Origin of the sequence: Loktanella agnita, assembly GCF_046640325.1 — a bacterium.
Taxonomy (GTDB): domain Bacteria; phylum Pseudomonadota; class Alphaproteobacteria; order Rhodobacterales; family Rhodobacteraceae; genus Yoonia; species Yoonia agnita.
Map to the genome: position 1 here is coordinate 54,332 of NZ_JBJMBF010000003.1, position 56,800 is coordinate 111,131.

52 protein-coding genes (1 of these 52 only partly in view) are annotated in these 56,800 nt (G+C 59.4%); 36 read left to right on the forward strand and 16 right to left on the reverse strand.

Going from position 1 to position 56,800, the window contains the following annotated elements:
• The 3 genes in view from ACJ5NV_RS04005 to ACJ5NV_RS04015 are tightly spaced (each overlapping or abutting the next) and all read right to left on the reverse strand, a layout consistent with a single transcriptional unit that may run on beyond the window.
• Positions 1 to 386, reverse strand: the 5' portion of a protein-coding gene (locus tag ACJ5NV_RS04005; RefSeq protein WP_411642337.1) for a hypothetical protein. 25 nt of this gene lie to the left of the window's left edge; the window shows 386 of its 411 coding nt (coding positions 1–386); its start codon is at positions 384 to 386; the stop codon falls past the left edge of the window.
• A complete protein-coding gene (locus ACJ5NV_RS04010) occupies positions 368 to 751 on the reverse strand; it encodes a hypothetical protein (RefSeq protein WP_411642338.1) in 384 nt (127 codons plus the stop codon). The genes ACJ5NV_RS04005 and ACJ5NV_RS04010 overlap by 19 nt, the downstream gene beginning before the upstream one ends.
• Positions 744 to 1,778 (reverse strand): alkane 1-monooxygenase, encoded by a 1,035-nt coding sequence (locus tag ACJ5NV_RS04015; RefSeq protein ID WP_411642339.1) that lies wholly within the window; start codon positions 1,776 to 1,778, stop codon positions 744 to 746. The genes ACJ5NV_RS04010 and ACJ5NV_RS04015 overlap by 8 nt, the downstream gene beginning before the upstream one ends.
• Positions 1,779 to 1,901: 123 nt before the next feature.
• Between ACJ5NV_RS04015 and ACJ5NV_RS04020 the strand changes: the two genes are divergently transcribed.
• From ACJ5NV_RS04020 to ACJ5NV_RS04030, 3 genes are all read left to right on the forward strand, one after another.
• Positions 1,902 to 3,587: an NAD(P)H-dependent oxidoreductase subunit E gene (locus ACJ5NV_RS04020; protein WP_411642560.1), complete on the forward strand. Its 1,686-nt coding sequence runs from the start codon at positions 1,902 to 1,904 to the stop codon at positions 3,585 to 3,587.
• Between the two features lie 123 nt (positions 3,588 to 3,710).
• The gene (gene ftsY / locus ACJ5NV_RS04025; protein WP_411642340.1) at positions 3,711 to 4,958 is read left to right on the forward strand and encodes a signal recognition particle-docking protein FtsY; all 1,248 of its coding nucleotides are present in this window, start codon (positions 3,711 to 3,713) and stop codon (positions 4,956 to 4,958) included.
• Positions 4,959 to 5,000: 42 nt separating this feature from the next.
• Positions 5,001 to 5,903: an EamA family transporter gene (locus ACJ5NV_RS04030; protein WP_411642341.1), complete on the forward strand. Its 903-nt coding sequence runs from the start codon at positions 5,001 to 5,003 to the stop codon at positions 5,901 to 5,903.
• A 129-nt stretch (positions 5,904 to 6,032) separates the two neighbouring features.
• On the opposite strand, the gene ACJ5NV_RS04035 is transcribed toward ACJ5NV_RS04030, so the two are convergent.
• Entirely contained in the window at positions 6,033 to 7,205 is a 1,173-nt protein-coding gene (locus ACJ5NV_RS04035; RefSeq protein WP_411642342.1) for an alpha-hydroxy acid oxidase, read from the reverse strand.
• A gap of 2 nt (positions 7,206 to 7,207) precedes the next feature.
• The gene (locus ACJ5NV_RS04040; protein ID WP_411642343.1) at positions 7,208 to 7,891 is read right to left on the reverse strand and encodes a ZIP family metal transporter; all 684 of its coding nucleotides are present in this window, start codon (positions 7,889 to 7,891) and stop codon (positions 7,208 to 7,210) included.
• Positions 7,892 to 8,099: 208 nt separating this feature from the next.
• Between ACJ5NV_RS04040 and ACJ5NV_RS04045 the strand changes: the two genes are divergently transcribed.
• Both ACJ5NV_RS04045 and ACJ5NV_RS04050 read left to right on the forward strand, forming a co-directional pair.
• On the forward strand, positions 8,100 to 8,549 hold the full coding sequence (locus ACJ5NV_RS04045; protein ID WP_411642344.1) for a BLUF domain-containing protein: 450 nt from the start codon (positions 8,100 to 8,102) through the stop codon (positions 8,547 to 8,549).
• A gap of 74 nt (positions 8,550 to 8,623) precedes the next feature.
• Complete coding sequence (locus tag ACJ5NV_RS04050; protein ID WP_411642345.1) at positions 8,624 to 11,014, forward strand: ATP-dependent helicase; 2,391 nt, start codon at positions 8,624 to 8,626, stop codon at positions 11,012 to 11,014.
• Positions 11,015 to 11,020: 6 nt separating this feature from the next.
• Here the strand turns inward: ACJ5NV_RS04050 and ACJ5NV_RS04055 are convergent, their stop codons facing one another.
• Positions 11,021 to 11,617, reverse strand: coding sequence for a LysE family translocator (locus ACJ5NV_RS04055; RefSeq protein ID WP_411642346.1), 597 nt, complete (start codon positions 11,615 to 11,617; stop codon positions 11,021 to 11,023).
• Between the two features lie 73 nt (positions 11,618 to 11,690).
• Between ACJ5NV_RS04055 and ACJ5NV_RS04060 the strand changes: the two genes are divergently transcribed.
• Positions 11,691 to 12,143, forward strand: coding sequence for an Lrp/AsnC family transcriptional regulator (locus ACJ5NV_RS04060; RefSeq protein ID WP_411642347.1), 453 nt, complete (start codon positions 11,691 to 11,693; stop codon positions 12,141 to 12,143).
• 63 nt (positions 12,144 to 12,206) lie between these two features.
• On the opposite strand, the gene ACJ5NV_RS04065 is transcribed toward ACJ5NV_RS04060, so the two are convergent.
• On the reverse strand, positions 12,207 to 12,602 hold the full coding sequence (locus tag ACJ5NV_RS04065; RefSeq protein WP_411642348.1) for a RidA family protein: 396 nt from the start codon (positions 12,600 to 12,602) through the stop codon (positions 12,207 to 12,209).
• An 86-nt stretch (positions 12,603 to 12,688) separates the two neighbouring features.
• On the opposite strand from ACJ5NV_RS04065, the gene ACJ5NV_RS04070 reads away from it, so the two are divergent.
• Positions 12,689 to 13,408, forward strand: a complete 720-nt coding sequence (locus ACJ5NV_RS04070) for a helix-turn-helix transcriptional regulator (protein WP_411642349.1) — start codon at positions 12,689 to 12,691, stop codon at positions 13,406 to 13,408.
• Between the two features lie 559 nt (positions 13,409 to 13,967).
• On the opposite strand, the gene ACJ5NV_RS04075 is transcribed toward ACJ5NV_RS04070, so the two are convergent.
• The gene (locus ACJ5NV_RS04075; protein ID WP_411642350.1) at positions 13,968 to 14,189 is read right to left on the reverse strand and encodes a DUF1127 domain-containing protein; all 222 of its coding nucleotides are present in this window, start codon (positions 14,187 to 14,189) and stop codon (positions 13,968 to 13,970) included.
• A gap of 248 nt (positions 14,190 to 14,437) precedes the next feature.
• Between ACJ5NV_RS04075 and ACJ5NV_RS04080 the strand changes: the two genes are divergently transcribed.
• From ACJ5NV_RS04080 to murD, 11 genes are all read left to right on the forward strand, one after another.
• On the forward strand, positions 14,438 to 15,511 hold the full coding sequence (locus ACJ5NV_RS04080; RefSeq protein WP_411642351.1) for an Mrp/NBP35 family ATP-binding protein: 1,074 nt from the start codon (positions 14,438 to 14,440) through the stop codon (positions 15,509 to 15,511).
• Positions 15,508 to 15,993, forward strand: a complete 486-nt coding sequence (locus ACJ5NV_RS04085; RefSeq protein ID WP_411642352.1) for a GNAT family N-acetyltransferase — start codon at positions 15,508 to 15,510, stop codon at positions 15,991 to 15,993. Before ACJ5NV_RS04080 ends, ACJ5NV_RS04085 begins: the two co-directional genes overlap by 4 nt.
• Before the next feature lie 709 nt (positions 15,994 to 16,702).
• Positions 16,703 to 17,197: a division/cell wall cluster transcriptional repressor MraZ gene (locus tag ACJ5NV_RS04090; RefSeq protein ID WP_411642353.1), complete on the forward strand. Its 495-nt coding sequence runs from the start codon at positions 16,703 to 16,705 to the stop codon at positions 17,195 to 17,197.
• A 10-nt stretch (positions 17,198 to 17,207) separates the two neighbouring features.
• Positions 17,208 to 18,182: a 16S rRNA (cytosine(1402)-N(4))-methyltransferase RsmH gene (gene rsmH / locus ACJ5NV_RS04095; RefSeq protein WP_411642354.1), complete on the forward strand. Its 975-nt coding sequence runs from the start codon at positions 17,208 to 17,210 to the stop codon at positions 18,180 to 18,182.
• Positions 18,183 to 18,542: a cell division protein FtsL gene (gene ftsL / locus ACJ5NV_RS04100; RefSeq protein WP_411642355.1), complete on the forward strand. Its 360-nt coding sequence runs from the start codon at positions 18,183 to 18,185 to the stop codon at positions 18,540 to 18,542.
• The gene (locus tag ACJ5NV_RS04105; protein WP_411642356.1) at positions 18,539 to 20,323 is read left to right on the forward strand and encodes a peptidoglycan D,D-transpeptidase FtsI family protein; all 1,785 of its coding nucleotides are present in this window, start codon (positions 18,539 to 18,541) and stop codon (positions 20,321 to 20,323) included. Before ftsL ends, ACJ5NV_RS04105 begins: the two co-directional genes overlap by 4 nt.
• Before the next feature lie 13 nt (positions 20,324 to 20,336).
• Positions 20,337 to 21,824 (forward strand): UDP-N-acetylmuramoyl-L-alanyl-D-glutamate--2,6-diaminopimelate ligase, encoded by a 1,488-nt coding sequence (locus ACJ5NV_RS04110; RefSeq protein WP_411642357.1) that lies wholly within the window; start codon positions 20,337 to 20,339, stop codon positions 21,822 to 21,824.
• Positions 21,821 to 23,251, forward strand: a complete 1,431-nt coding sequence (locus ACJ5NV_RS04115; protein WP_411642358.1) for a UDP-N-acetylmuramoyl-tripeptide--D-alanyl-D-alanine ligase — start codon at positions 21,821 to 21,823, stop codon at positions 23,249 to 23,251. Before ACJ5NV_RS04110 ends, ACJ5NV_RS04115 begins: the two co-directional genes overlap by 4 nt.
• A gap of 9 nt (positions 23,252 to 23,260) precedes the next feature.
• Complete coding sequence (gene mraY, locus ACJ5NV_RS04120) at positions 23,261 to 24,343, forward strand: phospho-N-acetylmuramoyl-pentapeptide-transferase (RefSeq protein WP_411642359.1); 1,083 nt, start codon at positions 23,261 to 23,263, stop codon at positions 24,341 to 24,343.
• Between the two features lie 64 nt (positions 24,344 to 24,407).
• Complete coding sequence (locus ACJ5NV_RS04125) at positions 24,408 to 24,857, forward strand: hypothetical protein (RefSeq protein WP_411642360.1); 450 nt, start codon at positions 24,408 to 24,410, stop codon at positions 24,855 to 24,857.
• 576 nt (positions 24,858 to 25,433) lie between these two features.
• Positions 25,434 to 26,831 carry a UDP-N-acetylmuramoyl-L-alanine--D-glutamate ligase gene (gene murD / locus ACJ5NV_RS04130; RefSeq protein WP_411642361.1) on the forward strand — a complete coding sequence of 466 codons (1,398 nt, stop codon included), beginning with the start codon at positions 25,434 to 25,436 and terminating at the stop codon, positions 26,829 to 26,831.
• 180 nt (positions 26,832 to 27,011) lie between these two features.
• Here the strand turns inward: murD and ACJ5NV_RS04135 are convergent, their stop codons facing one another.
• Positions 27,012 to 29,195 (reverse strand): beta strand repeat-containing protein, encoded by a 2,184-nt coding sequence (locus tag ACJ5NV_RS04135; protein ID WP_411642362.1) that lies wholly within the window; start codon positions 29,193 to 29,195, stop codon positions 27,012 to 27,014.
• Positions 29,196 to 29,638: 443 nt separating this feature from the next.
• Positions 29,639 to 30,808 (reverse strand): BaiN/RdsA family NAD(P)/FAD-dependent oxidoreductase, encoded by a 1,170-nt coding sequence (locus ACJ5NV_RS04140; RefSeq protein ID WP_411642363.1) that lies wholly within the window; start codon positions 30,806 to 30,808, stop codon positions 29,639 to 29,641.
• Positions 30,809 to 30,961: 153 nt separating this feature from the next.
• On the opposite strand from ACJ5NV_RS04140, the gene ftsW reads away from it, so the two are divergent.
• From ftsW to recN, 15 genes are all read left to right on the forward strand, one after another.
• Positions 30,962 to 32,131, forward strand: coding sequence for a putative lipid II flippase FtsW (ftsW, locus tag ACJ5NV_RS04145; protein WP_411642364.1), 1,170 nt, complete (start codon positions 30,962 to 30,964; stop codon positions 32,129 to 32,131).
• Entirely contained in the window at positions 32,128 to 33,225 is a 1,098-nt protein-coding gene (locus ACJ5NV_RS04150; RefSeq protein ID WP_411642365.1) for a UDP-N-acetylglucosamine--N-acetylmuramyl-(pentapeptide) pyrophosphoryl-undecaprenol N-acetylglucosamine transferase, read from the forward strand. Before ftsW ends, ACJ5NV_RS04150 begins: the two co-directional genes overlap by 4 nt.
• Before the next feature lie 18 nt (positions 33,226 to 33,243).
• On the forward strand, positions 33,244 to 34,641 hold the full coding sequence (gene murC, locus ACJ5NV_RS04155) for a UDP-N-acetylmuramate--L-alanine ligase (RefSeq protein ID WP_411642561.1): 1,398 nt from the start codon (positions 33,244 to 33,246) through the stop codon (positions 34,639 to 34,641).
• A gap of 4 nt (positions 34,642 to 34,645) precedes the next feature.
• Positions 34,646 to 35,959: a hypothetical protein gene (locus ACJ5NV_RS04160; protein ID WP_411642366.1), complete on the forward strand. Its 1,314-nt coding sequence runs from the start codon at positions 34,646 to 34,648 to the stop codon at positions 35,957 to 35,959.
• A gap of 244 nt (positions 35,960 to 36,203) precedes the next feature.
• A complete protein-coding gene (locus ACJ5NV_RS04165; protein WP_411642367.1) occupies positions 36,204 to 36,452 on the forward strand; it encodes a DUF2484 family protein in 249 nt (82 codons plus the stop codon).
• Between the two features lie 4 nt (positions 36,453 to 36,456).
• Positions 36,457 to 36,753, forward strand: coding sequence for a UDP-N-acetylmuramate--alanine ligase (locus ACJ5NV_RS04170; protein ID WP_411642368.1), 297 nt, complete (start codon positions 36,457 to 36,459; stop codon positions 36,751 to 36,753).
• 76 nt (positions 36,754 to 36,829) lie between these two features.
• Positions 36,830 to 37,120: a hypothetical protein gene (locus ACJ5NV_RS04175; protein ID WP_411642369.1), complete on the forward strand. Its 291-nt coding sequence runs from the start codon at positions 36,830 to 36,832 to the stop codon at positions 37,118 to 37,120.
• Complete coding sequence (murB, locus tag ACJ5NV_RS04180) at positions 37,113 to 38,048, forward strand: UDP-N-acetylmuramate dehydrogenase (protein ID WP_411642370.1); 936 nt, start codon at positions 37,113 to 37,115, stop codon at positions 38,046 to 38,048. Before ACJ5NV_RS04175 ends, murB begins: the two co-directional genes overlap by 8 nt.
• A gap of 87 nt (positions 38,049 to 38,135) precedes the next feature.
• Entirely contained in the window at positions 38,136 to 39,050 is a 915-nt protein-coding gene (locus tag ACJ5NV_RS04185; RefSeq protein ID WP_411642371.1) for a D-alanine--D-alanine ligase, read from the forward strand.
• Positions 39,038 to 39,937, forward strand: a complete 900-nt coding sequence (locus tag ACJ5NV_RS04190; protein ID WP_411642372.1) for a cell division protein FtsQ/DivIB — start codon at positions 39,038 to 39,040, stop codon at positions 39,935 to 39,937. The genes ACJ5NV_RS04185 and ACJ5NV_RS04190 overlap by 13 nt, the downstream gene beginning before the upstream one ends.
• A complete protein-coding gene (gene ftsA, locus ACJ5NV_RS04195; RefSeq protein ID WP_411642562.1) occupies positions 39,937 to 41,271 on the forward strand; it encodes a cell division protein FtsA in 1,335 nt (444 codons plus the stop codon). The genes ACJ5NV_RS04190 and ftsA overlap by 1 nt, the downstream gene beginning before the upstream one ends.
• Positions 41,272 to 41,445: 174 nt before the next feature.
• Positions 41,446 to 43,023 (forward strand): cell division protein FtsZ, encoded by a 1,578-nt coding sequence (gene ftsZ / locus ACJ5NV_RS04200; protein ID WP_411642373.1) that lies wholly within the window; start codon positions 41,446 to 41,448, stop codon positions 43,021 to 43,023.
• Between the two features lie 223 nt (positions 43,024 to 43,246).
• Positions 43,247 to 44,164, forward strand: coding sequence for a UDP-3-O-acyl-N-acetylglucosamine deacetylase (lpxC, locus tag ACJ5NV_RS04205; RefSeq protein ID WP_411642374.1), 918 nt, complete (start codon positions 43,247 to 43,249; stop codon positions 44,162 to 44,164).
• Positions 44,165 to 44,295: 131 nt separating this feature from the next.
• The gene (locus tag ACJ5NV_RS04210) at positions 44,296 to 45,144 is read left to right on the forward strand and encodes an outer membrane protein assembly factor BamD (protein WP_411642375.1); all 849 of its coding nucleotides are present in this window, start codon (positions 44,296 to 44,298) and stop codon (positions 45,142 to 45,144) included.
• A 36-nt stretch (positions 45,145 to 45,180) separates the two neighbouring features.
• Positions 45,181 to 46,830: a DNA repair protein RecN gene (recN, locus tag ACJ5NV_RS04215; RefSeq protein ID WP_411642376.1), complete on the forward strand. Its 1,650-nt coding sequence runs from the start codon at positions 45,181 to 45,183 to the stop codon at positions 46,828 to 46,830.
• A gap of 2 nt (positions 46,831 to 46,832) precedes the next feature.
• Here the strand turns inward: recN and ACJ5NV_RS04220 are convergent, their stop codons facing one another.
• On the reverse strand, positions 46,833 to 47,348 hold the full coding sequence (locus ACJ5NV_RS04220; protein WP_411642377.1) for a hypothetical protein: 516 nt from the start codon (positions 47,346 to 47,348) through the stop codon (positions 46,833 to 46,835).
• 93 nt (positions 47,349 to 47,441) lie between these two features.
• Between ACJ5NV_RS04220 and ACJ5NV_RS04225 the strand changes: the two genes are divergently transcribed.
• Together ACJ5NV_RS04225 and ACJ5NV_RS04230 are read left to right on the forward strand one after the other, a co-directional pair.
• The gene (locus tag ACJ5NV_RS04225) at positions 47,442 to 48,332 is read left to right on the forward strand and encodes a LysR substrate-binding domain-containing protein (RefSeq protein WP_411642378.1); all 891 of its coding nucleotides are present in this window, start codon (positions 47,442 to 47,444) and stop codon (positions 48,330 to 48,332) included.
• Positions 48,333 to 49,128: 796 nt separating this feature from the next.
• A complete protein-coding gene (locus ACJ5NV_RS04230) occupies positions 49,129 to 50,817 on the forward strand; it encodes a chloride channel protein (RefSeq protein WP_411642379.1) in 1,689 nt (562 codons plus the stop codon).
• 3 nt (positions 50,818 to 50,820) lie between these two features.
• On the opposite strand, the gene ACJ5NV_RS04235 is transcribed toward ACJ5NV_RS04230, so the two are convergent.
• From ACJ5NV_RS04235 to cobT, 3 genes are all read right to left on the reverse strand, one after another.
• The gene (locus tag ACJ5NV_RS04235; RefSeq protein ID WP_411642380.1) at positions 50,821 to 51,162 is read right to left on the reverse strand and encodes a DUF427 domain-containing protein; all 342 of its coding nucleotides are present in this window, start codon (positions 51,160 to 51,162) and stop codon (positions 50,821 to 50,823) included.
• A gap of 70 nt (positions 51,163 to 51,232) precedes the next feature.
• Positions 51,233 to 53,017 carry an aminopeptidase P family protein gene (locus ACJ5NV_RS04240; RefSeq protein WP_411642381.1) on the reverse strand — a complete coding sequence of 595 codons (1,785 nt, stop codon included), beginning with the start codon at positions 53,015 to 53,017 and terminating at the stop codon, positions 51,233 to 51,235.
• A 17-nt stretch (positions 53,018 to 53,034) separates the two neighbouring features.
• Entirely contained in the window at positions 53,035 to 54,915 is a 1,881-nt protein-coding gene (gene cobT, locus ACJ5NV_RS04245) for a cobaltochelatase subunit CobT (protein WP_411642382.1), read from the reverse strand.
• A 153-nt stretch (positions 54,916 to 55,068) separates the two neighbouring features.
• Here cobT and ACJ5NV_RS04250 point away from each other — a divergent pair, with 153 nt between their 5' ends.
• Positions 55,069 to 55,653, forward strand: a complete 585-nt coding sequence (locus ACJ5NV_RS04250; RefSeq protein ID WP_411642383.1) for an NADPH-dependent FMN reductase — start codon at positions 55,069 to 55,071, stop codon at positions 55,651 to 55,653.
• A gap of 80 nt (positions 55,654 to 55,733) precedes the next feature.
• On the opposite strand, the gene ACJ5NV_RS04255 is transcribed toward ACJ5NV_RS04250, so the two are convergent.
• Entirely contained in the window at positions 55,734 to 56,099 is a 366-nt protein-coding gene (locus tag ACJ5NV_RS04255; RefSeq protein ID WP_411642384.1) for a hypothetical protein, read from the reverse strand.
• 135 nt (positions 56,100 to 56,234) lie between these two features.
• The gene (locus tag ACJ5NV_RS04260) at positions 56,235 to 56,621 is read right to left on the reverse strand and encodes a hypothetical protein (RefSeq protein ID WP_411642385.1); all 387 of its coding nucleotides are present in this window, start codon (positions 56,619 to 56,621) and stop codon (positions 56,235 to 56,237) included.
• Positions 56,622 to 56,800: the final 179 nt, after the last annotated feature.

Consider the following 56,800-nt stretch of genomic DNA (forward strand, 5'->3'; position numbering starts at 1 on the left):
AACGGGTCATCGCGGTCAGCCAGTTCATAGATTACGGTATAGGGCGGGCGCGTTGTGTAGACCCCGCGCATACCGTCTGGCGCAGCATAGATCGTCCAGCATTTATGCTCTGGATCGCCGTCGTAACGAAAACAGATATCGCCCTTGCTTTCGAACCAGACGCCATATTGGCAGATGCCGTTCAGGCTGGACCACATCACGCGGCGGCCAGGCAGATAGCGTTCAATCCCGTAGACCGCGACCCCGTCGGTGCGAAAGGTCACGGTGCGCCCGGTTACATGGGCATCGAATGCGGCGGCATCCATGCGGTCCTCCGCAAAGGCGGCGCCGCCCCAGCAAACCAGCGCGCAAAGCCATATTTTCAGCGTCAGCTTAACTTGCCGCATGCAAACATCTCGGTTTCATCAATCACCTCAACATAGATAGGTTTGGCCCAGTTCCACTCGAACATGCCGGTGATCGTGTCGCCGGTCCTGAAAAAGAGCCAGCACTTGTCCTGTCCCGCATCGTCATAGCGAAAGCACATTCTATCCCCGCGCGCAAACCAGTCACCGCCTGTGCAGCGCCCGTTTGGGGTGGACCAAAGCACCCGCTGACCGGGAAGATAACGCTCCGTGCCATAGAGATCGCCAGAGCTGACGCTGAACCCCAGCACCTGCCCGTCGGCGAAGGCTGCAAATTCCGCGGGGCTCATTAACTCCTGCGCGTGCAATGGTTGGGCGAGCAGCAGCCAGATCAGAAGGTTACGCATTTTTCCAGTGCTCCACCTGTGGGTCCATGACCCGGCGCCAAAGCGGCGGGACCAGCGCGATGCTTGCCATGACCGGCAAGGGGCGGGGCAGCATTGGCCCTTCTGCCGGTAGCCGCAGGGCAGGGTAGGGCCGGTTGGGATGCGCGTGATGGTCGGAATGCCGGGTGGCGTTCAGCATCAGCGCAGAGGAAAACCAATGCGGGCTGTTCCAACTGTGCCGCGCTGTCGTCGGCTCTGGCTTGCCCTGCGCATCGGTGCCCCGCAGCAGCCCGTAATGCTGCACGTAATCGGACAACAACAGCTGCGCCTGCGCGTGACCGGCCAGCGCCAGATAAGCCAGAATGGCCGCCATCCCGCCGATCTGCCCGGCCAGTATCAGACAAAACACCGCGCCCCCGATATAGATCAGATAAGGGTTGTGCCAAGGTGCCCGCCCGATGCGGTCCAGCCGCGCCGCCTCGGCGGTATAGCCTGCGCGAAAGGACCCGATCCAGGCCCGCAATGCATAACGATAGAACCCTTCGCCCTTGCGCGAGGTATTCGGGTCCGCAGGGGTGGCGACATGCCGGTGGTGCACAAGCACATGGGCTGACGTGTGATGGCCGAACAGCAGTGTGACATAGACCCACATCCCCAGCCGGTGCAACGCGCGCTGGCCCCGGTGGATCAGCTCATGCGCGTTGGCGTTGCTCACCTGTCCGAAAAACAGCCCCGCCGCGAAGAAAAGCCCGGCCTTTTCCGGCAGGTTCAGCCATGCCGATGACAATCCGGCCACCACAAGCGGCAGCAGGGCGAAATGGCAGAGGGCGAGCGTGACAGACAGTGGCGTGCCGCTGGGAAATTCGGATGCGGGGCTGATGCGCTGCACCAATCGGTCGAGCAGGCTGGTCAGGCCGGTCAGGTAAAGCACCGACAACACAACCCAAATTCCGCCCCACAGAGCACCGGCCGCAATCAGAATAACCGGGGTCAGCGTAGCAATGGAAAAAAGCGGCAATCGGGACATGCTGTTTCGTATCGTTGTCATCTGTTTCTGGTGGGATAACCGAACCACGCGCCTAACCCCGCTTTGCGTCTATTCTATGTCGCTTTTAATTAGTCGGTGCGCTGTCAGCCGGTTATGGTTGGGCCATCAGGCAAGGGGGCAATGATGGCTCTGGATAATAACGATGGTATTTGGAAATCCGGCAAAGGCAAGGGGCGACGCACCCCCAAGGGCCGCCAGCTGGACGATCAGGCATGGGACGAGGTCCGCGCGCTGCTGGGCGATCAGCCACGCCGCCGCGATCTGTTGATCGAATTCCTGCATCTGATCCAAGATGAATACGGTCACCTCTCCGCCGGGCATCTGCGGGCATTGGCCGAAGAAATGCGCCTCAGTCAGGCCGAAGTCTATGAGGTCGCCAGTTTCTACGCTCATTTTGACGTGGTGAAAGAAGGCGAGACGCCCCCGCCGGCGCTGACCATTCGGGTCTGTGATAGCCTCTCTTGCGAATTGGCGGGCGCGCAGCAATTGATGGACGCTTTGGAAGACGGGCTTGATACATCACAGGTCCGGGTGTTGCGCGCGCCTTGCATGGGGCGCTGTGATACAGCCCCGGTGTTGGAGCTGGGCCATAACCATGTGGATCACGCCACCGTGGACAAGGTGCAGGCGGCCATCGCGGCAGGCAACACCCATGCGCATCTGCCAGCCTATCAGGATTTTGCAGCCTATGCCGCGGATGGCGGTTATGCCACGCTCAAGGACCTGCGCACACGCGGCGATTGGGAGGTCGTGCAAGACAAGGTGCTGGCTGCGGGCTTGCGCGGGCTTGGTGGCGCGGGGTTCCCGTCCGGCAAGAAATGGGGTTTCGTGCGCGCCAATCCCGGGCCGCGCTATCTGGCAGTCAACGGAGATGAGGGCGAACCGGGCACCTTTAAAGACCGCTACTATCTGGAACGGGTGCCGCATCTGTTCCTTGAAGGCATGTTGATCGCCGCTTGGGCCGTCGCGGCGGACACCTGTTTTATCTATATGCGGGATGAATATCCGGCCGTGCTGGACATTCTGCGCCGCGAAATCAAAGCGCTTGAGGCGGCGGGGATCGTCGCAGAAGGTTACATTGACCTGCGCCGGGGCGCGGGTGCTTATATCTGTGGTGAAGAATCCGCGATGATCGAAAGCATCGAAGGCAAGCGCGGCATTCCTCGCCATCGCCCGCCGTTCGTCGCGCAGGTGGGGATCTTCGACCGGCCCACGCTGGTTCATAACGTCGAAACGCTGCATTGGATCGCGCGTATCTGCCGCGAGGGGCCAGAGGTGCTGAACGGGACCGAAAAAAACGGGCGCAAAGGGCTGCGTAGCTATTCTGTCTCTGGCAGGGTGGCGCAACCGGGTGTCTATTTGCTGCCTGCAGGATCGACGATCCTTGATGTGATTGCTGCGGCGGGTGGCATGGCGGCGGGGCATGTTTTCAAGGCCTACCAACCCGGTGGGCCATCCTCTGGCCTGTTGCCCGCCAGCATGGATGATATCCCCCTCGATTTCGACACGCTGCAACCGCATGGGACCTTCATCGGCTCGGCTGCGGTGGTGGTGCTGTCCGATCAAGACAGCGCGCGGGATGCGGCCCTGAACATGTTGCGGTTTTTCGAGGATGAAAGCTGCGGGCAATGCACGCCTTGCCGTGTGGGTTGTGAAAAGGCGGTCAAGTTGATGCAGGCCGATCACTGGGATCAGCCCCTGCTGTCGGATCTGTGCACCGCGATGGCGGATGCGTCGATTTGCGGGCTGGGGCAGGCTGCCCCGAATCCGATCAAGCTAGTGATGAAGCATTTCGGGGATGAGATTTGAACCGCAAAGACGTGCGTCGGTTCTGCCCAAACGCAAGCCCGCGTGCTGAAATTGCTGAACCTCCCTTCCCACTTGGGCATTTGCACATTAGTTGAAGACAGACGCAGCCCAGTAGGATCATCCATGGCATTCTTCACAAAGCTCAAGGAACGCATGTTCAAATCCTCGTCCAAGATCGACGAGGGTCTGGATGCGATTGTCAGCGATGGCGGTGAAGAGGATAACATTGCAGCCCAGCCAGAGGCTGAGGTCCCGGATCAGGTCCGGGACGATGTTCCGCCCATTCCAGAGGCTGCACAGGAAGAAGACGCAAGCGGGGGCACCGTGCCCCATCCTGATATCATTGATGAGCTGGTGGAATTCGGCGTCACAGACACGGCGTCAGACGCGGTCGAAGCCGCAGTTGCGGCAGAGCAGAACACGCAGGCCAAGCTAAACGTCGATATCACGGCACCGTTAAGCGAAGCCGCCCAACCGCCGCAGAAAACCGGCCTGTTGGGTCGGATGTTCGGCAGAGGCGACGCACAGAATGTGGTTCGACGCACGCTGGATGACGATATGCTCGAACAGCTTGAGGAACTGCTGATCAGTGCCGATATGGGGGTGGATACAGCCCTGCGTGTCACCGCCAATATGGCCGAGGGGCGGCTGGGCCGGAAGCTGTCGGTCACCGAAATCAAACAGCTGATGGCCAGTGAAGTCGCGCGGATCATGGAGCCGGTGGCACGCCCGATGCCGCTTTATGCCAAGCGCCCGCAGGTCGTGCTGGTCGTGGGCGTCAACGGTGCTGGCAAGACCACCACCATCGGCAAGCTTGCCAGCCAGTTTCAGGCGGCTGGCAAGAAGGTTGTGATTGCCGCCGGTGATACCTTCCGGGCTGCAGCAGTTGAGCAATTGCAGGTCTGGGGCGACCGGGCGGGGGTGCCTGTCCTGACCGCACCGGAAGGGTCCGATCCGGCCAGCCTAGCGTTTGACGCAATGACCAAGGCGCAGGCGGATGGGGCTGATCTGCTCATGATCGACACCGCAGGCAGGCTGCACAATCGGTCCGATCTGATGGAAGAGCTGTCCAAGATCGTCCGTGTCATTCGCAAGAAAGACCCCGACGCACCGCATAACACACTGCTGGTGCTGGACGCGACGACTGGGCAGAATGCCGTGCAGCAGGTCAAAGTGTTTCAGGAATTGGCCGATGTGTCCGGGCTGGTGATGACCAAACTGGACGGCACCGCCAAGGGCGGCGTGCTGGTGGCGCTCGCCGACAAATTCGGCCTGCCGATCCATGCCATTGGCGTGGGCGAACAGATCGACGATCTTGCGCCCTTCGACCCCGAAGAATTCGCTGCGGCCCTTGTCGGTCTGGATGACTGACCCGTGCCACGGCCTTGATGGCGACCCGATTGAGACCTGCTGATGAGTGACTGGCTGGTGAGCATCGCCGGTACGCCCGAGGGCGCGCGGCTGGCAACGATCCTCGCGCTTGTGTCGGCCATCGCCCATGCGGCATTCGGGGCGTTGCAAAAGGGGCGGCATGATCCGTGGCTCAGCCGGGGTGCCATTGATGCCTGGCTTTGTGTCCTCTCGGCGCCGATCGCTTTATTCATCGTGCCTTGGCCGAATACGCAGATCGCGCTGATCCTTGTGGGGGCGATTGCCATCCATTTCGCCTATAAGGTCACTATGGCGCTCGCCTATGAAAAGGCGGCTTATACGGTGGTCTATCCAGTGGTGCGTGGGACGGGGCCCCTGGTGACGATCCTTGCCGCCAGTGTGATTTTTCATGAAAAATTCACGGTGATTCAATGGTGCGGCGTGCTTTGCCTGTCGGGCGGTATCCTGCTGCTCGCGCTGCGCAACCTGTCCGAGGAAAAGCTGGCGCTCGCTGCGCTCAAGCTGGGGCTGTTCTGGGCCTTTCTGGGCGGCATGCTGGTCGCGCTCTACACGGTCTACGACGCCTATGGCATCCGGCAAGCAGCGGACCCGTTTACCTTTCTGGCGTGGTTCTTCTTTGTGACGGCCTTTGACATGCCCATTCTGGCGTGGCTGCGCTACCGGCGCATGGCGGTGCCACCAGCGCTGGGCGCGCTTGCATGGCGGGGGTTCTTTGGTGCGCTGATTGCATGGGTCAGCTTCGGAGGGGTGATGATGGCTACGCGGCTGGACAAAGTGGGCGAGGCGGCGGTGCTGCGCGAAACCTCGACCGTTTTTGCCGCGCTGATTGGATGGTTCATCCTAGGTGAAAAGGTCGGCATCCGACGGCTGTTGCTGATGGCGCTGGTTGCGCTGGGGGCTGTCACCGTAGAGCTTGGCGGCTAAAAAGATAATCAAACACAATGCGTTTAGCAGTGCACGGACAGTCATGTTCCGCAGACATTCAATGACACCGCTAATTTTTTGGGGGGCCTGACCGACGAAATCAATGACATCCGGATGTGTTCTCGGATCTTACGCTCTCAGTGGCATACCCGTAAGGGCCGCTTGGGCATCATCGCGCAGGCAGCCGGGCAAATCGCTCAGCCGCTGCGCCCCCAACTGCCCCATATTGCTGATCATATCCTGCCGCAGGATATCGACCACATGGGCGGCACCCGGTTCACCCAATGCGGCCAGCCCGTAATGAAACGCGCGCCCTAGCATCACGAAATCCGCCCCCAATGCCAGCGCACGCAGAATATCCAGCCCCCCTGCGACCCCACTATCAAAGATCACAGGCAGGGTGGTCGCGGCCCGGATCGCTGGCAAGACGCTGATTGCGGCAGGTCCGCCGTCGAACTGACGACCCGCATGGTTGCTGACCCAAATCGCATCGGCCCCTTCATCTGTCAGCCGGGCCGCATCATCGGCGCGCCCCACGCCTTTGACCACTAGCGGCCCGTCCCAAGCATTGCGCAGCGCCTTGAAATATTCCCAATCGGGCGAGGTACGCAGCAGATACCCAATATGCTGGGTCGAAGGCAGGGCGCTGCGGTTTTCTGAATAGCCTTCCATCAGGCGCATGCGGGGCATCCCCGTCTTGCGGATGCCGTTCAGCCAAGCGGGGCAGCGCGCTGCCTGCAATGCCAGCCGGGGCGACAGCTTGGGCGGGTTGGTCAGCCCACCGCGGGTCTGGCGTTCCCTGCGCGATGCGACAGGGACATCGACGGTCAACACCAATGTGCCAAAGCCCGCCGCCTTGGCGCGCCGCAAGATATCATCGCGGATTGCCGGATCGCGCGGCGGATAAAGCTGAAACCAACCCTGACCACCCGCGTGTGGGCCCACATCCTCTGGCGGTTGGCTGGCGACCGTGGACAGACCAAAGGGAATGTTTTCACGCGCAGCCAGCCGGGCCAGCATCTGTTCTGCCCCCGGCCAGATCAGCCCCGACATGCCCACCGGCGCGATGCCAATGGGCAGCGGATATGGCTTACCTAGCAAGGTCGTGCGCAGATCAGGGGTGAATTCACCATGCAGGATCGACGGGTTCAACAGCACCTGATCCAGCGCAGTGCGGTTGCGGCGCTGCGTTGCCTCTATACCTGTCGCGCTGTCCAGATATTCCCATACGAAATGCGGAATGCGGCGGCGGGCGCGGGCTTTCAGGTCCGAAATTGCAGGAAACCGTGTGTGCAGCGACATATCTATCCAATCAGCAGATGGCCCAAAAGGCCCAGAACAAAGCCCGCAACGGCACCCAGCGCCGGGGCATGGCGGTTTTCCAGCCGGGTTTGTGGCGCAATATCTTGAAAAATCAAATAAAGGATTGCGCCCGCCGCCGATAGCATCAATGCGCCGGTCACCTGCGGAAGTTCGGCCAGTAACAGATAACCTGCCAATGCGGCCACCGGCCCCAGCGCGGCCAATAGGCAGAACCGGCGCAATATCTGCGGACCCTCAGCTTCGCCCACCAACTGTTCGCGGTAAGCATTGAACCCTTCGGGCAGGTTTTGCAGGGCAATCATCAAGGCCAGAAGGGGGGCAGCGGCCCTATCAGTCGCCAGCACGGCACCGAGGGCGATCGCCTCAGGAATGAAATCCGCCAGCATCGCCACCAATTGCGCCATATGCGACCCGCTGCGATCCAGCCGTGCATCGACCAAAGCCATCAAGACCGCGCCAAAAACAATCCAGCCGACAACCGCGAAACTGCCAAGGGCGGCATCGCCCTCTGGGATCAACACAAAGGCCACCGCGCTCAGCAGGGCACCGCCCCCAAAGGCGATGACACTATGGCGCAGCTCATTGCGCAGCCAGTCGCGCTTGATGTTCTCATGTGCAGCGATCCAACCACCCAGCGGGATCATGGCGCCAGCAATTGCAGCCATCAAAAACGCCTCAAGCATCGGGCTCAGCGGACCAATTGGCGACGCATACAGCAAGCCATGCAGGCTGGGAAAGCACGTGTGAATTCATGCCGCCACGTAACCAGATAAGACCCGCCAGAGAAAGGCATCTTTAACGGATTGGAAGGATACGCCTTCGATAGTTTCGCATCCCATAGCAAGAGGGTGATCAGGTGGAACGAGGAAATCAATGATCAGACTTATATATTGCAGCACAGCCATACGCGATGTGACCGATCAGGAACTGGTTGATATTTTGCGGACCGCGCGGCGGAATAACATACGAAACGGGATCACCGGCATGCTGATGTATCACGAACGGGCATTCCTGCAGGTGCTGGAAGGGGCGGAAGAAGATGTCACCGCCTGCTATGACAGGATTTATCGCGACCCCCGCCACCGCGGTCTGATCACGCTGGACAAAGCCCCCGCATCCAGCCGGACCTTCACGGATTGGAGCATGGGACATGTGGACCCGTCCGCGCTGCGTCGTTTTGGCGTTAGCAATATCCGCTCAATGGCCGAGATCGCCGCGCGGCTGCAAGATGTGGAACATATGGAGATGGGCGCAGGGCGACAGCGCACCGTCGCCCGCATGCTGGCCTTTCTCAGACGCCACAACCTGGCAGAGCATTGCTGAAAATGACAGAAAGGACACCGAACAATTAGAGAACATGCTTTTCGGGGCGTCTGTTACGCGTTATATAGACCCGCATGAGCAGTTTTTCCGAAGATGATGCATTCGAGGCCGCCGTGCCACTCAGCCAGCGCGCGATGGCGCGGCCCAGTGCCGCCTATCTCGATGGCCTGAACCCCGCCCAACGCGAAGCGGTTGAAACGCTGCATGGGCCGGTCCTGATGCTGGCCGGGGCAGGGACGGGCAAGACTAAGGCGCTGACGACGCGGATCGCCCATTTGCTGACAACCGGCACTGCGCGCCCGAACGAAATCCTTGCCGTGACCTTCACCAACAAGGCCGCGCGGGAAATGAAACAGCGGATCAGCGGGCTCATCGGCGAAGCGGCAGAAGGCATGCCATGGCTTGGGACGTTTCACTCTGTCTGCGCGAAATTGCTGCGGCGGCACGCGGAACTTGTCGGGCTGAAATCGAACTTCACCATTCTGGACACCGATGATCAGCTACGCTTAATGAAACAGTTGATCATCGCGGCGGGCATTGACGAAAAACGATGGCCACCGCGTATGCTGTCGGGCATCATTGATGGCTGGAAAAACAAGGCCTACACCCCCGACAAAACCCCTGTCGGTGATAGCGGTGCGTTTGATCATAAAGGTGTGGCGCTTTACGCCGCCTATCAGGCGCGTCTGCGCGATCTGAACGCAGTGGATTTTGGCGATATCCTGCTGCACATGGTCACGATCTTCCAAAAAAATGACGATGTCTTGCAGCAATATCAACGCTGGTTCCGCTACGTGCTGGTAGACGAATACCAAGATACAAACGTCGCCCAATATCTCTGGCTGCGGCTGCTAGCCGCATCCCATAAAAACATCTGCTGCGTCGGCGATGATGACCAGTCAATCTATGGCTGGCGGGGGGCCGAAGTCGGCAACATCCTGCGGTTTGAAAAGGATTTTCCCGGCGCCCATGTGGTTCGGCTCGAAGAAAACTACCGCTCCACCCCGCATATCCTCGCTGCCGCCTCCGGCGTGATCGCAGCCAACAAGGGGCGGCTGGGCAAGACGCTTTTCACCTCTGTGGAAGAGGGCGAAAAAGTCCGCCTGATCGGCCATTGGGGCGGCGAGGAAGAAGCCCGCTGGATCGGTGAAGAGATCGAGGCGATGCAGCGCGGCACCCGTGGCATGGCCCCGATCAGCCCCGATAATATGGCGATCCTCGTGCGCGCCTCCCACCAGATGCGCGCATTCGAGGACCGTTTTTTGACCATCGGCCTGCCATACCGCGTCATCGGCGGTCCGCGCTTTTATGAACGGTTGGAAATCCGTGATGCGATGGCCTATTTCCGGCTGGCGGTCTCCCCCGATGATGATCTTGCGTTTGAGCGGATCGTAAACACACCCAAACGCGGGCTGGGGGACAAGGCGGTGCAGACCATTCAGCGCACCGCGCGCAGCAATGGGGTTTCCTTGCTCGAAGGGGCGCGACTGGTCTGTCAGGGCAAGCTACTTGGTGGCAAGGGTTTGAAAGAACTCACAATCCTTGTCGCCGGGTTGGACCGTTGGCATGGGCAGGTCCGGGCCGAGGCTGACACCCATGTCGAACTCGCCGAAATGATCCTGGACGAAAGCGGCTATACCGGGTTCTGGCAAAACGACAAAACCCCCGAAGCACCGGGGCGGCTGGAAAACCTCAAGGAACTGGTCAAGGCGCTGGAAAATTTCGAGAACCTGCAAGGCTTTCTCGAACATGTCAGCCTGATCATGGATAATGAGACCGAGGAACAAGGTGAAAAGGTTTCTATCATGACCCTGCACGCCGCCAAAGGTCTCGAATTCCCCGCCATTTTTCTGCCAGGGTGGGAGGATGGGTTATTCCCCTCGCAACGTTCCATGGACGAAAGCGGGCTTAAGGGCCTCGAAGAAGAACGCCGCCTCGCCTATGTCGGCATCACGCGGGCCGAAGAGCTTTGCACGATTTCCTTTGCGGCCAACCGGCGGGTCTATGGGCAATGGCAATCCCAGATGCCATCGCGGTTCATTGATGAACTGCCCGAAGACCATGTGGAGGTGTTAACGCCCCCCGGTCTCTACGGTGGCAGCTACGGAGCGGCGGGCATGTCGGCCAGTGCCTCACCGGCCATTGCCGGTGGCGCGATGTCAGACCTGCATCAAAAGGCGCATGACGCCAACGTCTACAACTCCCCCGGCTGGAAACGGCTGCAAGCGCAAAGCAACAAACGCAGCATGTCGATGCCGTCAGAGGCGCGCAATATGACCATCGACTTGGATGCGGTCAGCGCCTTCACCTTGGGCGACCGGGTCTTTCACCAGAAATTCGGCTATGGAGAGGTCATGGGGATCGAAGGCGACAAGTTGGTGATCGAATTCGACAAGGCAGGTTCAAAACATGTGGTCGCGCGGTTCATCGTCAGCGCTGATGCAGCAGATGATGTGCCATTTTGATACGCGCTATCGCAGCATGGGATAAAGCGACCCCACCAGCAGCACCGCCATTGTCACATTAAACACCCGCAACCGGCCCGCTGTGCCCAGCCAGCGGCGCAGTTGTACGCCCATCCAGGCCCAGACAGAGACCGATGGCAAGTTGGTGGCGCAAAACACCGCAGCAACCAGAAGCGCGCCAAACAGAACGCCACGCTCCTGCGGCGCATAGGCGCTGATTGCGGTGATGGCCATGAACCAAGCCTTGGGGTTGACCCATTGGAATGCGGCGGCCTGCAGAAAGGTAAAGGGCTTGCCGGTGACCTTGTCCGCCTCAGGCGCAACCGCATTCGCGATTTTCCAGGCAAGCCATAACATATAGGCCGCACTCACGACCTTTAATACGGTGTTCAGCACTGGAAATGCGTCGAACACCCGTAGCAAAAAGACGCCGACCATAGCCACCATGAACGCATGCCCCAGCGAAATGCCCAGCATATGCGGCACGGTCCGGCGCAGCCCGTAATTCGCGCCAGAGGCCATCAGCATCAGGTTGTTCGGCCCGGGCGTGATTGAACTGGCAAAGGCAAAGCCGATAAGGGCGATCAGGATTTCATAGCTCATACACGCAAGAATAAGCGGTCTTGCGCACAATGAAATTGCCATCCCGTGCAATCTGGCACTATTTTCGCAATCAATGACGAATCTTGATCCAATCAACGCTGCTATATTGCGCGAACTCTCTACCGATGGGCGGATCAGTAACCTGTTGCTCGCAGAAAAGGTCGGCCTCTCGCCTTCGGCCTGCCTGCGGCGTGTGCAGGAACTCGAACGGAGCGGCGTGATCAAAGGATACCGCGCGCGGCTTGATCCAGCGCAAACCGGGCGGGCTTATGTGGTCTACGTGGCGGTAGGACTGGCCGAGCACACCAAAGCCGCACAAAGCGGATTTGAACAAGCCATGCAGCGCGCCGATGAGGTCGCCGAATGTCACAACGTGGCAGGGGCGTTCGAATACATGCTGCGGGTCGAAGTGGCCGATCTCCCCGCCTACAAGGCGTTTCATACTGACATTCTGGGGACGGTCCCGCATGTGCGGTCAATCACCAGCTACATGGTGATGGGCTCGTCCAAAGACACGCGATGCTGATTGGTGCGTCGATGTGCATAGCGGCCATTGGCGTTTCTCCATGCAATGGCCGCTATGATTTTCTCAAGCCGCTGCGGTCGCTTCAATTTCAAAGAGCAATCCGGGGATAGCAAGACGCGCTACGCCCAATAGTGTCATCGGCGGGGCCACCTGATGGGGTCCAAAGCGCATACCCATCAGATCAAAATTCTTCAACGCCTCATCAACATCGGTGACATAGACACCGAGTTTTACAACATTGCTCAAATCCATACCCGCATCCGTCAGAACAGCCTCCAGATTATCAAGAGCAAGACTGATCTGTGCGCGCATATCGCCCGGATGCTGCGGGTTGCCTTCGCCATCCACCGCAGTCTGGCCCGCGCAGATCACCTGCCGCGTCGCACCATCGATCACTTCGGCCTGATTGTAGCCCAGTTTGATCGACCAATCCCAAGGGTTCACTGCTTTGCGTTCCATGTCGCAATCTCCTTTTTTTAGTTGCTAGAATTGGTGTAGATCAAAATAGTGCCAAAAATTGTCACTATTTATGCTAGAATGGCGATATGAACGTTAGACTCAGACATGACGCCATCGTGCGCATCCTCCGCCGTAATGGCACATCAACTGTTGATGCTCTGGCGGAAGATGTCGGCGCATCACGCCGGACTATATTACGCGATATCAGCGCGCTGCGGGATGAAGGCTATGTGATTCATTCCGATGTCGGTCGCGGCGGCGGACTTCAGCTGGACCCGCAATCGATGCAGACACGCGCCAAATTATCTGTGCCAGAGGTGTTTGCGCTACTGATCAGTGTGGCCGCGATGCGGGCCGCCGGGAATCTGCCGTTTTCCGAACTTGCCGATGCGGGGCTGGCCAAGATCGAAAAAGCCTTGCCTGCGGACAAGGTGAAAGACCTGCTCGCGTTTCTGGACTGTCTGCACATTGGCCAGCTATCGCCGCTTCAGGATCTGTCGGACATGGGGAAAATGGACGCAAAGCTGCTCCCCACTTTCGAGACGGCTTTTCTGGGCCGCCGGTTCATTCGGTTTGACTATAGCGATGCCAAGGGGCGCCAGACACAGAGAGAGGTGGAGCCGCAAGCGATGCTGATCTTGCCGCCCCTTTGGTACCTCGTCGGCTGGGACCCGGCACGCGACGACTTTCGGCATTTTCGCATGGACAGGATAAGCAACCCAGAAGCAATGCCAGACACGCGCTTCCGACGCCGGCACGTCCCGTTTGAAGATGATGTATGTCCCTACAGCGCATTGCAGATGTAACGCCCCAGCAGTCACTCGGAAAACGCGCAGCACCCGGCAATTTGGATGCACAGCCGCCGTTTACTAAATTTTCCAACACTCTGCCGCAGCTTTCGGATCGCTCTCCTTGACGCACGGCGCGACAGCTTGACGGACAAAGGTCTAGCAGAAAACGTGGGACGTCCGGCAGCCACTCATCCTTAGTGCATGTTTGGACGGCTTGGGGCGAAAGACCGTGAGCTTAAGCTCAAACCTGACATTTTCGCCCGATACAACGCTGCTGAAATAAAAAACGACGATGCCCGGGAGGAGGTGGGCATCGCCGTTTCTATTACTGCGTCTCACCCAGGGAGGAGGAGAGAGCAAGACGCACATGCCGCAGACCCGGGAGGAGGTGGGTCCTTGGCGTAAACGGTTCCACCCGGGAGGAGGTGGGCGGTTCCGTATCCTGTTGCAAAAGTGGCGGTATCCGGGAGGAGGTGGATACCGCCACCTTATTGCTGACCCAACGTTCAGGGAGGAGGAGGAACGTCAGGTCGTGTCAGATCGGCCTAAAGGGAGGAGGCGGCCAATCCGATCCTTAAATCTGGTTATCGTATGCGGCTTCGATCGCCACACGCTTGATCATCGAACGGCTCATGCCAAGATCGTTCAGGTCGCGATCGGAAAGCGCGTTCAGTTCATTGTATGTGGAACGGTAGATTTTGCGTTTCGCAGCTTTCTCTACCCAATCAGCACGCAGCGCTGCGATGCGCTGGGCAAAGGTGTTTGCGGCGAAACTTGTGTCGGTCTGATATGTCATCTGCTCATCTCTCGGTCTAACTCGGTGGGCAAGTTCTTCGCCCTGTTGCCGCTAACATGTACGATTATGCTGCGCCTGCACAATACCCGTCTCGTCATTGCTGCCATGCAGAAAATGCATGAGCATTGCTGACCTAATGTCATCAATGCGTTGCTTTTTTAAGCATCTGTTTCCGTCCACTTGCGATTTGGCCAAAACCTGCCAGATGTTGCCATGTAATAGGCGGAATTATGAATCGGAGGTGAATCTTGCCCCTCACACGTGATGAAATTTTAGGCGCTCTCCGGCGAGTCACTTTGCCTGGCGGTGTTGACCTTGTGACCCGTGACATGGTGCGCGCGCTGACAATTGACGGTGATTCCGTCCGCTTTGTGCTCGAAGCATCTGACCCGGACGAAGCCGCCAAGATGGAAGGCGTGCGTCAGGCTGCGTCAGATGTTGTCGCTGACCTGCCCGGTGTGGGGTCTGTTTCCGTGATCCTCACCGCCCACGGCCCCGCAGCCAAACCAAAAGAGCCGCCCGCGCTGAAGGTGGGGCGGCACCCGACGTCACAGGCGGGGCCTGCCCGGATCGCCGGGGTGGACCGGATCATCGCTATCGGTTCGGGCAAGGGCGGGGTCGGCAAATCGACCGTATCCTCGAACCTTGCGGTCGCACTGGCAAAGGAAGGGCGGCGCGTTGGCCTGCTGGATGCCGATATCTATGGTCCCAGCCAGCCGCGCATGATGGGGGTCAGCAAACGGCCCGGTAGCCCGGACGGCAAGACGATCATCCCGCTACAGGCGCATGGGGTCACAATGATGTCCATCGGACTGATGGTCGACCCGGATAAAGCCGTGGTCTGGCGCGGCCCGATGCTGATGGGGGCGTTGCAGCAGATGCTGGGGCAGGTGGAATGGGGGGAACTTGATATCCTGCTCGTCGATCTGCCGCCGGGGACCGGCGACGTACAACTGACGCTGTGCCAGAAAACCGACCTGACCGGTGCGATTGTCGTCAGCACCCCGCAGGATGTGGCCCTGCTTGATGCGCGCAAGGCGCTGGACATGTTCAAGACGCTGAACACCCCTGTGTTGGGTCTGATCGAAAACATGTCCACCTTCGTCTGCCCGACATGCGGCACCGAAAGTCATATCTTTGGTCATGGTGGCGTCGCGAAAGAGGCAGAGAAGATCGGTGTACCATTCCTGGGTGCCTTGCCGATTGACCTGGACACAAGGCTGGCCGGGGATGCAGGCGAACCCATCGCCGTAGGTGATGGCTCCATGGCCGACGCCTACCGCCATCTGGCCCGGCGCTTTATCGAAGGTGGCATGGCATGATCATCCGCCCGGCCGTGGCGCAGGATTTCGACACGCTCTGGCCGATCCTGCGCGACGTGTTTCGCGCAGGCGATACCTATGCGGTCGATCCCCAGATTGGACGCGATGATTGCTTTACCTATTGGATGACGCAGCCCGCCGCGACCTTTGTCGCTGAAGAGAGCGGCGAGATCCTTGGGACATACTATATAAAGACCAACCAATCTGGCGGCGGGGCGCATATCTGCAACTGCGGTTATATCGTCGCCCCGGCCGCGCGGGGGCGGGGGCTGGCCACGCTGATGTGTGACCATTCACAGCAAGAGGCACGCGCGCTGGGCTATCGCGCCATGCAGTTCAACTTTGTACTGGCAAGCAACACCGGTGCGGTGCGGCTCTGGCAGCGCCTTGGCTATGCGATCCTGGGCACAATCCCGGATGCCTTCGCGCATCCGGCGCTGGGCTTTGTCGATGCGCATGTGATGCACAAGCGGCTCTTTTAGCGGGCGCAGATCCGATCCCCACACCATATATATAGACGATACGTTGATCTGCGATCGGCCTTGGCACGATTGCGGGCTGTAATCCTGTCGTGCGCGGTGCGGGATTCGGAGGGGCGTCCGAATCCGTGGGAAATCATGGAATCGATGTGGCAAACGAATCACAAAACGGGGATTTTTGCCCGTATCTGGTGGTGAAATCGGCGATCACGTGGCAGTGAAGTGCCGAGATTAGCCGTGATATCAAAAAAATTGGGACTTTCTGGAACCGTCGGCACATTCCCGCCATGACACCATATATGGTGTCGGCAATTTTAGGTTCCGCTAGAAATGTGCCATTTTTCAACAAATTTTCGACGTATTTTAGCGCTCCCCAACGCCAATTGCCCCACGTTGTTCCATGAATTCCCAGAAAACAGTTGATCGGCCCGGCAAGGGATGGCAAAACGAATGCACGGTAAAGACGGACACAACAAAACGGGGCGACAAGAACCCCAACCGGCAAAAGCAGGTTTCATACAGGCTTCGTCATTTACCCAAAACAGATCCGGCGCGTGAGCGAGCAGACATCCCCCCAGGTGGCACGCGCAGTCGGACTTACCCAGAGATGGGACGAGGGCGGCGGATTGTGCAGTGGCAGCAGCGCAATTCGCCGTTTTCGCATCCAAAGGACGGTTTTCGGGGGACTTGAGTAGAAAAGGGCCAGCGGACAGTGGTTCTGAGTTTCACAGGCGAACACACCCAAAAGGTGGACGGTAAGGGGCGCATGTCGATCCCAGCCGATTTTCGTCGCGTGCTCGAATCCGGCGACCCTGAATGGGCCCCCGGCCTCTCACCCCGCATGTATCTGCTCTATGGCGATCACCTGAAAAATGAACTGCATGGCTATACGGTGGACGAATTCAATCAGGTCGTCGCACAGATCAATGCCTTGCCGCGCGGCTCTGACCGCAAGAAAAAACTGTCGCGCCTGATCATTGGCCAGTCCATCAAACTGGACGTGGACAAAGACGGGCGCACCGTCATGCCGATCCGGCAACGTCAGAAACTCGGCATCACTGATGGTGAGCTGCAGTTCAGCGGGCTTGGCGATCATTTCGAGATTTGGAAAGCCGAAACCTACAATGATGAGGTCGCCGACGATCTCAAAGGCTGGCTGGACGAGCAGGGCGAGGAATTCGACGTTCTTAGCCTGTTGGACGAATAGGGGCGGCGCGATGTCAGATGCCGCCGATACCCAGCCTCACATTCCTGTTCTGATCAACCCGCTGATCGCCGCTATCTCACCCGTCAGCGGTGTCTGGCTTGATGGGACCTTCGGCAATGGCGGCTATACCCGCGCGCTTCTGGCGGCGGGGGCGGATAAGGTCGTTGGCGTGGACCGCGACCCGCTTGCCTTTGAAATGGCCGCCGATTGGATCGGTGAATATGGGGATCGGATCGCAACGGTCGAAGGCACGTTTTCCAAGCTCGATGAATACGGGTCCGATCTTGATGGTGTCGTGCTTGATCTTGGTGTCAGCTCCATGCAGCTGGACCTGGCCGAGCGTGGCTTTTCTTTCATGCGCGACGGCCCGCTTGATATGCGGATGAGTCAATCCGGCCTGTCAGCCGCAGATTTGTGTAATACGGCAGAGGAGAGTGCGCTTGCCGATATCATTTATCTCTATGGCGAAGAACGCGCGTCGCGCCGCATCGCCCGCGCCATCGTGGCGGCACGTCCTCTCGATACGACTCTCCAGCTGGCGAAAGTGGTGGAAGGGTGTCTCCCCCGTGCCAAGCCCGGCCAATCGCACCCGGCGACCCGCACCTTCCAGGCGCTCCGCATCGCGATCAACAACGAATATGGCGAACTCGCCGCAGGGCTGATGGCCGCCGAACGGGCGCTGAAGCCGGGCGGGCAACTGGCTGTGGTGACGTTCCATTCGGTCGAGGACCGGATGGTCAAACGTTTCCTTCAGGCGCGGTCAGGCAATGTGGCGAATGCCAACCGCTACGCGCCCGAAATCGAACGGATCGTGCCCGCCTTCCGCATCGAAAAGCGCAAGGCAATCGGGCCAGACGCCGATGAACTGGCGGTCAACCCACGGTCGCGCTCGGCCAAGCTGCGGGTGGCAATCCGGACGGATGCACCCGCCGAAGACATTGATCCGGCATCACTGGGGATGCCAATGCGAAAGGGGGGCAGGTAAATGCGTGGTTTGTTTTATGTAATCGCCGCCTTGGCTGTGATGGGGCTCGCCTTCTGGGCCTATCAGGAAAACTACAAAACACAGGCCGCCATCAAGGATGTGCGGTCTTTGCACGCGCGCATCGGGGCTGCCCATGAACGGCTGGGCATGCTGCGCGCCGAATGGGCCTATCTGAACCGGCCCGACCGGCTGGCTGATCTGGCCGAACTCAACTTTGACCGGCTGGGGCTGCTGCCCCTGATGCCTGATGCCTTTGGGCAGGTGGATGAAATCATCTATCCGATCCCCCCCATCGCACCGATCACCAACCCGATAGAGCTGTCATCCGACGCCTTCGCCGGAGTGGAGAACCCGCTATGACCCGCACCCCCCTGCGGCCACTGGCACGTATCCTGCGGGCACGCGCACGTGGCGAAAACCCCGACGAAATCGCCGCCGAAAACCTGCGCAAACGGCACGAGGCATTGCGCGACAAGGCCCGGCAACGGGCCGAAGGGCGGTTGCTGGTACTTGGTCTGGCTTTCTTCTGTGCGTTCTCGGTGATTGGGATGCGCATGGGCGCGCTGGCCTCGTCGGTACCCGAGGAACCGCGCGCCACGGTGGCAGGCAACCCGATCATCGGGCAGCGGGCGGACATCGTCGACCGGAACGGGCGCATTCTGGCCACCAATCTGGCCACCCATTCGCTATATGCCCACCCGCGTGACATGATCGACCCGGCCCGCGCCGCACGGGAACTGGCGGCGATCTTCCCGGAACTGGAACAAGAAGAGCTTTACAAAGATTTCACCGGCACACGGCGGTTTCTCTGGATCAGGCGGCAGATCAGCCCTGAACAAATGCAGGCGGTGCATGACATCGGCTCACCCGGCCTGCTGTTCGGGCCGCGCGAAATGCGGCTTTACCCCAACGGGCCAATTGCAGCGCATGTTCTGGGTGGGGCAAGCTACGGGCGCGAAGGTGTCGCCAGCGCCGAGGTGATCGGCGTGGCCGGTGTCGAACGGCAGTTCGACGCATTCCTGCGCGACCCGGCCAACGAAGGCGCGCCACTGGAACTGTCCATCGACCTGACCATTCAGGCCGCCGCCGAACAGGTGCTGGCAGGTGGGATGTCGGTGATGAGCGCCAAGGGCGCCGCTGCAATCTTGATGGATGTGCACACGGGCGAAGTCATCTCCATGGTGTCCTTGCCCGACTTCGACCCCAATAATCGGCCTCGCGTACTGACCAGCGGCGATCAATCCGACAGCCCGCTGTTTAACCGGGCGGTGCAGGGGGTCTATGAGCTTGGCTCGACCTTCAAGATTTTCGCCGTCGCCCAAGCGATGGAACTGGGGCTGATTTCGCCGGACACAATGATCGACACGCAGGGGCCGCTGACATGGGGCCGGTTCCGGATTCGCGATTTCCACGATTATGGGCCGGAACTGTCCACCACCGACGTGATCGTGGAATCCTCCAACGTCGGGACGGCACGGATCGCCATGCAGCTTGGCGCAGAACGGCAGCGCAGCTTTCTTGACGCGCTGGGCTTTCTGAAGCCCACCAGCATCGAACTGGTCGAAGGCTCAACTGGCAAGCCGCTTTTGCCGCCACATTGGTCCGAGATTTCAGCGATGACAATCTCTTACGGGCACGGGCTGTCATCATCGCCACTGCATTTGGCCAGCGCTTACGCGACCATCGCAAACGGGGGCGAACGGGTCACGCCAACGCTGATCCGGGGACAGGATGCGCAGCCCGGCCCCCGCGTAATGTCACAAACTGTGGCGCGCCGGTCGGTCGATATGTTGCGGCAGGTGGTGTCACGCGGCACCGCATCCTTTGGTGAAGTCACAGGGTATCAGGTCGCAGGTAAAACCGGCACCGCAGATAAGGCGCGCGAAAACGGTGGCGGGTATTACGATGACAAGGTGATCGCCACCTTCGCCTCGGTTTTTCCGGCCAGCGATCCGCAATATGTGCTGGTTGTCACGCTGGACGAACCCTCCATCCATACGCTGGGCGAAGATAGACGCACCGCAGGCTGGACGGCAGTGCCGGTCGCGGCCGAAATGATCCGGCGTGTCGCACCCTTGCTTGGGCTCAGACCACATGTGGACACGCCCCAACCGGTCGGTGTAACCCTCACCTCAAATTAACCGGGGACAGGCGATGAAGACACTGGCAGAACTGGGACTGCGTGCACAAGGCGGACGCGACGCGAACATCACAGGGCTGGCCGTCGATAGTCGCGAGGTGAAAGCAGGCTCTCTTTTTGCCGCCTTGCCCGGCGCGCGGGTGCATGGCGGGGAATTTATCCAATATGCGCTGCGCATGGGGGCAGGGGCCATCCTGACCGATGCGCGCGGGGCGGCCATCGCAGCCGCAGAATTGGCCGAGGCTGACGCCGCGCTGATCATCTCCGAAGACCCGCGTCAAACGCTCGCGCAGACCGCATCGCTCTGGTTCGGGCCGCACCCTGAAAACGTCGTGGCGATTACCGGCACCAATGGGAAAACCTCTGTCTCGACCTTTTGCCGCCAGATCTGGGAACACATGGGGCTTGCAGGCGTCAATCTGGGAACAACCGGGGTCGAAGGGTTCTGGACCCACCCGCTCAAACACACCACGCCTGAACCGATTACCCTGCATCGGGTCATGGCAGAGGCGGCGCAAAACGGCGTAACCCATGTCGCGATGGAGGCATCGTCGCATGGGCTTGACCAGCGGCGTCTTGATGGTGTGCTGCTCTCTGCCGCCGGCTTCACCAATTTTAGTCAGGACCATCTGGACTACCACAAAACATTCGAGGCTTATTTCGACGCCAAGATGGGGCTTTTCACCCGTGTCCTGCCACAGGACGGGGTCGCGGTGATCAATCTCGACACGGCCGCCGGGCACAAGGTGCTGGAACTCTGCACGGATCACGATCTGGAAGCGATCGGCGTTGGCCGCAGCGAAAGCGCACGGTTGCGTCTGATGGCGCAACGCTTTGATCCCACCGGGCAGAACATCCTGTTTGAATGGCAGGGCAAACAGCACGCCGCACGGCTTGACCTGATCGGCGGCTTCCAAGCTGAAAACGTGCTTCTGGCCGCAGGACTGGTGATTGGTGCTGGTGCGCAGGCAGAAGAGGTTTTTGCCACATTACCACAACTCAGCACCGTGCGCGGTCGGATGGAACTGGCGGCCACCCGTGAAAACGGTGCGGCGGTCTTTGTCGATTACGCGCACACACCTGATTCCGTCGAAACCGCGCTCAAGGCGTTGCGCCCGCATGTGATGGGGCAGATCGTGGCGGTGGTCGGTGCCGGCGGTGACCGTGATACCAGCAAGCGGCCTCTGATGGGGGCAGCAGCAGCACAGAACGCTGATTTTGTCATTGTGACCGATGACAACCCGCGCTGCGAAGACCCCGCCGCCATCCGTGCCGCCGTTCTGGCGGGGGCTGTCGGGGCAGGGGGCACCGAAAGCATCACCGAAGTCGGCGACAGGGCCGAGGCCATCCTGCGCGGCATTGACGCGCTTGGACCCGGCGACGCGCTGTTGATCGCAGGCAAAGGGCATGAAACCGGCCAAGTCATTGGCGATCAAACCCTACCCTTTGATGACGTCGAACAGGCCAGCGTCGCCGTTGCAGCACTTGAGGGCAAGATATGAGCCTATGGACAGCGCAAGACGCCGTCGCCGCAACAGGTGGCAAAACAACGTGCGACTGGCAGGCCAACGGCGTCTCTATCGACACGCGCAGCATCCAGCCCGGCGATCTGTTTGTCGCGCTGACCGATATCCGCGACGGGCATGATTTCGTCGCGCAAGCGCTGGACAAAGGCGCCGCCGCCGCTCTGGTCAGCCGCAGGCCAGACGGGGTTGCCGCCGATGCGCCACTGCTGATCGTGCCGGACGTGCTCAAGGGACTCGAAGCGCTGGGTATCGCCGCGCGCGCCCGGACAAACGCCCACATCGCGGCGATCACCGGCTCTGTCGGCAAGACCTCGACCAAGGAAATGCTGCGGATTGTCCTGAAAAAACAGGGTAACTGCCACGCCGCCGAAGCGTCCTACAACAACCACTGGGGGGTGCCGCTGACACTCGCCCGGATGCCCGCCGACACCGATTATGCGATCATCGAAATCGGGATGAGCAACCCCGGCGAAATCGCCCCCCTGTCACGGATGGCGCGACCACATGTGGCGATGGTCACAACGGTCGCAGCGGCGCATCTGGCAGCCTTCGATAATCTGGCGGGCATTGCCACAGAAAAAGCCGCGATCATGGACGGGCTGGAACCGGGCGGCATTGCGGTGCTCAACAGCGATATAGAAACCAGCGCTATCCTGCAGAAATACGCCGCGCAGACGGGGGCAACGCCTATCCTGTTCGGGACCACCGCAGCGGATTGGGCAATCACCGATGTGCGGCTGAGCGGCGATGTCACTGTGATCAGCGCGAGCGGGGACGGGCAGGATTACCTATTCAAACTCGCCGTACCAGGGCGGCATTTCGCATCAAACGCAGTCGGCGTGCTGGCCGTTGTCAACGCATTGGGGGGCGACCCGGTCGCCGCCGCGCTCGACATCGTAGAATGGGTGCCACCCGCCGGGCGGGGCACGCGCGAGGTCATCATGATTGACCCATTCAACGAAAACGAAAAGCTCGACCTGATCGACGACGCTTTCAACGCCAACCCCACATCGCTCGCCGCCTCGCTCGAGGTGATCGCAGCAAGCACGCCAATCGACAACGTCGGGCAAATCATCAAAGGACGGCGGATCGCCATTCTGGGCGATATGCTGGAACTGGGACCGGATGCGGTGCAGATGCACCGGGACATGGCCGAAAACCCACATCTGCAATCGCTCGACCTGATCCATTGCGCCGGACCGCTGATGCACCACCTGTGGCAAGCACTGCCAGAGCGGCAGCGGGGGCAATGGGCCGAACAGGCCAGCGATCTGTCCCCCCAGATATCGCGGCTTGTGGATGCCGGTGATGCGGTGCTTGTGAAAGGCTCCAAAGGCAGCAAGGTGTCGCTGGTCGTTGACGCCATCCGGAAACTGGGGCATCCGCGCCCGCGAGAGAATTAAGGAAACCCCATGCTCTACTGGCTCACGGCCCTGTCTGACGGCGGCGACTTCTTCAACCTTTTTCGGTACATCACCTTCCGGGCCGGGGGGGCATTCATGACGGCGCTGCTCTTTGGGTTCATGTTCGGACCCCCGCTAATCAACGTGCTGCGGCGGACCCAAGGCAAAGGGCAACCGATCCGGGCCGACGGGCCAGAGGGGCATTTCGCCAAAGCAGGCACACCGACTATGGGCGGGCTTCTGATCGTGGGGGCGGTGACAACATCAACGCTGCTCTGGGCACGGCTGGACAACCCCTTTGTCTGGATGGTGCTGTTCGTGACACTGTCTTACGCGATGATCGGCTTTGCCGACGACTACGCCAAAGTGTCGAAACAGAATACCGCCGGGGTCTCGGGCAAGGTACGGATCCTGCTGGGCATCCTGATCGCGGGTTTCGCAGGCTATTGGGCGGCCATGGCGCACCCAGATGAGCTCAGTAACCAGCTGGCGCTGCCGATCTTCAAAGACACGCTGATCAATCTGGGGATCCTGTTCATCCCCTTTTCCATGGTTGTGATCGTGGGGGCGGCGAATGCGGTGAACCTGACAGACGGGCTGGACGGGCTGGCCATCATGCCGGTGATGATCGCAGCCGGGGCTTTTGGGATCATCGCCTATGCGGTGGGGCGGACCGACTTTACCGAATACCTCGACGTGCACTACGTGCCGCAAACGGGCGAAATCCTGATCTTTTGCGCCGGGCTGATCGGCGGCGGGCTGGGGTTTTTGTGGTATAATGCGCCACCCGCAGCGGTCTTCATGGGGGACACTGGGTCACTGGCACTGGGCGGGGCACTGGGGGCCATCGCTGTCGCCACAAAGCACGAGATCGTGCTGGCCATCGTCGGCGGTCTCTTCGTGGTGGAGGCGCTAAGCGTCATCATTCAGGTTCTCTACTTCAAACGGACCGGCAAGCGGGTCTTCCTGATGGCGCCAATCCACCATCACTATGAAAAGCAAGGCTGGTCCGAACCCCAGATCGTCATCCGGTTCTGGATCATCTCGCTGATCCTCGCGATGATCGGGCTGGCGACACTGAAAGTGCGCTAAAGGGCTTCATCATCTGTTAAAGCCTTCCTCGCTACGCTTCGAACAGTATGGCGGAGGCTGTGTCATGTTGAAGAAACGGTTGGACGAAACGCTCGTAACGCCAAGGTACGAGGATGCGGGGCTGTTCAAATCCGACATTTACAGGTTGCAGGTGGCGCTGCTGCCGGGCGTGCAGCGCAACGCGCGAAACGACTATATCTTCGTGGGGATGATCAATCGGAAATATCAGACACCGGTGCTCTTCGCCGGGCGGAGGGCGTCCTTTGCGGCGGGCGTTGTGGCCATCACCGAAAGAATAAAGGGTGGCACAATGGGCGAACTGGCGGATGAAACCGTGACAACCGTCGCCGGGCGACAGGCATTGGCGCTTCGGATTGACGGGGCATGGCGGCGCTTTGTCAGCGAGGACGCCAGCGGTTTCGCATTGGTCAGATATCAATTCATCGCCGCTGTCTGGGCATTCGGTGCGAGAGGAGACAGCGGCGCGCGTTTCGGCTTGATGCCCGTGCGGTGACAGGCTGCGGGATGTTGCGTCAAAATATGCCCAAACCTCTACCATCGCGCTATAGCGTTCGACTAAGGCGTTTTGGTTTTAACCTGAGACATCACAGATCACCAATTTCGTTTGAGCCGAAGGCGAAAGGCAGCGATTGGTGATTCAGGTATAAATCGAAATGCTTTAGACGCATATCGTCATCTGCCCTAGGGTCGCCCCTGATCGGTGTGGCGACAGTGAAAACCCGGAAATGACGGTCACTCTTTCGCACAACATCAGGGCAGTGCCTGGACCTCGGGGTGGGTGCGAAGCGCCCTCCCCATGGGGGAGGTCCGGGCGCTGCCCGGCGATGCCGGGCGGGAGGCAACGCTTAACCCGACAAATCCTCCGCAAAGGTCCGATGCAAGTCCGACGCTTGTCCGATACGAAATAACCCGCAAATTTACCTGCAATTTCCAGTGTTAACCTTAAATCCAAACGCTCTCCAATCCAGCCCTTTGCGCCGCCCCATCCGTCCCACCGAACGTTGCGCCCTCCCTTGCGCCCGGCGCGTCCAAACGGCACTCTGCGCCAAAGCAAGACAAGGGCAGCATCATGATTCCAGTGCAAGGATACGCAGGCCAGACCGTCGCGGTTCTGGGCCTTGGCCGGACGGGTCGCGCCGCAGCGGCGGCCTTGGCCGCTGGGGGCGCGCAACCGGTGGTGTGGGATGACAGCGTACCCGCCCGCAACACGGCAGAAGCCGAAGGTCTGATCCTCCGCGATCTCACAAAAACCCAATCATACGAAGACGTTGCGGCGCTGATCGTCAGCCCCGGCATCCCGCATCTCTACCCCGCGCCGCACCCCGCCATCGCCGCCGCGTGGGATGCAGGTGTGCCTGTGGACAATGATATCGGGCTGTTTTTTCAGTCTTTCGCAACGACGGAGTGGGCGAATTTTGACACCGCACCACGGGTCATCGCCGTCACCGGCTCCAACGGCAAATCCACCACGGCCGCGCTCATTCACCACATCTTAACCGAAAACGGACGACCTGCGCAGCTCGCGGGCAATATCGGGCGGGGCGTATTGGACATTGATCCGGCCCCGGATGGCGGCGTCGTGGTGCTGGAACTGTCGTCCTACCAAACCGACCTCGCCCGCGCGCTCACCCCGGATGTTGCTGTTTTTACTAATTTTTCTCCCGATCACCTCGACCGGCACGCCGGCCTCGGTGGGTACTTCGCAGCGAAGCGACGGTTGTTTGCCGAAGGCGGGCCAGACCGTGCGATTGTGGGCGTTGATGAGGCCGAGGGTCGATATTTAGCCAATCAGCTAAGCGAAGGGCCGGAGGATGACCGTGTGATCCGTATTTCATCCGGGCAGAAACTGACGCAGGGCTGGACGGTTTTTGCACGCAAAAGCTTCCTGTCCGAATACCGCAAAGGGCGGCAGGTGGGCACCATAGATTTGCGCAAAATCAAGGGTTTACCGGGGGGGCATAACCATCAAAACGCCTGCGCGGCCTATGCTGCGTGCCGGACGCTGGGGCTGGGGCCCAAGGGGATCGCGGCGGCGATGGAAAGCTATCCGGGGCTGCCGCATCGCAGCCAGATCGTGGCTGAAAAAGACGGGGTGCTCTATGTGAATGACAGCAAGGCCACCAATGTGGACAGCGCCGCCAAAGCCTTGCAAGCATTCAAGAAAATACGCTGGATCTGCGGCGGCTTGCAAAAAGAAGGCGGGCTGGAGGCGCTGCTGCCGCATTTGGATCACGTGGTAAAAGCCTATGTGATCGGGCGCGAGGCGGAGGGGTTTGCGCTGCAACTGACGGGGGCGGAGGCAGAGATCTGCACCACGATGGAGGCGGCGGTGATGCGGGCCGTGGCGGAGGCGCAGGCGGGGGAGGTCGTGCTGCTGGCCCCGGCGGCGGCGTCGTTCGATCAGTATGATAACTTTGAGAAACGCGGCGATGATTTCATGGCGCGGGTGCAGGCCGCACTGGGGTAGGTTAACAGGTTTTATTCGCTGGCTTTTTCACCCTCGAAACTGCGTCGGACAAACGTCGGACTTCTATCGGACTGGTTTTGGCGACGTGCTCGATTAACGCTGCGTGCGGTGGGACTGTTCATAGCGCGTTAAGGTTTGAGGTTTGGGGAAGGGGGCGGACCCCTTCCCATATCCTTCTGCTCAGAACGTAACGCTGACGTTCAGTGCGGCGGACAGTGTGTCTTCTTCGCCGTCAGCGATGCCATATTCGACATCCCCCGTCAGCCGCAGCCTGTCGTTTTGCACGTATATGGCGCGGGCACCGATAAAGCCGCCCAGTACGGGATCGCTGTCAACGTCAAAGCTTTGGCTGACGCCATCAAGGGTGATGGTGACGTCATCCCCGCCGCTGACCCTGCTGTTGAGCCCAAGACGGTAGCCCGTTTCAAGACCTCCGATGCGCGCCACAGTCTCAAGCTGGGCGCGGGCGCTGAGGGTTGAGGCGGTCCGGCTGTCCACCGCAAGATTGGCGTTCGTTGTGCCGGTTTCCGTGTAATCATCATAAGATACAACGGTGTATGCTGCGCTGACCGAAGGTTGCATTTGCAGTGTGCCCAAGGTGAGGCCGCCGCCGCCGGTCACTTGCATGCCGGCGCTGACAAAGCGGCCGTCGATAGTGGCATTTGCGACCTCGGTGCCCGCAATGCTATTGATCACGACGCGATCACTGTCATGGCGTTCAATCCCGGCGAGCAGGCTGGCTGTGATCTGTGCCGCACCCAGAGATGTGCCAAGATAGGTCCCGGCAAAGGCGCTTTCCGTTGCAATGTCAGCCGTGTCGATATCCGTGGCGATAGTGCCGGTCGACATACCGCCGACAAACCCCATGCGTTTGGCTCCCAGATCGGTCCTATAGCCTGCCATCAGCCCCGCGTAATCGTGACCGTAGGCCAATGTTGGGCCATCATCGCCACGGTTCCGTGCGCCACCAAACAGGCTGACCCAGGCCCCTGTTTGATCGCCTTGTGGCGGGATGCTGCGATGCGCACTATCGGCCGCCAAAGCGCTGGCGTCACGCAGCGCTGCAAACCCTGTGGCATCAATCGCCATGATCACTTTTGCGCTGCCATCATTTATTACAAAGACCGGACGGTCATTGCCGCTGATGCTAATCGTTTCGACGTTCATCAACCTGAGCATAGATGAGGCACCGGCAGCGCTATTGTCAAAATTGACCGTATCACTGCCGTCCCCCAGATCGATCGCGCCGATGATGACGGAGCCTTTACCCAAGTTCACCGTTTGCGCGCCACTGCCACCTCTAACAGCCAGAGCATCTTCACCCGTGGCTGACAATACCCCTGTATTGGTCAGGCTGCCGTTGTTTCCCTGCAGCGCGACAGCGTGCGCCCGTTGACCGCGCGTTCTGATGGTTCCGCTGTTGCTATTGGTCGTATTGTCGCCTTGGGAATAGATACCGTAGGAATCCCGGCCCTCTGTTGTAATTGTCCCGCTATTGCTGTTGGTCGTATCGCTTTCACGCGAATGGATGCCATATGCACGGCCGAGTTTTGTTATGATCGTCCCGCTGTTGCTGTTGGTCGCATTGGTGCCAAACGATACAATACCCATGGTCGTGACTGTGATCGTCCCGCTGTTGATATTGGTTGTATTGATGCCTACTGATCGGATACCATCAGCCCCGCGACCCGTTGTTGAGATTGTTCCGCTGTTGCTATTGGTCGCCTTGTCGCCTTCGGAATAGAGCCCATGGGCAAAATTGTTCGTTGTTGTGATGGACCCGCTGTTGCTGTTGGTCGTATTGGTGCCTTGGTGGGAATGGAACCCATAGGCAGTACCGCCCGTTGTTGTGATGGACCCACTGTTGCTGTTGGTCGCGTCGGCGCCTTCTGATCGGATACCAACCGCACTGCCGCCCGTTGTTGAGATTGTCCCGCTGTTGCTATTGGTCGTATTGTCGCCTTGGGAATAGAACCCATCGGCTTCAACGCCCTCTGTTGTGATGGACCCGCTGTTGCTATTGGTGGCATTGTTACCTTGGGAATAGAACCCAGCGGCATCATCGCCCGTTGTGCTGATCGCACCGTCATTAACCACTGCGATATCGTTGCCCGTAGAATTGACGCCCCTTGCAGCGCTCACCGTCAATGCACCGCCCTGTTCAAGGGTCAAGCTGTCGCCGTCATTGTTCAGCTCCACCGTATCGGTCACTTCCTCGCCGTTTTGAATAACGATTGCTTGCTGCGCGCATGCGGGCTGATAGCTGAGGACGCCCAAAAGCATCGCAACCTGCGATACCGCAAGTGATCGCGCGCCCTGTCGCGTGAAAAAGGGCGTATTTGTCGTGTGAACAGGGGGCGTCATGATCTTCCAATCTGTCTTCGTATGAATTGGCTTAAAGCAATTGCATTTTTACGTTTACACGTCCGACCGGGGCTTGGTTTCCGAGTCTGACGCATGGTTGGGGTGTATAAAACTCACCTTCTTTCGGCCTGCTTCCGGTTGTATGCGGGCCGCAGTAAGGTGTTGTTGAAATCATTGAAACTACGTCACAAAAAAGACAGAAACTACATCGTAAGAAGTTTGTCCAGCTGTCAGTGTGGGCAAATAGTGGTCGTTTCGGTGCCGCGGCAGGGTATAGGTTGTGAGGGGTTTTCGGGATGCACGTGATGGCTTTGCGGTGTCTGATTTTATGTGTCTGGAAATGGTGGTTCCGTCGCCGGGCGGGGCGCGTCGGCGGTGCCTAAACTGCAAGCCGTTCGCAGCGTGTCAGGGTCGCAGATGCACCAACGCTCTGCCGTTGGTCCTTACCCCCTGATCGCCGCCCCCGCCGCCCATCCCGACGACCACGCCCACTGAAAATTATACCCGCCCAACCAGCCTGTCACGTCGACGCATTCGCCGATGAAGTAGAGGCCGGGGACCGTCGACTCCATGGTTTTGGAGGAGAGCGCGTCAGTGTCCACGCCGCCGAGCGTGACTTCGGCGGTGCGGTAGCCTTCGCTGCCTGATGGCGTCAGCTCCCAGTTTTCTAGTGCGTCGCAGATGGATTGCAGCGCCGCGTCGCTTTGGTCACCGATATTGCCAGAGAGTGGGAGGGTTTGTTCCAGATGCGCGATCAGCCGCGCGGGCAGGTGCTGGGACAGGATCGTGGTGAAGGATTTGCGCCCGTCGCTTTGCCGTTGTGCTTGCAGTTTGGGCAGCAGCGTGGCCGGGGTCAGGTTGACGCTGATCGCGTCGCCTTCGGTCCAGTAGGACGAGGCTTGCAGTACGGCGGGCCCCGACAGGCCCCGATGGGTGAAAAGCAGGGCTTCGTCAAAGCTGGTCCCGCCTGCGCTGATCCGCGCGGGGGTGCTGACACCTGCGAGCGGTTTGAACCGATCATCCGAGAAGGTCAGCGGCACGAGGCCGGGCCGTGGTGTGATAATGGGCAGGCCGAATTGCTGGGCGATCTGATAGGCCAGCCCGGTCGCCCCCATTTTCGGAATGGATTTGCCCCCGGACGCCACGATGAGGTTGCGCGCGCTGACGGTGGTGTCCCGCCCGTCGCGGGTCAGCGTGGCCCGGAAATGGGTGCCGTCATGGCTGATCTCACTCACTGTGGTTTGCAGCCAAAGCTGTGCGCCGGCGCGCTCCATCTCGGCCCGCAACATGGCGATGATGTCGCGCGCAGAATTGTCGCAAAAGAGCTGCCCCAGCGTTTTTTCGTGCCATTTGATCTGGTGTTGATCCACCAGGCTGATGAAATCCCACTGGGTGTAGCGTTTCAGGGCGGATTTGCAGAAATGCGGGTTCTGGCTGAGGAAATTGCCGGGGCTGGCGTGCAGGTTGGTGAAATTGCAGCGCCCGCCGCCGGAGATGCGGATCTTTTCTCCCGCCGCTTTGGCGTGATCGACGACCAGCACGCCGGGCCCGGCATGGGCCGCAGCCATCATGCCGGCGGCCCCGGCCCCGATAATCAGCGTTTCAATTTTCATGTGCCGCATGTGGCACGGGTTTGCATCAAGATCAAACCGCTGCGCCACATCGGCGCATTTCCCCGGAATTTCGGTGGAAATGTGGCCAAATGCTGTCTATGCTCGCCACAGACCCGGAAAACCGGGCGTGTAGAGGCAGTTTGGCGGTGATCCATGACGGAAATGGTCTATGGTGCGGTCCCGGTTCAATCCGGTGACCCGGTTCTTCCACGTTGGTGGCGGACAATTGATAAATGGAGTCTGTCCTGCATCCTGATCCTGTTGGGGATCGGGTTGTTGTTGGGGCTTGCCTCTTCGCCGCCGCTGGCGGCTAAAAACGGGCTGGAGCCGTTTTATTACGTGACCCGACAGGCCATCTTTGGCGGCGCGGCGATGGTTGCGATGTTCGCTGCGTCGATGATGTCGCCGACGCTGGTGCGCCGCTTGGCTGTGCTGGGCTTTTTGTGTGCGTTTGCGGCCCTTGCGATGCTGCCGGTGCTGGGCACGGATTTCGGCAAAGGGGCGGTGCGCTGGTATTCGCTTGGCTTTGCGTCGGTTCAGCCGTCTGAATTTTTGAAGCCGGGGTTCATCGTGATGACCGCATGGCTGCTGGCCGCCAGTCAGGAGATCGGCGGCCCGCCGGGGAAATCCTATTCCTTTGCCCTGACCCTGACCATCGTGCTGATGCTGGCCTTTCAGCCCGATTTCGGGCAGGCCGCGCTGCTGTTATTTGCATGGGGTGTGATGTATTTCGTGGCTGGTGCCCCGATGACGATCCTGATCGTGCTGGCCGGGCTGGTCGTGTTTGGCGGGACAATTGCCTATTCCAATTCCGAACACTTTGCCCGCCGGATTGACGGGTTTTTGTCGCCGGATGTCGACCCCAATACCCAGCTTGGCTATGCCACCAATGCGATCCGCGAGGGCGGTTTTTTCGGTGTTGGCGTGGGTGAGGGACAGGTGAAATGGTCGCTGCCCGATGCCCATACGGATTTTATCATCGCTGTCGCGGCTGAGGAATACGGGCTGATCTGTGTGCTACTCATTATCGCGCTTTATACAGTGATCGTTGTCCGGTCCCTGCTGCGCTTGATGAAAGAGCGTGATCCGTTTATCCGGCTCGCCGGGACTGGTTTGGCCTGCGCATTCGGCGTGCAGGCCATGATTAATATGGGTGTTGCCGTGCGCCTGTTGCCTGCGAAGGGAATGACATTACCTTTCGTCTCTTATGGCGGATCGTCCCTGATCGCCGGGGGCATTGCCGTGGGCATGCTGCTGGCCTTTACCCGAAGTCGTCCGCAAGGCGAAATGGAGGATATCCTGTTGCGAAGAGCTGATCGATGACTGAACCCCTTTTGGTAATTGCTGCCGGGGGGACCGGCGGCCATATGTTTCCGGCACAGGCACTGGCCGAGGCGATGCTGCTAAAGGGCTGGCGCGTGCGCCTGTCCACCGATGCACGCGGCGCCCGCTACACCAGCGGCTTTCCTGACGCGGTTGAGGTGAATGTTGTGGGCAGTGCGACCTTTGCCCGTGGCGGGCCACTGGCCAAGCTGGCGGTACCTTTTCGCATTCTAGGCGGCACTGTCGCGGCCAAATGGCGGATGCTGCGCGACAGGCCAGCGGTTGTGGTAGGGTTTGGCGGCTATCCTGCCATCCCGGCCATGTCTGCCGCATGGGCGTTGCGCATCCCGCGCATGATCCATGAACAAAACGGTGTGCTGGGCCGTGTGAACCAGCTTTTTGCCAAACGTGTCGATGCAGTCGCCTGCGGCACTTGGCCGACCGCGCTGCCTGCCGGGGTAGAGGGCGTGCATACGGGCAACCCCGTGCGCAGCGCCATTCTGGAACGTCAGGCGGCCCCTTATATTCCGCCGGGCGATTACCCGATGTCGATCCTTGTCATGGGCGGCAGTCAGGGCGCACGGATCCTGTCTGATATTGTTCCCCCGGCCATCGCGGCGCTGCCAGAAGAGATCCGGCGGAACGTCCGCGTCAGCCAGCAGGCACGGCAAGAGGATCTGGAACGTGTCACCGATTACTACGCCAGTGAGCTGATCACGGCAGACGTCGACACATTCTTTGATGATGTCCCAAGCCGGTTGGCCGATGCGCAGCTGGTCATCGCGCGCTCTGGCGCGTCCACCGTGGCCGATGTCAGCGTGGTCGGGCGCCCCGCGCTTTGGGTTCCGCTGGCCAGTGCGATCCGCGATGAGCAGACTGCCAATGCCAGGCAATTGGTCGAGGCGCAGGCGGCGGTGCTGATGACCGAACCGGAATTCGATGTGCCGCAACTGACCCAGAAACTGACAGAGCTTTTGTCGGATGAGCAGGGGATGATGAAAATGGCACAGGCGGCGACCGCCTGCGGCGTGCCGGACGCCACGGATCGGCTTGTGCAGATGGTGGAAAATCTGGCAGAGGCAGGCGGAAAATAAATGGATGGAATCCCGGACATGAATGCAGCGACGAAACTTCCCCTTGATGTGGGTCCGATCCATTTTGTGGGGATTGGCGGCATCGGCATGTCCGGCATCGCCGAGGTGCTGCTGGACCATGGATATCGCGTGCAGGGCTCTGACCTGAAATCGACCAAGATCACCGCCCGGCTGGCGTCACTGGGGGCCACCGTGTTCGAAGGCCAGACAGCGGAAAATCTGGAAGGCGCTGCGGTGATCGTGATTTCCTCGGCCATTAAACCGGGCAACCCTGAACTGGATGCCGCTCGTGCGATGGGCCTGCCAGTCGTGCGCCGGGCCGAGATGCTGGCAGAGCTGATGCGCCTGAAATCCAATGTCGCCGTGGCGGGCACACACGGTAAGACGACGACCACAACCATGGTGGCCGCCCTGCTGGACGAAGGTGGCATCGACCCGACCGTGATCAACGGGGGCATCATTCACGCCTATGGATCGAATGCCCGCATGGGGCAGGGCGAATGGATGGTGGTTGAAGCGGATGAAAGCGACGGCACCTTTAACCGTCTGCCTGCGACCATCGCCATCGTAACCAATATCGACCCTGAACATATGGATCACTGGGGCACCATCGAAAACCTGCGCAAGGGATTTTATGATTTCGTGTCCAACATCCCGTTTTACGGTCTTGCGGTCTGCTGCACGGATAATGCCGAAGTGCAGGCGCTGGTTGGCAAGATCACCGACCGCCGGGTGCTGACCTTTGGTTTCAACGCACAGGCCGATGTACGGGCGATCAACCTGACCTATAAGGCCGGGGTCGCCCATTTTGATATCGCGTTGCAGGCCGAGGATGCGCTGATCGAAGGTTGCGCACTGCCGATGCCGGGGGATCACAACGTCTCGAATGCTTTGTCCGCCGTGGCTGTGGCCCGGCATTTGGGCATGAAGAAAGAGCAGATCAAAGCCGCCCTTAAGGGGTTTGGCGGCGTCAACCGTCGCTTTACCAAGGTGGGTGAGGTTGATGGGGTGGCGATCATTGATGATTACGGCCACCACCCGGTGGAAATCGCCGCCGTGCTGAAAGCCGCCCGCCAAGCGAGCGAGGGCCGGGTGATCGCCGTGCACCAGCCTCACCGTTACAGCCGCCTGTCACATCATTTCGACGAATTCTGCGCCTGTTTCAACGATGCGGATGTTGTCGGGATCGCTGATGTATTTGCGGCCGGCGAAGACCCAATCCCCGGCGCATCCCGCGATGATCTGGTGGCCGGTCTGATCCGGCACGGGCATCGGCACGCGCGGGCTGTGAACTCTGAAGAAGACCTCGCGCGGCTGGTGCGCGAGCAGGCCGTATCGGGGGATATTGTGGTATGCTTGGGGGCCGGGACGATCAGCGCCTGGGCAAACGGACTGCCGGACCGGTTGAAAGGGTAAAGCAATGGATATCGCCGAGGTTCAGAATGAAAAGAGCCTGCGGCGGTATCTGGAAGGCTTGCCGGAGGGTGAGCAGCGCGAGGTTGCGCAGCGGTTGGCGTTTCGTGCGGCGGCGCGCGTGCTGCCTTTTGTAGCACTATACGCAGGACGGCTGACTGGCGATCATCAACGCGACGACTATGTTTTGCTGGCATTTATTTCCGTTGGAATAGCGGGGTGCCGCGCTTCTGGCGTTGCAGCGTCTTATGTGCCGGAAATTGCGCCATTTGTCTCGCGTACAGCACAAGCTGTTGCTACATTTAATGGCGATCTTGCAGGTTCCGACGCCGGACTGATTTGTGTGGCTGATGCGCTGAATGCTATTGGCTTTGCCGCTTATAATGAAACTGATTATGAGACAGCTGCTCGGATCATCAATGGAGCACTCAACGCCACATCTATCGCCCCTGTTGGTGCTGCGGCCTCTGCGCAAGCGACAAGACATCTTTGGCCGTCTGTTAAAGACGATTTGGTTGCACGTAGCCGACAACCGCTCTGGCTGAATGCGGATATCCAACGGGTACATCAGGATGCGTGGCAGAATAGCAAATCTGGTCTGGTGCAAGAAAGCGGCGCAGACTGGAGCTTCTGGATCGCGTGGTATGAGCGGGCACTGGCCGGGCGGGATACGTTGCCCCATGAACTCGCCCCGATCTTCAACAAGCTGACCGAAGAAGACTGGGAAAAAGGCCCCGCCTATATCAACCCGATGTTTGACGAAGTGCTGGCGCTGTATCGGGCGGAGGATGCTAGTGTGCCTGACCTTGCGTTGCGCACTCCCGGTACACCTGAGCAGATAGCCCGCACGAAGACCGCGATGGAAACCCATCGCCGTGAATTGCCTGCGAATTGCGATGCCATCCTTAGCTACATCACGCTGGAAATCGAACGTTTGCAAAGCCGCAATTATCGCGATGATGCAGAGATGGAAGAGACGAAGCGGCAGATCACTGTGCTTACAACGTTGCATCAGGCGATGTCGCGACTGGCGACCCTCATCCCCGCAACAGACGACATGGCACAGGCGGACGCTGTCGAGGCGGAGGGGCTCGTGCGACTATACGCCGGAAAATTCCAGGAATGGCCGCGTGCGAATGCGGATGAGATGGTGGACAACACGTGTCGGTTTGCGCTGGTCGGGCTGACCGCCATGATGCTGCCGATGGTTGGTGTCAGCGCCACAGTTGCCACAATCGCAGGTGCAGCCTTTTTCGGTGGTGAACGCATTCTTAAAAACATCAATTCAGCGAAAGACGCGTTCAAGCCTGGCGATGCGTGAATCCATGCGGCTGTGCCGGTATATTGTCCTGTCCGGCGGTAACGCCGGGCAGTGCCCGGGTCGGGGCTACGCCCGTTTGAACCTGAAATGATCCCCCGGATCATTTCCAAGACGCTTCGCACCCACCCCGAGGTCCGGGCGCTGCCCTCGGTTTGATCATCTGCACTTGCGCATTCTGATTTCTCGCTTACGAATTCACCATGCTGTTCTCTATCCTCAAGTCCTTGTCACAGGCCCGCTGCCGATGAACCCGCAGCTTTGGGCCATATGTCTCTGGATTGGCGTGGCTTTTGTCATGGCGATGATCCCATCAAGCGACAATCATTGGCGTCGCGCCTATGTGCTGATGGCGGTGGGTGCGCCGATGTTGATTTGGGTCGTTTGGACGGGTGGCATGCTTTACGGGCTGATTTTTCTGGTTGCTGCTGCCTCGGTCCTGCGCTGGCCGCTTTATCATCTGTATCTCTGGCTGCGCCGGAAGGCTGGGGTTTAGCGGCATGGGTGGCGTTTTCGTTCTTGGGGCGATGTTGACGGCGGCCTGCGTGAGCTTTGTTTTATTGCTCCGTTTGATGCGCGGCGGGCAGGATGGGTGGGCGTTGACCGTCATGGCGGTGCTGGGCGGGGTGTTTACAGTTCTTCTCTATGCCAGCGGGCGGCCCTTTGGGATTGATCCGGTGTTTGCCATGTCGGTGGCGCTGTTGGGCGTTTTGCCTGCGTTCTTGGGCGGTGGGGCCGGGACGTTTCTGGGCTGGCTCTTACGGCGGCGGGATGATGTCAGGTTCAGGGGGAAGTAGTCTTCGCAGAAAAATATTGAACGAAGTTCATAACTCATATAATAATTGAACAACGTTCAAAAAATGGAGACGAATCATGTTGTTTGAAAATCTTATGGCCTTTCTGGTGCCTGCGATCGCCTTCCTGATCACTGGCGCAATTGCCTATTTTTCAGGCCGGGCGCGCAGTGCATCCGCATTGATCGGGACAGGGCTGCTTTGGGCAGGCTTTACAGTATGGATGATTTTTGGGATGCAGCAGTCCTCTGGCTGGGACGGGCTCGGCTATCTGATTGCGCTTTTGTTCCTCAGCGCACCTGCGGGCGTCGGATTTGGCCTTGGCGGTCTGGTCGGATGGCTGCGCGGCAGAAAGGATATACATGCTTGATCTTCCCGCCGTGCGCGGCACCCTGACAACCAAGCGATCATTGGCAGAGCTGACCTGGATGCGGGTCGGCGGCCCGGCGGATGTGCTGTTTCAGCCTGCGGATCAAGACGATCTGGCCACGTTCCTTGCTGCGCTGGACCCTGCGGTGCCGGTCTTTCCCATGGGGGTGGGTAGCAATCTGATTGTGCGCGATGGCGGGATCAGCGGTGTGGTGATCCGGCTGGGGCGCGGGTTTAACGGGATCGAGATCGGCGCGGATGGGGTCCATGCCGGGGCGGCGGCGCTGGATGCCCATGTGGCGCGCAAGGCGGCAGGGGCGGGCTATGATCTGACATTTCTGCGCACGATCCCCGGAACCATCGGCGGGGCGGTGCGGATGAACGCAGGCTGCTACGGCACCTATGTGGCCGATGTCTTGACATCGGTAACCGTCATCCAGCGCGACGGAACGGTAGCGGTTCTGGAGGCCGATGCGCTGAAACTCGCCTATCGAAACAGCGTGTTACCCGACGGGGCGGTGATCGTGCAGGCGACATTCAACGCCCCTGCAGGTGATCCGGATGCTTTGGTACAGCGCATGGACGATCAGCTGGCCAAGCGCAACGAAACGCAACCGACCAAGGACCGCACTGCCGGTTCTACCTTTCGCAATCCGGCCGGATTTTCGTCCACCGGCCGCGCTGATGATGTGCATGATCTGAAGGCGTGGAAGGTGATTGATAACGCCGAAATGCGCGGTGCGACGCTGGGCGGCGCGGTCATGAATACCAAACATTCCAATTTCCTGACCAATGCGGGCGACGCGACCGCCGCCGATCTGGAGGATTTGGGCGAGCTGGTGCGGAAAAAGGTTTACGATTCGCAAGGCATTACGCTAGAGTGGGAAATTATGCGGGTCGGCAACCGGACAGGTGAAGGCACCGCGTAAAAAACGGCCAGAAAGGCCACGACCCTCAGGCAAGGGTCACCAGATAAACGACAGGTCGCAAAAGACCTGCGAACGAGGCGGTAGGGTATGTCGAGCAGGGCAAACCCGAAAGTTGTAGTCCTGATGGGCGGTCTGTCGGCGGAACGTGACGTTTCGCTGAGCACAGGTCGCGAATGTGCGGCAGCTTTGCGGGAAGCGGAATGTGAAGTGATCGAGCTTGACGCGGGTCTTGATGTGGCCGCGCGGCTGATCGAAATTGCGCCTGATGTTGTGTTCAATGCTTTGCATGGTCCCGGCGGTGAAGACGGCACCATTCAAGGTGTGCTTGAATGGCTGAAAATCCCGTATACCCATTCCGGCATTCTGGCGTCTGCATTGGCGCTTGATAAGGAACGCACCAAGGATCTTTATCGCAAGGAAGGTCTGCCTGTCGCCGACAGCATGCTGGCTGCCGCCGATGATGTGCGCGCGGCCCACGTCATGCCCCCCCCATATGTGGTGAAGCCTTATAATGAAGGCTCCAGCGTAGGAATTTACATCGTCCCTGAAGGTGCGAACAGCCCGCCGCAACTGGCCGCCGACATGCCGGATCAGGTTATGGTCGAGGCTTACGTGCCAGGGCGTGAACTGACTGTTACTGTCTTGGGCGACCGTGCGCTGAGCGTCACCGATATCATCACCGATGGCTGGTATGATTTTGATGCCAAATACAAACCCGGCGGCTCGCGCCATGTGGTGCCGGCGGATGTCCCTGCCGAGATTTTCGATGCCTGTATGGATTACGCCCTGCGCGCCCATCGCGCGTTGGGATGCCGCGGTATCTCTCGCACCGATTTCCGCTGGGACATGTCCCGCGGTCTGGACGGGCTGATCCTGCTTGAAACCAATACCCAGCCCGGGATGACGCCCACATCACTCACCCCTGAACAGGCGGCACATGTGGGCGTCAGCTTTCCCGAACTTTGTCGCTGGCTGGTCGAGGATGCGTCATGCGCGCGCTGACTGCCTCTCGTCGTGCCGCACAGGCGCAGCGCGATCCTGCTCCCTCGCGGCTGGGCTATCGCTATCAGCGGCTAATGCTGACGCCGGGCTTTCGCGCGCTTGTCCGGACAGGTGTTCCGGTCATGCTGATCGGGATCATCGTGGCGAACTGGTTTTCACATGTGGAAAACCGGCAGATGCTGCAGGACCGTATCGCGCAGGCGAAAGAGACGTTTCAGACGCGCCCGCAATTCATGGTGCAATCCATGCAGATCACCGGGGCCGAGGCTGAACTGCAAGCGCAGGTCGCAGCACTTTTGCCGGTGGTGTTTCCCGTGTCATCTTTCGATCTGGACCTTGAAGCGATGCGCCGTACGGTCGAGGCGTTGGATGCCGTGCGCGCCGCCCGTGTGCGTATGGGCGAGGGCAGCGCTCTGGAAGTGGTGATCGACCCGCGTGTGCCTGCCGCCCTTTGGCGTGACAGTGGGACGCTGCGCTTGATTGATGCAAGCGGCGTGCAGTCTGGCACGATTGCCACCCGTGCCGCCCGGCTGGATCTGCCACTGATCGCAGGTGACGGCGCTGAACAGCATATTCAGGAAGCTTTGGCGCTTTATGCCGGTGCCGGGCCGCTGCGCGACCGGGTACGCGGGCTTGTCCGTATGGGCGAGCGCCGCTGGGATATCGTGCTGGACCGCGATCAGCGTATCTTGCTGCCGGCCGAGGGCGCGGTCGCCGCGCTGGATCGGATTATCGCGTTGAACACTGCACAGGACATGCTGGAACGCGATGTGGCGATTGTTGATATGCGCAACGCCCAACGCCCGACCCTGCGGATGAACGAAGAGGCGGCGATGGCGATGCACCGGGCCGAAGAAATAACAATAAATAATGGGGCAGATGAATGATGGGCGATCTTTACGACAGTCAGCGGGCGATGCGCCAGATGCGCAAGGCGGCGATGCAGCGCGGTGTTGTGGCTATCCTGGATGTGGGGACCTCAAAGATCGCCTGCCTTGTGTTGCGTTTTGACGGGCCGGAGCAGTTTCGCAGCGTTGATGGTGTTGGCTCTATGGCGGGGCAGTCGCAGTTTCGGGTGATTGGTGCTGCAACAACCCGGTCGCGTGGTGTTCGCTTTGGTGAAGTCGATGCGATGCAGGAAACGGAACGCGCGATCCGTACGGCTGTGCAGGCGGCGCAGAAAATGGCCAATGTGCGTGTAGACCATGTGATCGCGTGTTTGTCTGGTGCGCGACCCCGGTCCTATGGTCTGGATGGGGCCATTGATGTGCATGGTGGCATGGTGACCGAGCAGGATATCAGCCAGGTGATGGCGGCTTGCGATGTGCCCGACTATGGACATGACCGCGAAGTGCTGCACGCGCAGCCAGTGAATTTCGCCCTTGATCACCGCAGCGGGCTGGCTGATCCGCGTGGGCAGATCGGCAACCGCCTGACCACGGATATGCATATGCTGACCGTGGATGCCACCGCAATCCAGAACCTGTTTTATTGTATCAAGCGCTGCGATCTTGAACTGGCGGGTCTTGCATCGTCGGCCTATGTCTCGGGCATGTCGTCGCTGGTCGAGGACGAGCAAGAGTTGGGCGCGGCCTGTATTGATCTGGGTGGCGGGTCCACCGGCGTGTCGATCTTTATGAAAAAGCACATGATCTATGCTGATACGGTGCGTATGGGCGGCGACCACGTGACCAGCGATATCTCGATGGGTTTGCAAATCCCCGGTACCACCGCTGAGCGGATCAAGACATTCTACGGCGGCGTTGTCGCCACCGGCATGGATGACCGCGAGATGATCGAGATTGGCGGCGATACTGGTGACTGGGAACATGACCGGCGCACGGTCAGCCGGGCCGAACTGATCGGGATCATGCGCCCCCGCGTCGAGGAAATCCTCGAAGAGGTCCGCGCGCGGCTGGATGCGGCCGGGTTTGAACATTTGCCCAGCCAGCAAATCGTGCTGACAGGTGGCGGCAGCCAGATCCCCGGACTGGATGGGTTGGCAAGCAAGATCCTTGGGCAACAGGTGCGCCTTGGTCGCCCCTTGCGGGTGCAGGGGTTGCCGCAGGCGGCCATCGGTCCGGCGTTTTCCAGCGCTGTGGGTCTGACTCTCTTTGCGGCGAACCCGCAGGATGAATGGTGGGACTTCGAAATCCCCGCCGACAGATACCCGGCGCGTTCCCTGAAAAGGGCTGTTAAATGGTTTAAAGACAACTGGTAATGCGCAATATCTTGCCGATAGACCGAAATCCGGCGGAGTACGCTGAAAATCCTGCAATATTTGGTGGGATTTTTGTGTTTTTGACGTGACCTTTCGGCATCACCCGGTTAAGATTGCCCTAATAACCAGCAGGCGCCCGCAGGCACGGGCATATAAAAACAGGCGGATCGAGTTATGACATTGAATCTCTCCCTTCCGGGGCATGAAGAGTTGAAGCCACGTATCACCGTATTCGGTGTGGGTGGTGCGGGCGGCAACGCGGTTAACAACATGATCGAGAAAGAGCTCGACGGGACCGAATTTGTCGTAGCGAACACAGACGCGCAGGCGTTGCAGCAATCGCGGGCAGGGGCCAAGATCCAGATGGGTCTGAAAGTCACCGAAGGTCTGGGCGCAGGCGCGCGGGCAACCGTGGGTGCAGCCGCTGCCGAAGAAAGCATTGAACAGATCGTGGATCATCTGGCAGGGGCGCATATGTGCTTTATCACTGCCGGGATGGGGGGCGGCACCGGGACGGGTGCGGCACCGATCATCGCGCAGGCGGCCCGTGAACTGGGTGTGCTGACTGTTGGTGTTGTGACCAAGCCCTTCCAGTTCGAGGGTGCAAAGCGGATGAAGCAGGCCGAAGACGGGGTTGAGGCCCTGCAAAAGGTCGTTGATACGCTGATCATCATTCCAAACCAGAACCTGTTCCGTCTGGCCAACGAAAACACGACATTTACCGAAGCCTTCGCGCTGGCGGATGATGTTCTGTACCAAGGCGTGAAAGGCGTGACCGATCTGATGGTCCGTCCGGGCCTGATCAACCTCGACTTTGCTGACGTGCGTGCCGTGATGGACGAAATGGGCAAGGCGATGATGGGCACAGGCGAAGCCGAAGGCGAAAACCGCGCCATTCAGGCCGCCGAAAAGGCGATTGCCAACCCGCTGCTGGACGAAATCTCGCTCGAAGGTGCGCGCGGCGTACTGATCAACATCACCGGCGGCTACGATCTGACCCTGTTCGAACTGGACGAGGCCGCGAACAAGATCCGCGAAAAGGTCGATGGCGAAGCGAATATCATCGTGGGCTCCACGCTGGATACCAGCATGGAAGGCCGGATGCGCGTTTCTGTCGTGGCCACGGGCATTGATGCAACTGCACGTGCCGAAACACCGGTACCGCGCCGCTCTATGGCAGCCCCGATGTCGCAGCCTGTTGCAATTGAAGCTCCTGCGCAGGAGGCGCCGGTACAGGAACAGCCTTCCTTTGCTGAGCTGGAAGCGCCCGCACCACAGCCAGAGCCTGTGCAACCCGCAGCGTTCCAACCGCAGCCGGAACCCCAGCCTGCGCCCGCGCCAAAGGCCGTCGATGATTTGCCACCCCCGGCCTATCAGCCACGCCCTGCCGCACAGCTGAGCGAAGCAGAAACATTTGTCGCCCCACGGTCGGCCACACCCGGCACGCCGTCGGCTGAAGCGATGGCACGTTTGCAGGCAGCAGTCAGCCGCGCCCCTGCGCAGGCGGGTCAACAGCGTACAGCCGCCGCTGCGCCACAGCAGCAGCAACCGGCCGCACATGATGATGCAGAGAAACCCCGTTTCGGTATCAACTCTCTCATCAACCGGATGACTGGTGCACAGGCAGAAGCCGCCCAGCAGCCACCCGCCCGGCAGCAGCCGCAGGTGACCGCGCTGCACCGTGAGCCTGAGACAAACGAAGATCAGGATCGAATCGAAATTCCGGCCTTCCTGCGTCGTCAGGCGAATTAATCGCGGGGATTTGCCCGGAAATATTTCGGGTTGAAATGATTGGAAGGGCCGCCGTTCGGTGGCCTTTTCCTTTTTACAACAGCGCCTTAAAATCTGCGACTTTTTCGTGTTGCAATAAAACCGACCGATGTTTCAGACCGTTGTAAAGAGTGAGTTGTCGCCATGGCATAACCTCACTAATTCATTAAGAACGCTGTTAATGCGTCAAAAGGACAGGCCACTCTTGCAGACCACACTGAAAACTAAAGTCGTATTTGACGGGACAGGGTTACACTCTGGCATGCCTGTCCGTGTGGTATTGCATCCTGCTGCGGCCAATGCAGGGATCTCGTTTCGGCGGGTCGATCTGTCTGGCATGCCCGTGCTGGCGGCGCGCTGGGATCAGGTGGTTGTATCGCCGCTGAACACGCGGCTGATCAATGCGGATGGCGTTACAGTTTCAACGATTGAACATCTGATGGCAGCCCTTGCCGGCTGCGGCGTGCATAACGTCATGGTTGATATCGACGGGCCCGAAGTGCCAATCCTTGACGGCAGCGCTGCTGCCTTTGTGCGCGGGATCGTACAGGCTGGGCTTCGCCCGCTTTTGGCGCCGCTGCATGCGATTGAGGTTCTGAAAGATGTCGAAGTCAGCGATGGAGCTGCTCGCGCGCGTCTGTCGCCCGCAACTTCTTTACAGATCGATTTTTCGATCAATTTCGTTGATGCCGCGATTGGCCAACAGCAAAAGACCCTGAACATGGCCAATGGCGCCTTTGTCCGGGAACTTTGCGATAGCCGTACCTTCTGCCGTTCGGCGGATGTTGACATGATGCGCGCCAACGGGCTGGCATTGGGTGGAACCGTTGAAAACGCGGTGGTCGTGGATGGCGATCAGGTGCTGACCCCCGGCGGGCTGCGCCACGCCGATGAGGCCGTGCGCCACAAGATGCTGGATGCGCTGGGTGATCTTTATACTGCGGGCGCGCCGATCCTCGCTCGCTATACTGGCCAGCGTGCCGGGCACGCGATCACCAACCGTTTGCTGCACGCTTTGTTTGATCAGCCGGATGCTTGGCGTTGGGTGAATTGTGACGCCAAAGTCGCCGCGCGCTTGCCCGGTGTCGGTGTCAGCATGGCCGATTTGCACGCTGTCGCCTGACCCACATCCCGCGCACAGTTGAACGCCTTGTGTTCAAAAGGCATTTTGCCCCGAATTTTTCTATGCTAGACCGATGCGGAATTGGGGAGCATATCCCACTTTGCAGAGCAGTCAGTGTAGGAACCGCAATCATGTCAGGCAGCAGTAACAACAAGCGCCGTGGTCCTGGGCGCTTTGGTGTCGTTCTGGCAGTGATGCTTCTTGCAGCCTGTGGCGGTGAGCGCGCGGATGCGCCGCTGGACGATCTGACCGCCCAACAGATTTTTGCGCGCGGTGAGCGTCAGATCGAACAGGGCGATCCCGATGATGCGGCCTATTCCTTTGGTGAGATTGAGCGGCTTTATCCTTATTCCGAATATGCCGAGCGCGCCCTGATCATGCAGGCTTTTGCCTATCACAGGGCGGGGGATTATCCCAATAGCCGCGCCTCTGCGCAGCGCTATCTGGATTTCTACCCGGCCGAAGATGATGCTGCCTATGCGGCCTATCTGCTGGCGCTGTCTTATTATGATCAGATTGATGAGGTCGGGCGCGATCAAGGGCTGACCTTTCAGGCGCTGCAATCCTTGCGCCGCGTGATCGAACAATATCCGGGTTCCGAATATGCCCGCACCTCTGTCCTGAAATTTGATCTGGCGTTCGACCATCTGGCCGCCAAAGAGATGGAAATCGGGCGTTATTACCTTAAACGCGGGCATTATGCGGCGGCGGTCAACCGGTTCCGCACTGTGGTCGAGGATTTTCAGACCACCACCCACACGGCAGAGGCGCTGCACCGGTTGGTGGAAAGCTATCTGTCACTGGGCTTGCTGGAAGAGGCGCAGACCGCCGGCGCAATCCTTGGGCATAACTACCGCTCGACCGAGTGGTACGATTCCAGCTACGCGCTGCTGACCGGGCGCGGCCTTTCGCCGGATGCGGCGGGGGATAACTGGCTGTCGTCGATCTATCGTCAGGTGGTGCGCGGTGAATGGCTCTGACATTGGCGGGCTGACGCCTGCATTCCGGGGCATGTGATGCTGCGCGGTCTCGATATTCGCGACATGTTGATCATCGACCGGCTGGAACTAAGCTTTCAGCCGGGTCTGAATGTGCTGACCGGGGAAACCGGCGCGGGCAAGTCGATCTTGCTGGATGCGCTTGGCTTCGTGCTGGGCTGGCGGGGCCGGGCAGAGCTGGTGCGCCAAGGGGCCGCCCAGGGTGAGGTGACGGCGTGGTTCGACCTTGCGCCGGGGCATCCGGCCCGCGCGGTGCTGGAAGAGGCCGGGATCACGGCGGACGATGAATTGATCCTACGCCGGGTGAATACCCGAGAGGGGCGCAAGACAGCTTGGGTCAATGACCGGCGGGTCAGTGGCGAGGTGCTGCGCGCCTTGTCCGACACGCTGGTGGAATTACACGGCCAACATGATGACCGGGGTCTGTTGAACCCGCGTGGACATCGGCAAATGCTGGACAGCTATGCAGGGATCGAGGCGGAGCTGCTGCAAGCGCGTGACGCGTGGCGCACCCTTTCCGCCGCACGCAAGACGATGGCAGCCGCAGAGGCGCAGGTCGCCAAAGCCCGCGAAGAAGAAGATTACCTGCGCCATGCGGTGGCCGAGCTGGACAAGCTTGCCCCGGAAGCAGGCGAAGAGGCGACGCTGGACACCCAACGCCGCCTGATGCAAAGCGCCCAAAAGATCCGGTCAGATATTGGCAAAGCCGCCGAGGCGCTTGGCCTGAACGGGGCCGAGGGGATGATCAGCGATGCCTCCCGCTGGCTGATCGGGGTCGCGGATCAGGCCGAAGGACAGCTAGAGGCGCCGCTGGACGCTATCGAACGGATCCAGCTGGCACTGGACGAGGCGCAAAGCGGGGTGGACCGCTGTCTTGAGGCGCTGTCGTTCAACACAAGCGAGCTGGAAGAAGTCGAAGAACGGTTGTTTGCGATCCGTGGGCTGGCCCGCAAGCACGGTGTGCTGGCAGATGATCTGCGGGGGTTCGCCGACGATCTGCGCGCGCGGCTGGATGTGCTGGATAGCAGTGCCGATAAGCTGACCGCGTTGACCCGTGACGTGAAGACTGCCGAAAGTGCATATGATACTGCCGCCGCACGGCTGACAGAACTGCGCAAAACGGCAGCGGGGGCGCTGGACGCGGCCATGGCCGCAGAACTGGCCCCGTTGAAGATGGAGCGCGCAATTTTTGCGACCGAGATCACACCAACCGAACCCGGCCCCGAAGGTCACGACGCAGTGGCGTTTCAGGTGGCCACTAATCCCGGCGCACCGGCAGGGCCGCTGAATAAAATCGCCTCTGGCGGCGAGCTTAGCCGGTTCCTACTGGCGTTGAAGGTCTGCTTGACCGAGGCAGGCAGCGGGCTGACCATGATCTTTGACGAAATCGACCGTGGCGTTGGCGGGGCGACGGCGGACGCAGTGGGGCGCAGGCTCGCGGCGCTTGCTGCCGAAGGTCAGGTGCTGGTGGTAACGCATTCGCCACAGGTCGCTGCACTGGGTGGGCATCACTGGCGCGTCGAAAAGCAGCAGAGCAGCGATGCGACCCTGTCAACGGTCGTACAATTGGATGCGGATGCGCGGGTGGATGAGATCGCGCGCATGCTGTCCGGTGACAGCATCACCGACGCGGCCCGTGCTGCCGCCAAGGAACTGATCAAAACATAGCATCAGTGATTGCGATTGATGGCCCAGCACCGCTTGATGAAGATCAGCGGCTCTGTGCCGTGATGCACGTCACGTATCGCGCTCAGCACAAGTCTGAGCGTCTGTCGGCGTCGCGCCACAGAAATCACGATCAGAAGGCTTGGGTGTGTGTCCCTGCCATTCGCGGTATCAAGCGGCACGGGCTTGAGCCGTTTTTCATCCGGTAGTTGGGGGGCGCTGCCCACCACCGTTACGACAGCATTACGCCGATATGCGCCATGGGTCAGCGGATCGACCGCCATCACGCTGTTAATAATCTTATCGACATCTTTCGGTGTAGCTTGAATTTCTATTTGAAAGAATCGTTCAATATTTCCGATGCGCGTCGCAAGAAAATAAATGCGATCATAAACCGACCATTTGCGTATTTCGTATTTCATTTCACAGGTATTTACGAGATGACGTGTTTCTGCGGTGGTATTGGCGTACGGTGTAATTCCTGTTGCCGTGAATATCGATTGTGCAAATAAATTAAGCATAATTCCACCTCCTGAAGAAACGGTAGCGGCACGCGCGTAATTCCAAAAACGAATTAAATTAATGGTCGTGATGAGAAATATAAATCTTACTTTATGAAACGTGATCTTGAAATTGACCTATTACGCTCTTTTGTGGCGGTTGCGGCGCATCGCAATTTTACGCAGGCGGCCACGGCGATTGGCCGTACGCAATCTGCAGTAAGTCTGCAAATCAAAAGACTTGAGGATATTGTTGGAAAACAATTGTTTGAGAGAAGCCGACAATCGGTTGTGATTACCCATGTTGGGGAAACACTACTGGTCTATGCCAACCGTATTCTCGCAACCAATGATGCGGCACTTTCGCATATTCAAGACCCCGAAGCCGCAGGTTTGGTCCGGGTCGGTGCGCCGGATGATTACGCGACCCTTCTGTTGCCGCCGATCCTGTCGCGCCTGCGCAAGGCGTATCCCCGACTGCAGTTCGAAATCACCTGTGACAATACCCGTGAGCTGCTCTTGCAGCTTGAACGTGGGGCGCTGGATGTGGTCGTGGCCACCCATCTGCGACAAGACGCCGCCGGAGAGATCGCGCGCTACGAGCCGCTGCATTGGGTTGCGGCACCTGACTATCAGAACGACCCTGCCACGCCGCTGTCGCTTGTCCTGTTTCCTGCGGGATGTGTATGCCGCGACATCGCTCTAGAGGCGCTCAGACGGGTCGATCGCCGCTGGCATATCGCTTATTCCACGCGGAGCATTGGATTGATGCAGCAAGCCATTCTCGAAAACGCGGGCGTTTCCGTGATGGAAGCGTCGATTATCCCGGCAGGCCTAAAAGTCATTGATGGGCAGAACGGTTTGCCATCGCTGCCGGATGTTGCGATTTCTATTCACCGGTCCAATGCACACAGGGCACAGGTGTCGCTTGTGGCCGATCATTTGCTTGCGAAATTGGGTGGCAGGCTGACTGCAGGTGAGAGCGTCAAAAAGACGGGTGCGTGATCGCCAGATCATAAGGTGAAAGTTTTCACGGGCGTAGAATAGTGATTTGGAAAAAAATAGGGGGCGACGGTTCTCATTGCTGAAATGCGAACGAGACACATCACCCCCCGAAACATACGGGTTACCCAACCCACTCATCACAGCGTACGCTTCGGCCACTCACCTCCGGCACGTACGGTCGCTATTTAGAGAAAGAAATCGCAAACGTTTTCTTTCTTTAACTTCAGATAGGGTACCACAGAAATTGGGAACCGGATCCGGAAACTATTTATCACCAAAGGCGATGACCGCCTCTTAAATTAACCTATCAGGATTTTGCAATATACAGCAACCTATCCCAAAGTATGTCAGCATGTATTACCTATCTATTTTGTTATGCAATACCTAATTGAATGAGTCGGAATCGACCGCGCTGAAAGTGCTCCCTCGCGAAATAAACAGAAAGGAAAACTGTCTTTTATTAACAAATAGATAGAATCTGATTTCAGATGTATTCGTAACTATATTCAGATCATCACAAATATTTGTTCTTTGATGAATTGGGTACTTTTCTCACCATATTGGGTTTTTTGTAAACACGCTCCCAAAGCGATTTGGCCGCGGCCGGTGTCACAAAAATTCAGGCTGCCGTCTGGACCGCGAATCTCTTGATCGGCGGCATGGTTGCCCGCGCAAAATCGCGTAACACCCTTGGACCGTCACCCGCAATCTCGTAGAACGGATGTATACCAAACAACGGTATCATGTGCTGCAACCCAAAAGCGCAGACATGCAGAGCGTGGGAATGCGGGTTACGATGGCCAGTCCAGTGAAAGTGTTGATCCGACAGGGTGCCCGCGATTTCGGCACGGCCTGTCGGAGCGCGGCCCATGTCATGAAAACGCGCGGACCCAGCCAGATCCAGTTTTGGTTTATCGCACTGGCCATCGGGATCGGGGCCGGGACGGCGGCGCTGCTGTTTCGACTGGGGATCGAGGCGATCCAATCAACGCTTTATGGGACAGACGACATCGCCTATCTGCACAGCTTTGCCGCCGGGCTAAGCTGGTATCAGATCCTGCTGATCCCGGTCTGTGGCGGGTTGGTGGTGGGCATCCTTCTGGATCGCTTTACCGATGACGGGCGGGTGCGCTCTGTCGCCGATGTGATCGAAGGGGCCGCCTTGCGCGAAGGCCGGGTTGAGGTACGGCGCGGGCTGGCTTCTGCCGCGGCGTCACTGATTACATTATCGACGGGCGGGTCCAGCGGGCGGGAAGGGCCGGTTGTGCATCTGGCCGCTGTGCTGTCCACAGGGATTTGCCGCAGCATTCGTGCCAGCGGTGTGACCGGGCGCGATTTGCTGGGCTGTGCCGTTGCGGCGGCTGTATCGGCCAGCTTTAACGCGCCGATTGCCGGGGCGCTTTTCGCGCTAGAGGTTGTGCTGCGCCATTTCGCTTTACATGCCTTTGCGCCTATCGTGATTGCATCCGTTGCCGGAACGGTCATCAACCGATTGGCGTTCGGCGATGTGACAGAGTTCGTCCTGCCTGTGCAGAACGCGCTGGCCTTCTATGTGGAACTGCCCGCTTTCTTGCTGCTGGGGCTGACATGCGGGGTGGTGGCTGTTGTCCTGATGAAGGGTATTTTCTGGGCTGAAGATTTTGCCACCTATTTTCAAAAAACCACCGGCCTGCCGCGTTTCCTGCGCCCCGCCGTGGCTGGGCTGTTGCTAGGCATCATGGCGATCTGGTGGCCGCATATCATTGGCGTTGGCTATGAAACCACATCAGCGGCGCTGACCGGAGAGTTGCTTGTGCACGAGGCCATCGTGTTTGCCATCCTGAAAATCGTGGCTGTGGCGATCACCATGGGCGGGCGTATGGGGGGCGGGGTATTTTCGCCCTCGCTAATGGTTGGTGCGCTAACCGGTCTGGCCTTTGGGATAATTGCGACGGCGATCTTTCCCAATGTGTCGGGCGAGGGGACGCTTTATGCGCTTGCCGGGATGGGGGCAGTGGCCGCCGCCGTGTTGGGCGCGCCAATATCAACCACATTGATCGTGTTTGAACTGACCGGGGACTGGCAGACTGGGCTGGCGGTCATGGTGGCGGTATCCATGTCCACCGCGCTGGCCTCGCGCTTGGTGGATCGGTCCTTTTTCCTGACCCAGCTTGAAAGGCGCAACGTGCATCTGGCGGCAGGGCCGCAGGCCTATCTGCTGGCGACCTTCAAGGTCTCAACCGTCATGCGCGACATGGAGGCGCGGGGCGCCGCACCAGAGGACCCCTGCTGGAACCTGATCCGCGAGGGGGTTTATATTGACGGCAACGCGACACTGGAACAGGCGATGCCGATGTTCGAACAGGGCGGCCATGCCTATATCCCCGTGGTGACGCTGGGCGGTGAAGACAGCCCGCCCCAGCTTTGGGGCGCGCTATTTCAGGTCGATGCGCTGCGGGCGATGAACACAGCACTGGCCGCAACCGCAGCAGAAGAGCATTCCTAAGGTTCAGACCTCTTCGACAGCAACCCGTGAGGTATAGAAGGCAAGGTGATCCTTGATCTGCGCAACATCGTCATTGGGGTTTTCATAGGACCAGACCGCATCCTTGATCTCGCCGCTTTTCGCCACAATCGAAAAATAGCGCGCTGTGCCTTTGTGTGGGCAGTCTGATGTGGTGTCTGTTGGCTCCAGAAAGGCCATGGCGATATCGCTGCGGGGGAAATAGATCACAGGGTCGTAATCGCCCTCGGTCAGTTCCAGCGCATTGCGGCTTTCGCCCAGAACCGCACCGCCTGCGCGGACAGTCCAGTTTCCGGGCGCGGGTCTGATCTTGATGTTGTTGGCCATGGCGTCTCCTCCTCGGTGTCCGGCTTGTGCCGGTGCCGCTACAGTGGGTCCGCTGCATGACGCTGTGATGTCACAGCGGTGCGCAGGCTTTCGCTAGCCAGTCACGTGTTACATCATCCAAACGGGGTCCCAGAAGTTGCAGCGTATCGGCATGATACTGATCAATCCAGCCCCGTTCTGCATCACTGAGCATGCTGACATCAATCAAATGCCGGTCCATCGGCACATAGGTCAACGTCTCAAAGCACAGCATGGCGCGGTCATCGCCGCCGGGCAGGGCAGGGGCCGCCACGGTCACAATCAGATTTTCGATCCGGATACCAAACGCCCCCTCGCGGTAATAGCCCGGTTCATTGGACAGCATCATGCCGGTTTCCAGCGCCACCTCTGACCGGCGCGACAGGCTTTGCGGGCCTTCATGCACGCTTAGGTAACTGCCAACGCCGTGGCCGGTGCCGTGGTCGTAATCCTGCCCTGCCAGCCAAAGCGGCGCGCGCGCCATCGCATCCAGATGCTGTCCGCCAACACCCTTGGGAAAGCGGATGCGGCTGACAGCGATCATCCCCTGCAACACGCGGGTATAGCAGCTGCGGTGTTCATCGGTGGGTGTGCCGATGGCCACGGTGCGGGTGATATCGGTCGTGCCGTCCACATATTGCCCGCCGCTGTCCACCAGCAGCAGTTCACCGGGGTTGACCGGGCGATTGCTGTCCTCGTTCACGCGGTAATGCACGATGGCCCCGTTTGGGCCTGCACCGCTGATCGTTTCAAAACTGATATCGCGCAACGCGTTGCTTTGGGCGCGAAACCCTTCCAACTTTTTGACCACGTCAATTTCGGTCAGCTGGCCTTTTGGGCCCTCCGCCTCCAGCCATGCAAGAAAGCGCACCATCGCCACGCCATCGCGTTCATGGGCGGCTTTCGCACCGGCAATTTCGGCGGGGTTCTTGCGGGCTTTGGGTAGGATGCAGGGATCACGCCCTTCCATCAGCGGCGTGCCTGCATCGCGCAATGTTGTCGCGACGATCTGCGGGCAGGACTTTGGGTCGATCAGTACCGGGCCGTCCAGCGTGGTCAGGTGCCCCAGAAACCCCGCCACATCGTGAACGCGAATATCGGGGCCAAGATGCTCTGCGATATCCTGCGTCTTACCGGGGGCCGCGAACAGATCGACGCTGCCATCGGCGTGCAGGACCGCAAACCCATGCGGGACCGGGTTACGTTCGATATCCGTGCCGCGAATATTCAGCAGCCATGCGATGCTGTCAGGCAAGGTGATCACCGCGCATTGCGCTTTCAAAGCGTCCGCCAGCCGGGCGCGTTTGTCTGCATGGCTTTCGCCTGCATATTCCAGCGGATGGGCACTAAAGCGGGCGGCAGGTGGGGCAGGTTGATCCGCCCAAGCCGCGTCGATCAGATTATCGGTCGGGCGCAAGCTGATATGATCAAGCTTGTCCGTCAGATCCTTGATTTCATTAACCGTGTGCAGCCAAGGATCATAGGCCAGAACCCCGCCATCTGGCATGTGCCGGGTCAGCCAATCGGTCAGCTTTACCTCTGGCCAATCGACCGGGGTAAAGACATCGGCTACCTGATTGCGGACCTGCACCCGGTAGCGGCCATCCACAAAAACGCCAGCGATATCGGCCAGCACGACGCAAAACCCGGCGGAGCCGGTAAATCCGGTCAGCCATTCCAGCCGTGCATCGCGGTCGGCGACATATTCGCCCTGATGCGCATCGGCGCGCGGCACCAGAAACGCATCGGCATTGGTGTCGGCCATCTTCCGGCGCAAAGCATCCAGCCGCGGCGGTCCCTGTTCCGGGGATGATTTCGCCTCGAATGTCTGGAACATCTGTCTTTCCTTTGTGTTCAGCCGGCCTTGCGCATGCCCAGCACACGGGCGCGCTTGCGCGGGTCGGTGTCAAAGAGGCTGGCCAGCTGTTCCGTCATCGCACCGGCCAGCTGTTCGACATCGGTGATGGTGACCGCGCGTTCATAATAGCGGGTCACGTCATGTCCGATCCCGATGGCAACCAATTCAACTGCCCTACGCTTTTCGACCATGGCAATCACATCGCGCAGGTGCTTTTCAAGGTAGTTGGCGGGGTTCACCGACAGGGTGGAATCATCCACCGGCGCCCCGTCTGAAATCACCATCAGCACCTTGCGCTGTTCGGGGCGCACCAGCATGCGGCGATGGGCCCATTCCAGTGCCTCGCCGTCGATATTTTCCTTCAGCAGCCCTTCTTTCATCATCAGCCCCAGATTGGGGCGGGTCCGCCGCCATGGGGCATCTGCGGATTTATAGATGATGTGGCGCAGATCGTTCAGACGGCCGGGTGCCGCAGGGCGGCTTTCACCCAGCCATTTTTCACGGGCCTGCCCGCCTTTCCACGCTTTGGTGGTAAAGCCCAGAATTTCGACCTTCACGTCGCAACGTTCCAGCGTGCGGGCCATCACATCAGCACAGATCGCGGCAATGGAAATCGGGCGTCCGCGCATAGAGCCGGAGTTATCCAGCAGCAGCGTCACGATCGTATCGCGGAATTCCATATCCTTTTCGACCTTGAACGACAGCGGCGTGGTGGGCGATGCCACGACACGCGCCAGACGTCCGGCATCCAGAATGCCTTCTTCGCGGTCAAACTCCCACGACCGGTTCTGCTGTGCCTGCAAGCGGCGTTGCAGCTTGTTGGCCAAGCGGGATACAGCGCCCTTGAGCGGTTCCAATTGCTGATCCAGATAGGCGCGCAGCCGCTCCAGCTCCACCGGCTCTGCCAGATCCTGTGCGCCGATTTCTTCATCAAAATCGGTCGCGAAAACCTTGTAGTCCGGATCAGCGTCAGAGACGGGCTGGGGGGCAGGCGGGTCCAGCGGGGCCTCGCCCTCTGGCATTTCGGTTTCTTCGCCCATTTCCGCATCAGCCTGATCATCCATGCTGACCTGCGCTTGGGATGCATCCTGCTGTTCTTCTTGGCTTTGCTCAGGCGAGGCATCGGCCTCTTCCCCTTCGCTTTCATCGTCGCCGGTGCTGTCAGGCTCTTCCTGATCGTCGTCGCTGCCGTCCTCGGCCGTGTCGTCCTGATCATCGTCGACGCTGTCGGGGTCATCGCCCAACTGGTCACCATAGCCCATATCGGCGATCAACTGACGGGCCAGCCGGGCAAAGGTCTGCTGATCGTTCAGCGCGTCTTCAAGGTTATCCAGCGTGCCGCCGCAATGATCCTCGATAAAGCCGCGCCAGAGTTCCATGACGTTATCCGCGCCCTTGGGCAGATCGCGCCCGGTGGCCAGATGGCGGATCAGATAGCCCGCAGCCACAGAAAGCGGCGCGTCGGCGCTTTGGGTGATCTGGTCATAGCCTTTGCGCTTGGCTTCTGCGCCGATCTTGGCGTCGATATTGCCTGCGGTGCCGGGCATATGCTGCGCGCCGACGGCTTCGATCCGGGCGGTTTCCATCGCCTCATACAGGTCGCGGGCCATCTGGCCCTGCGGCATGTAGCGGGCGGCGACTTTTTCATCGTGAAACTTGTGACGCAACGCAAAAGCATCAGCAGTGCCGCGCGCTTGCATCACCTCGTCCCGTGTCATCCGGCGACTAACCTGCGGCAGGCGGATGCTGTCAGCGGTCTGCCCGGCAGGGTCCACCGAATAGCTGACTGCCAGTTCGGGATCATCAGCCATGACTTTCGTGGCCTCGGCCAAGGCTTTTTTGAACGGATCGGCGGGGTTGTCGCTTGGTTTGCTCATGCAAACGATAAAGCACCGGATAAAGGCGGGGGCAAGAGGCGCAAAGCCATCTCTTCGTTTTCGCACAGGGCCTGCGCCGTGGCGCGACTTTGCAATTGCCGGCAACAAGCGCAACTTATGGCCAGAACATACCAGAGCTTATGGAGACGGAACATGACTACGAAACCTAAAATCGCCCTGATCATCGGGTCCACGCGCGACGCGCGTTTTGCCGATAAACCGGCGGCATGGATGCTGAAACAGGCGCAACAGCGCGATGACTTGGACGTCGAACTTGTCGACCTGAAAGACTATGACCTGCCGCTGTTCAATGAGGCCGCATCGAATAAATGGATGCCGTCAAGCGACCCGCATGCGCTGAAATGGCAGGAAAAGATCGCTGAATTCGACGGTTATATCTTTGTGGTGGCCGAATATAACCACTCGATCACCGGGGCGCTGAAAAACGCGCTGGACCAGGCCTATGTAGAATGGAACCGCAAGCCGATGGGCTATATCGGTTATGGCGGTGTCGGCGCGGCGCGGGCCGTTGAACATTTGCGTCAGATCGGTGTGGAACTGGCGATGGTGCCGGTGCATGGGGCTGTGCATATCGCGGGTGGCGATTTCATGGCGGTGCATCCGATGGGCGCAAATGCCGAGATTGAAACAATCGAAGATCACCTGATCCCCGCCGCCACGGATATGCTGGATGATATTGTCTGGTGGGCCAACGCGACCAAGGCAGCACGGGGCTAAGCAAACGCAAAGCGTATTAGAACCTTTCAGGCCATCGGCGGGGTGCCGATGGCCTGATCTTTATTCAGTAGATTGACCGCTTACGCGTCATCAAATTCCGGGGCTTCAAAGGTCACATCGGCCTCTGGCTCCATTTGGAACAGCTCATCCGTTAATTGATGTAGCGTATTCAAATCCGCAACGCCGGGCAATGTGTTGCCACTTTCATCTACAAAAGCGAGCCGGGGCCGGAATGTTTTCCCCCCGATCTGAATTTCGCCTTCGTCAAAAACATAAGCCAGTTCAGTCACGATGCCCTGCACATTGGCCTGTGCCATTTCAGTTGTCATCGTTTCTGCAAAGATTGGTAATAACGCCTGTGAAATCAGGGTCAGTGCGGATTCTGCCAAGTCCTCATGCTTTAACGTGTAATCGGGTGGCAGCTCAGTACCAATTTTCATTTTCATCGGACAACTCCGTAACATATATTGCAAAAGAGAATGTATAAAAACCAGCCAAGAATATGGCAATAGCAGGGCATGCGTAAATTTTCGCGAATATGCGTTTATTAAACCAGTGATTTATTGCTGATGCCCGTCCGCTCAACTTGACCATGTGTGCGGCAACAGGCCAAGGCAGCCGGATGTGAATTGCGCCGCCATTTGTGCAGCCCAAGCCGCATCCGCTGGATCACGATTAAAGCTGGCCCGCCGCAGCAAGGTCGCATGGGCATGCTTCGCGCTTAACCGCCAATGCAGGACCTGCGGGCCTTCGTCCGGCAGGATGATCGCGTCAATCAAGCCAATCATTGCGCGGCGATGGATCGCCGTTTGCTCTGATCCCGCCCCGTCGAACATCCATTGATGGGTCATCAGCGCGGACAGGCGGCCTGCGCAGGTGGCAAAGCGGTGCAGATCATCACGCGCTGCCTGCGCTGGGCTGGGCAGCAGGCAAGCGACAAGCGCGGCACTAGAAAGGTGTCGTAACATGCGGCCGATTATGGCGGTATGCGATGCGTAAAACGTTAAGGTCAGCGCTGCAGGATATCACGACAATTGGATATGCGAGGCGTCAGAAGCGCGCAGGCTATCGAATAATTATGATTTTAAAGAATTAAAATCGGGCAATAGATATCAGCGCAATGCGCTGCGAATTGGGGGGATTTGCC

Excerpts from the sequence above, each read along its gene's own strand:
- ACJ5NV_RS04220 (WP_411642377.1), bottom strand. The coding sequence starts at position 47,348 with ATGCTTAATTTATTTGCACAATCGATATTCACGGCAACAGGAATTACA.
- ACJ5NV_RS04055 (WP_411642346.1), bottom strand. The coding sequence starts at position 11,617 with ATGAGCTATGAAATCCTGATCGCCCTTATCGGCTTTGCCTTTGCCAGT.
- ftsA (WP_411642562.1), top strand. The coding sequence starts at position 39,937 with ATGGGCGATCTTTACGACAGTCAGCGGGCGATGCGCCAGATGCGCAAG.
- ACJ5NV_RS04070 (WP_411642349.1), top strand. The coding sequence starts at position 12,689 with ATGAACGTTAGACTCAGACATGACGCCATCGTGCGCATCCTCCGCCGT.
- ACJ5NV_RS04165 (WP_411642367.1), top strand. The coding sequence starts at position 36,204 with ATGAACCCGCAGCTTTGGGCCATATGTCTCTGGATTGGCGTGGCTTTT.
- ACJ5NV_RS04140 (WP_411642363.1), bottom strand. The coding sequence starts at position 30,808 with ATGAAAATTGAAACGCTGATTATCGGGGCCGGGGCCGCCGGCATGATG.
- mraY (WP_411642359.1), top strand. The coding sequence starts at position 23,261 with ATGCTCTACTGGCTCACGGCCCTGTCTGACGGCGGCGACTTCTTCAAC.
- ACJ5NV_RS04065 (WP_411642348.1), bottom strand. The coding sequence starts at position 12,602 with ATGGAACGCAAAGCAGTGAACCCTTGGGATTGGTCGATCAAACTGGGC.
- murB (WP_411642370.1), top strand. The coding sequence starts at position 37,113 with ATGCTTGATCTTCCCGCCGTGCGCGGCACCCTGACAACCAAGCGATCA.
- ACJ5NV_RS04230 (WP_411642379.1), top strand. The coding sequence starts at position 49,129 with ATGGCCAGTCCAGTGAAAGTGTTGATCCGACAGGGTGCCCGCGATTTC.
- ftsZ (WP_411642373.1), top strand. The coding sequence starts at position 41,446 with ATGACATTGAATCTCTCCCTTCCGGGGCATGAAGAGTTGAAGCCACGT.
- ACJ5NV_RS04170 (WP_411642368.1), top strand. The coding sequence starts at position 36,457 with ATGGGTGGCGTTTTCGTTCTTGGGGCGATGTTGACGGCGGCCTGCGTG.
- ACJ5NV_RS04085 (WP_411642352.1), top strand. The coding sequence starts at position 15,508 with ATGATCATCCGCCCGGCCGTGGCGCAGGATTTCGACACGCTCTGGCCG.
- ACJ5NV_RS04175 (WP_411642369.1), top strand. The coding sequence starts at position 36,830 with ATGTTGTTTGAAAATCTTATGGCCTTTCTGGTGCCTGCGATCGCCTTC.
- ACJ5NV_RS04255 (WP_411642384.1), bottom strand. The coding sequence starts at position 56,099 with ATGAAAATGAAAATTGGTACTGAGCTGCCACCCGATTACACGTTAAAG.
- ACJ5NV_RS04115 (WP_411642358.1), top strand. The coding sequence starts at position 21,821 with ATGAGCCTATGGACAGCGCAAGACGCCGTCGCCGCAACAGGTGGCAAA.
- cobT (WP_411642382.1), bottom strand. The coding sequence starts at position 54,915 with ATGAGCAAACCAAGCGACAACCCCGCCGATCCGTTCAAAAAAGCCTTG.
- ACJ5NV_RS04190 (WP_411642372.1), top strand. The coding sequence starts at position 39,038 with ATGCGCGCGCTGACTGCCTCTCGTCGTGCCGCACAGGCGCAGCGCGAT.
- ACJ5NV_RS04210 (WP_411642375.1), top strand. The coding sequence starts at position 44,296 with ATGTCAGGCAGCAGTAACAACAAGCGCCGTGGTCCTGGGCGCTTTGGT.
- ACJ5NV_RS04035 (WP_411642342.1), bottom strand. The coding sequence starts at position 7,205 with ATGTCGCTGCACACACGGTTTCCTGCAATTTCGGACCTGAAAGCCCGC.
- ftsW (WP_411642364.1), top strand. The coding sequence starts at position 30,962 with ATGACGGAAATGGTCTATGGTGCGGTCCCGGTTCAATCCGGTGACCCG.
- ACJ5NV_RS04185 (WP_411642371.1), top strand. The coding sequence starts at position 38,136 with ATGTCGAGCAGGGCAAACCCGAAAGTTGTAGTCCTGATGGGCGGTCTG.
- ACJ5NV_RS04040 (WP_411642343.1), bottom strand. The coding sequence starts at position 7,891 with ATGGCTGCAATTGCTGGCGCCATGATCCCGCTGGGTGGTTGGATCGCT.
- ACJ5NV_RS04015 (WP_411642339.1), bottom strand. The coding sequence starts at position 1,778 with ATGACAACGATACGAAACAGCATGTCCCGATTGCCGCTTTTTTCCATT.
- murC (WP_411642561.1), top strand. The coding sequence starts at position 33,244 with ATGAATGCAGCGACGAAACTTCCCCTTGATGTGGGTCCGATCCATTTT.
- ACJ5NV_RS04125 (WP_411642360.1), top strand. The coding sequence starts at position 24,408 with ATGTTGAAGAAACGGTTGGACGAAACGCTCGTAACGCCAAGGTACGAG.
- recN (WP_411642376.1), top strand. The coding sequence starts at position 45,181 with ATGCTGCGCGGTCTCGATATTCGCGACATGTTGATCATCGACCGGCTG.
- ACJ5NV_RS04020 (WP_411642560.1), top strand. The coding sequence starts at position 1,902 with ATGGCTCTGGATAATAACGATGGTATTTGGAAATCCGGCAAAGGCAAG.
- ACJ5NV_RS04110 (WP_411642357.1), top strand. The coding sequence starts at position 20,337 with ATGAAGACACTGGCAGAACTGGGACTGCGTGCACAAGGCGGACGCGAC.
- ACJ5NV_RS04250 (WP_411642383.1), top strand. The coding sequence starts at position 55,069 with ATGACTACGAAACCTAAAATCGCCCTGATCATCGGGTCCACGCGCGAC.
- ACJ5NV_RS04105 (WP_411642356.1), top strand. The coding sequence starts at position 18,539 with ATGACCCGCACCCCCCTGCGGCCACTGGCACGTATCCTGCGGGCACGC.
- ACJ5NV_RS04030 (WP_411642341.1), top strand. The coding sequence starts at position 5,001 with ATGAGTGACTGGCTGGTGAGCATCGCCGGTACGCCCGAGGGCGCGCGG.
- ACJ5NV_RS04135 (WP_411642362.1), bottom strand. The coding sequence starts at position 29,195 with ATGACGCCCCCTGTTCACACGACAAATACGCCCTTTTTCACGCGACAG.
- ftsL (WP_411642355.1), top strand. The coding sequence starts at position 18,183 with ATGCGTGGTTTGTTTTATGTAATCGCCGCCTTGGCTGTGATGGGGCTC.
- ACJ5NV_RS04240 (WP_411642381.1), bottom strand. The coding sequence starts at position 53,017 with ATGTTCCAGACATTCGAGGCGAAATCATCCCCGGAACAGGGACCGCCG.
- ACJ5NV_RS04010 (WP_411642338.1), bottom strand. The coding sequence starts at position 751 with ATGCGTAACCTTCTGATCTGGCTGCTGCTCGCCCAACCATTGCACGCG.
- ACJ5NV_RS04045 (WP_411642344.1), top strand. The coding sequence starts at position 8,100 with ATGATCAGACTTATATATTGCAGCACAGCCATACGCGATGTGACCGAT.
- ACJ5NV_RS04225 (WP_411642378.1), top strand. The coding sequence starts at position 47,442 with ATGAAACGTGATCTTGAAATTGACCTATTACGCTCTTTTGTGGCGGTT.
- ACJ5NV_RS04050 (WP_411642345.1), top strand. The coding sequence starts at position 8,624 with ATGAGCAGTTTTTCCGAAGATGATGCATTCGAGGCCGCCGTGCCACTC.
- ACJ5NV_RS04260 (WP_411642385.1), bottom strand. The coding sequence starts at position 56,621 with ATGTTACGACACCTTTCTAGTGCCGCGCTTGTCGCTTGCCTGCTGCCC.
- ACJ5NV_RS04235 (WP_411642380.1), bottom strand. The coding sequence starts at position 51,162 with ATGGCCAACAACATCAAGATCAGACCCGCGCCCGGAAACTGGACTGTC.
- ACJ5NV_RS04150 (WP_411642365.1), top strand. The coding sequence starts at position 32,128 with ATGACTGAACCCCTTTTGGTAATTGCTGCCGGGGGGACCGGCGGCCAT.
- murD (WP_411642361.1), top strand. The coding sequence starts at position 25,434 with ATGATTCCAGTGCAAGGATACGCAGGCCAGACCGTCGCGGTTCTGGGC.
- ftsY (WP_411642340.1), top strand. The coding sequence starts at position 3,711 with ATGGCATTCTTCACAAAGCTCAAGGAACGCATGTTCAAATCCTCGTCC.
- ACJ5NV_RS04060 (WP_411642347.1), top strand. The coding sequence starts at position 11,691 with ATGACGAATCTTGATCCAATCAACGCTGCTATATTGCGCGAACTCTCT.
- ACJ5NV_RS04160 (WP_411642366.1), top strand. The coding sequence starts at position 34,646 with ATGGATATCGCCGAGGTTCAGAATGAAAAGAGCCTGCGGCGGTATCTG.
- rsmH (WP_411642354.1), top strand. The coding sequence starts at position 17,208 with ATGTCAGATGCCGCCGATACCCAGCCTCACATTCCTGTTCTGATCAAC.
- ACJ5NV_RS04075 (WP_411642350.1), bottom strand. The coding sequence starts at position 14,189 with ATGACATATCAGACCGACACAAGTTTCGCCGCAAACACCTTTGCCCAG.